Source organism: Curtobacterium sp. MCBA15_004, from assembly GCF_001865055.2.
Lineage (GTDB): Bacteria > Actinomycetota > Actinomycetes > Actinomycetales > Microbacteriaceae > Curtobacterium.
Genome location: NZ_CP126266.1, coordinates 1 through 57,053, shown reverse-complemented (window position 1 = coordinate 57,053; position 57,053 = coordinate 1). Strand labels below are relative to the sequence as shown.

The following is a 57,053-nucleotide window of genomic DNA, read 5'->3' as shown; positions in this document are numbered from 1 at the left end:
TCGAGCGCGGCCACGTGTCCGGGGAGGAGCAGGTCCCACGGTGGCGGGGCGACCGCGGCGAGCGCCGCCAGGGCGTCCGGGTCGGCATCGTCGGTGCTGCCGGGCGCTTCCGTGCCGCCGGCTGCGAGCGCGCTGCCGGGCAGGTGTGTGCCGTCGGGGTGACCGAGGGCGTCGCGCCGGTCGGGCTGTGCGGCGCCCCACCGGGCCGCGAGGGCGTGCACCAGGACGTCCCGCTCCAGGCGCAGCGCACGGAGCCGCTCGAACAGCGCCGGGACGACGTCCGCGCGGTCGGCGTCGTCGACGAGCTGCGCGAGCACCGCCCGCTCGTCCCAGAGCCGGGCGGACAGGTCGGTCGCCTCGCCGTGCACGTCCGCTCCTCTCGCTCGACGTCGTGGCACGACGCTACCGACGGACCGTGGACGCCGCCCGGTTTCCCGCTCCGTCCGTGCCCGGGTGTCCCCACAGCGACGACGCCACCGGCCGGGACCGGCACGGGCCGGGCTCAGCGTCCGAGCACGCCCGCCCACCCGAGGGCGATCGGCACGAGCAGCCCGTGCCGTCGGTGGGGCAGCTCGGCGATCGGGACCCAGGCGGCCTCGTCGGTGGTGCCGTCCGCCTCGTGGCGCAGCGAACCGCCCGTGACCGACGCCCGGAACACGACCTGGACGGCCTTCATGGGCCGACCGGTGGCGTGCAGTCGCCGCTCGACGGGCACGATGTGGTGCCGCACCCCGAGGAGCGCGCCGCAGGTCGCCTCGTAGCCGGTCTCCTCGCGGATCTCCCGCACGACGGCCTGCTCGACGCTCTCCTCGAACTCGACCCCGCCGCCGGGCAGCGTCCACGTGCCCCGCTCGGCGATGCGCAGGCGGGCGAGGAGCACGCGGTCGCCGTCCGTGACGACGCCGTAGGCGGCGAGCCGGGTGTCGTAGTCCGTGTACTCCATCCGCCGACCCTGCCACCGTGACCAGGGGGCGGAGGCGAGCCGCGCCGCCGGACCGGCACCGCGCCTCCCGTCCGTCCCGCAGCACCGCGCCCGCCGTCCCCTGCTGCCGCACCGCGCCTCCCGTCCGGTCTCCGCGGCGCCTGCGACCGCCTGCCGCCGCATCGGCCGCGCGACCCCTTCCGATCAGCCGACCGGACAGTCTCCGGCCGTCGGCCGGCCACCTCGGTGCGGGATGACTCAGGATCAGCATGGAAGGCACCCCGGAACGGCCGTTCCGGCCCCCGCAGGACACCTCCGCTCGCTACGGTGCCGAACAGTACGCCGAAGCCGCGCTCCGCGGACACCACACCCCCAGGACCCTCGTGACGACCCTCCCCCTGCTCTCCGCCCACCTCCTGCTCCCGCTCTACGCGGTCACCGTCGTGGCGGCCCTCGGCGTCGTCCTCGCAGTCCGGCGGGCCTGGCGACCGCTCGCGGTCGCGCTCGTGGCCGGTGCAGTGCTCGGCGCGCTGCTCTCCTGGTTCCTCGGCGACGTCCTCGACGTGCTCGGCATCGCCCCGACGTGGGTCGACCGGATCTGGACGGGCGTCGTCTGCGCGCTCCTCGGTGTGGCGGTCGTCGGCCTCGTGCGCGGACGGACGCGCACCCGCGTGGTGGCCGCGGTCCTCGTGCCGCTCGCCGTCCTGTCCGGCGCGCTCGCGATCAACCGTGACGCGGGTCTGTTCCCCACCGTCGCCGACGCCCTGGGTGAGTCCCACGTGCCCGCCCTGGCGCTGCCGGACGATCCCTCCCCGTCCACCCGGGCCGCGGACGCCGCCGCGTGGCAGCCGCCGTCGGACATGCCCACGCACGGACGGTACGGCTCGGTCCGGATCCCGGGCGACACCTCGCACTTCCGGGCACGTCCCGCCATCGTGTACCTGCCGCCCGCGGCGCTCGTCGAGCACGCCCCCGTGCTGCCCGTCGTCGTCATGCTCTCCGGGCAGGGGCCGGGAGCAGCGCCCGCCAACATCGTCGAGGCCGGCCGGATGGTCGCACGACTCGACGCCCTGGCGGCGGCACACCACGGGCTCGCCCCGATCGTCGTGATGCCGGACCAGCTCGGAGCCGCGACGAACAACCCGATGTGCGTCGACGGTCCGCTCGGCAACAGCGCGACCTACCTGACCGAGGACGTCCCCGCGTGGGTGCACCGACACCTCCACGCCGCGGAGTCCGCCGACCGGTGGGCGATCGGCGGCTTCTCGCAGGGCGGCACCTGCGCGGTGCAGCTCGGCGCCGCGTTCCCGCACCGCTTCGGGTCCTGGATCGACGTCTCGGGGCAGCGCGGACCGACGCTCGGTGACCAGGATGAGACCGTCCGACGGGGTTTCCGTGGTGACCGGGCAGCGTTCGAGGCCGCACAGCCCGTCCGACTGCTCCAGGACCACGCGCCGTACCGGTCCTCGGCGGCCTTCATCGCCGCGGGGGCCGACGACAGCCGGTACGGGCCGGTCGTCCCGGTCATCGCCGACGCGGCACGGGCGGCGGGGACCGACGTGACCGTCCGGATGATCGAGGGCGGCGGGCACGACTGGCACACCGCCGGCGTCGCCCTGGCCGAGGGCGTGGAGTGGTTCATGCGCCGCACCCACCTCGTGCGCTGACACCGTGCCCTTCACCGTGAGCCACGCCGTCGTCGCCCTCGGCGCGCGGCGACTCCCCGTCCCGGTCGCCGCCGTCGCCGTCGGGTCGATGGCCCCGGACACCGTGCTGTTCGCTCCGTTCCTGCCCCGGTACGAGGACGCGCGCTCCTGGTGGGGCATCCCGACGATCGACCTCGCCGTCTCGCTCGTCGTGCTCGGCGTGTGGTGGCTGCTCGTCCGTCCGGCGTGGGCTCCGGTCGTCCCGGGTGTCCGGGCGCGCGTCCCGCTGTCGTGGACGACGCCGCGGCCCGTCCGGATGTGCTCCCCGCAGGCGCGGAGGGTCGGGGGCCCCGACGCACTGCCGGTCCGCATCCGGCGCGCACTGCTGGTCACGGTCCGGCGCGTGCTGCCGGTCCTGGTCGGGTGCGTGCTCGGCAGCGTGACCCACGTCGTCTGGGACGGCTTCACGCACGGCCACGGGTTCGTGGTCCAGGCCTGGCCGGCGCTCCGCGAGGGCACGGTGGGCGGGTACCCGCTCCCGTTCTTCCTGCAGGACACGTCGTCGGCGCTCGGGCTGCTCGCGTTGCTCGTGGCCGCCGTGGTGTGGTGGCGGCGCACGGCACCCCGGGCGGAGCGGACGCCGAGCGCGGGTGAGCGTCGTGTCGCCGTGGTGGTCGCCGGTGCGGCCGTGGTGCTGTCCGTCGCGGTCGGCGGCGCGGCGCTGCTGGCCGGGCGCGGGCTCGGCGGTGCGGTCACGGCGCTGGCGTTCCGCGTGCCGGTGGTGGTCGCGGTCGGGCTCGTCGGCGGGGCGGTGCTGCTGCTCGTGGTGCGGCGGCACGGGTCCCGCACCGAGGGACCGCCGGGACGCTGACCGGCACGGGCCGACACCCGAGCCGCCCACTCACCGGCCCTCGGACTGGGGCGCGGTCGCCGCCGGGTTCCGTGTGAGCATGACCTGTGCCCGAACAGCTCCGCCCCGTCCCGACCGTCCACGCCTCCGCACCGGGCGTCGTCGAGGCACGGCTGGCGTTCGGCGTGGGCTCCTGTGACGAGCCGGTCACCCTCGCCGGGATCACCCACCTCGTGGAGCACCTCGCGGTCCGTGGGGCGCTCCCGATCACCACGTGGCACAACGCCACCACGCACGACCACGTCACCTTCTTCGAGGTCACCACCGAGACCACCGACGAGGCATTGGCACTCCTCGGGCGGTTCGCGGCCTCGGTCTCGGCCCTCGCCGAGACCACCGACGACACGGTCGTGCGGGAACGCAGGGTGCTCGAGAAGGAAGACCGGCTGCGCTTCCACGAGCAGGTCGCCTCGGTGCACACGGCACGCTTCGGACCGGCCGGCCCTGGTCGCTCGGGAGCGGGATCGGCCGCGGTCGCGGGCATCACCGCCGAGGAGGTCCGGAACTGGGTCGCGGAGCGCTTCGTCGCCGAGAACGCGGTGGTGATCGTCCGTGGGGGCACCGCTCCGCCCGAGGTGATCGACCTCCCGCTGCCCGCCGGCCGTCCGGGCCGCCCGAGCACCCGCATCGAGCGGTGGACCGGACCGATGCGCCGCGGCGCCCTGGTCGAGTCGGCCCTCGGCGGCACGGCCGCCTCGGTCGTCGTCCCGGCGGAGGTCGCGCCGCTGGCCGACGCGGTGATCGAACACGAGGTCTTCGACGCGCTCCGCATCGAGGCGGCGCTCGCGTACGACGTCAGCTCGCACACGCTCGACCTGGACGCGGACACGAGCGTCGTCGCCGTGACGGCCGACGGGGACGACTCCGACGTCGAGGAGACCACCGCCGCCGTCGTCGGGGTGTTCCGGCGTCTGGCGGAGCACGGACCGAGTGCCGCCACGATCGCCAGGATCGACGCCTCCCGAGCGCTCAACGCGCTGTATCCCTCCTCCGGCCCCGACGTGACGATCTGGGCGACGATGCTGCGACGACTCCGCGGGATCGGCCTGGCCCCGAGCGCCGACTCCCCCGTCTCCCCCGCCGAGCTCGCGCAGCTGCGGGAAGCCCTCGAGGACGCGTTCCCGACGCTGCTCGTCTGCGTCGACCGCGACGCCGACGTCGACTTCGCGGCACTCGCGCGGCGGCACGGTCTGGAGCACGACGACGCGAAGATCGGCAGGCCGGTCCCCCCTCGTGTGTGGTTCCCGGCGCGCCCCGGACGCGGCCGGAGCACGCACCGCGACCGGCTCCTGAGCGGACTGGCGACGATGCACGCCGAGATCGTCGACCACCGCCTGGTCCTCCGGCCGCGTGGAGAGGAGTCCCGCGAAGTCGACCTGGCGCAGGCGGCCGTCGTCGGCAGACGCGGCAGCGAGGGCGTGACCATCGTCGACACGCAGGGTGACTCGTTCCACATCCGGGCCGCGGAGTGGTGGCGGGGCCGACGGTTCGTCGCGGCGGTGCTCGCTGCGACGCCGGACCACCTGGTGCGCGACTTCTCGTCCTGATCCCGTCGCCGGCGACCGGCCGATCTGACCGACGTGCCGGCACCTGCGCCCTCGTGCGCGGGTGCCGGCACCGATCCCCGGTCGCTCAGGACCGACCGCGCTGCCTCCGGGTCCTCGCGGCGAGCGCCGCCCCCACCACCAGGAGCACCACGGCGAGCACGATCGGCAGGCGCACGTCGGCTCCCGTCCAGGCGAGCGCCCCGGTGCCCGGCGTCCCGGCACCCGCACGATCGCCAGCGCCGGACCCGCCGTCGGCTCCTCGGCCACCACTCGAGGGTCCGGACCCACCGTCCGGGCCGCCGGGCTCGCCCGGTCCGTCGGGCCCACCCGGTCCGTCCGGCCCACCGGGCTCGCCGGGCTCGTCGACGACCAGCCCGGCGTCGACCGTGTCGTCGCGACGGACCCCGGTGAGGGCACCGGCAGCGTCGGTCTCGCGTCCGAGCTCGACCGGGTCGGTCTGCCCGTCCGGGCCCGCGTCGGAGTCGACCGCCCGGTCGTCCCCGACGTGCGGTGTCGTGAAGGCCGAGTCGTCCGGCGCGGAGAACACCACCGTGTAGCGGCCCGGGCGCAGACCGTCGAACCGGTAGGTGCCGTCCGCGCGGGACGTCGTCCGCTCGGTCACCTCGGCACCACGGTCGTCGGTCCCCCGCAGGGCCACCGCGACGTCGGCGACCCCCGGCTCGCCGTGGTCCTGCACGCCGTCGTGGTCACGGTCGTCCCACACGCGGTCACCGACCGCACCGGACACGACCCGGACCGTCGCGGGGTTCGACCGCACCGGCAGCGCGAGGCTCGACGACCGGAGCCCGAAGCGGTTCGTGTAGGAGTCACCGTCGTGGGCTCCGACGCCGTGGACGGCGACCCGGTGCCGGACGGACTCCCCGACCCCGATCGGTGCCGTGCGCTGGATCCGGACCGCGGTCACGTCGGTCAGGGTCGCCGGGCACCCGTCGGTCCCAAACGCGGTCTCGGCGCACCACGTGGTCGAACCGCCCGGCCGGTTCGACGGGTGGCCACCGTCGAGGTCGACGTCCGTCGGACGAGCGCGCGTGTAGGTGACCTGCTCGCCGCCGTCGGTGTCGACCGGCACGGGCCCGGCCAGCGCGACCGAGCCGTGGAAGGCCGAGCCCTGGTCGTCCCCGCGGTGGGGCAGGACGTCGATCACGTCCACGCCGTCGACCGGAGTGGTGTCGGTGTTCGTGGACACGAGGTCCCACCGGAGGTCGTCCCCGACGAGCACGACGGGGTCGACGGCGGCCTTCAGCACGCTGACGCCACCGCCGCGCACGACCTGCACCGCTCGCGACGCCTGTCGGTACTGCGCGTCCGATGCGTCGGTGGGCGAGGACGCTGAGGCCGTGTTCGTGATCGGGCCGGGCGGCGCCGTGTCGGCGACGGCAGCGGTGTAGGTCAGGGGCTCGATCGGGGCGTTCGGCCGGACGGCGGGCAGGGTCCACGTCAGGCGCTGGTGTCCCTCGCCGCCCGCATCGGTCACGGTGTCCACGACGGGCGGTGCCGAGGCACTGCCGTCGACGTAGCGGGTGTGCTGCGGCAGGACGTCCTGGACCGTCACCTCGGCCGGCTGCCCCGTGGTCTTGCCGTTCGTGAACGTCGGGTAGAGCGCGTACTCGACCGTGGCACCGGCGGTCGTCGAGGTCGTCTCGTCCGGGGTGTCGGCCGCGTCGTGCCCGGGGTCGACGACCTTCTTCGTGATCCGTGCCAGGTCCTCGGTGAGGACGACGCTGTCCGCGAGCGGTCCGGCGGCGAGCCCCGGGTCCGGCGAGGCGTCGTGCACCCACGTCGTCGCCCGGTCGCCGAACCACACGTGCCCGAAGTCACGCGCGCGGGTGCCGTTCGGCGCGTCCTCGGTCGTGACGTACGAGTGGAGGGACGGCTGCTCGCCGCCGAGGACGTCACCCGTCGCCCGCACGGCGCCGACCGCTCCGGCGCCGCCGGGGACGTCCTCGGGACGGTCGTACCACGGCCCGTCGCCGTCGTCGCACGTCGCTGTCCGCCCGGCTTCCGGGGAGGACATGGTGAACGCGGCGTACTGCACCCGGGCACCACCCAGCCGCGAGGTCCAGGCGGTCACCCGGTCGAGCGTGGTCAGGCGCTGCGTCGCACGGTCGAAGGTGTCGCAGAGCACCACACCGCGGAGGGTCGTCAGCCCGGCGTTGCTCGCGGAGACATCGCTGCGGAGCAGGGTCCCGGGCGTCGCCCACGGATCGCCGCGCTTCTCGGAACCGATGTCGACCGCCGCGCCGCCGTCGCGCACGCGGTAGAGCTGCTTCGACGCGTTGCCGGGGCCGTACTCGACGATCGTCCGGCGCGAGGCGTTGTCCGCCGTCGGTTCGGTGCTGCCGGGGAAGTTCGGGGCACCGGTCACCGACGTCGTCTGCAACGCCGAGTAGGTGTTGGTCGACTGCACCGACGTGCCCGCCGGCGGGGTCGGCATCCACAGGCTGAGGTACCCGCTGACGACGTACGGCTTCTGGCCGCCGACGATCGGTCCGCCCGCGATGTTCCTGGTCGGGATGCGGTCCGGGTCCGTGACCGTGCCGTCGATGCGGACGTCGACCGGGCGACCGGGACCCGCCTGCGAGCAGGAGAGCTCCCCCGAGTCGGCGACGGCACGCTCGCCCCCGCCGGCGCCGCCGGGGAGTCCGGTCAGGCGTGGTTCCGCCGCGCCGTTCGGCCCGCACGCGGGAGCGCCCCCGTTCCAGAGCACCGCCTGCGACGGCAGGTCACCGAGGATCTGCGACAGGTCGTCCGTGAAGGTCATCGGACCCGTGCTCGCCGCGAAGCCGAGCAGCCCCTGCCCGGGGACGACCGGCTGCCAGTCCACCGCGATCGGGTAGACGAGCTGGATCCCCCGGGTCACGCCGTCCGGACCGGGGACCCCGGTGCGGAGGACCGAGCCCTGCACGTCCTTGCTCAGGTTGTAGCGGGCCGCCGCCGACACCGTCGTCGCCGGCGAGGAGGCCGTCACGGTCCCGTTCGCCGCGGCGTCGGCCGTACCGGTGGCGGCGACCTCGAGCCGGTCCCCGTCCCGTCGCTCTGCGGAGACCTGCAGCACGACGGGCACGACGACGGCCCGGCCCTCGTCGACGGTGCCGAGGTTGCACGTGAGGTCCTGACCGGTCACGGCCGACCCGGCGCCCGTGCACCGACCCGGCACCCCGGCCCAGCTCGTCCCCGTCGGAGCGGTCAGCGTGAAGCGCTCGTTCGAGCTCGCTCCGCCCGTGGAGGTCATGGTCACGCGGTACGTGATCGCGTCGCGGGTGCGGACGATCCCGTTCGTCGCACTCGCGTCGGCGCCGGGACCCTCGGTCGGGGTGAACGGGCCGTTGCCGTCCTGGGCGACCTCGAGGGCGAGGTCGACGGCCCCGCCGGGCGCCGCCGACGGTACCGACCCCGTCGCGGACTGCGCCGCACCGACGGGTGCCGCGGTCGCGAGCACGAAACCGAGCACCACGGACGACACGGATGCCGTCGCGGCAGCCCTGGCGATGGGTGACCTGCGCATGTCCATGGACCTCCTGTCGCGGTGGACGACGGAGGGTGTCGTCCACATCAGGAGGCAACGTACTGATGTTCCACGTTCCGGTCACGCTCTCGGTATGTACGGCACATCACCCCACGACGGACGCTGCCCGGCCCCGACCCCGGGCCCGGAGAGACCCAGGCTCGGAGAGACCCAGCCCGCCCCCGCCTCACCCCCGGTCGAACACGATCGTCTCGTCGTCCGGCACGGACACCCGCCCGGTCCGCGCGAACCCCGCCCACACCGCACGGAGCGCCCGCCCCCGCCGCTCGACCGCCGGCCACTCCCGCGCGGGCACGAGGCGACTGCCGACCCAGGCCTCCCGCCCACCGAGCAGCATCGGCACGTCGCTCATGTGCACGGCCCCGGTCGGCGCCGCGGTCGCCCCGCGCAGCAGCCGGTAGCCGACGGCGTTCCCCCCGGCGGCCCGGTGCCGCGCGACGAACCGGCGGACGTCGCGCCCGTAGATCACCTCGGAGAGCGGCCGCACGACGAGCCAGCGCAGGAGCGACCGGGTCGGCCGGTACCGGGCGAGGGTCCGGACCCCGGGGATCATCGGCACGTACATGCCGGTCTCGTCGGACCCCGACCCGATCAGGACGTCCACCTCGGGTGCCGCGGCGCGCCAGGCCCGGTCGGTGTCGCGCTCAGCGGGGAGCGGTGCGTGGCCGTACTGGGTCCCGAAGGGCATGCCGCCGGCGAGTCCGAACCGGAGGGCGACCCGTTCGGCCCGCTCCTGACGGTCGAGGACCTCGTCGAGCGGCGTGTCGGGGTGCACGACGCCGACCGCCCGGACCAGCGCGCGGCTCATCCGCGCGCGGCCGCGGGAGAGCCCGAGCGGCGCGCTCTGCACGATCGCCCGGCGGAACAGCCCGCGGGCGCCGTCGCTGATCAGCAGGTGCGCGATCGCGTCACCGCCGGCCGACTGCCCGAACAGCGTCACCGTGTCGGGGTCGCCGCCGAACGCGGTGATGTTCCGCTGCACCCAGCGCAGCGCCTCGAGCAGGTCGAGCAACCCGAGGTTCGCGGGCACCGTCCTGCCGTCGCCGAGGAACCCCAGGACGCCGAGCCGGTAGGTCACCGACACGACGACCACCCGCTGCTCGGTCACCAGGTCGCGGGCGTCGTGGATGGGCAGGTCGCCACCACCGATGACGTACGACCCGCCGTGCACCCACACCATCACGGGCAGGAGTTCGTCCGGGCGGACGTCGCTCGGCAGCGTGACGGTGAGGCGCTGGCAGTGCTCGTCGACCTGCAGGTCCATCGGCGGCAGCAGCTGCTCCATCGCCGGCGACGTGCGCTGCGGCGCGACGGGGGCCGGCGTGGTCGCCGGGTACGGCTCGGCGGAGTCCGGGTACGGCTCCGGCGGCGCGAAGCGGTCGGCACGGGCGTACGGGACACCGAGGGCGCGGGTCACCGCGCCGTCGACGACGGTGGTGACCGTCCCGGCGGGGGTGTCGAAGGGACGGGTTGCGGGGGTCGGCACCGGCTCACGGTACCGACGTGACCCCGGGACGGACGGGAGGCGCGGTGCGGGCCGGCACCGCGCCTCCCGTCCGTCGTCGGGTCGCGTGTCGCGACGGGCGCTACCGGACCCGCTTGATGGGGATGACCACCAGGGCGCCCACCAGGGCGACCGCTCCGGCGGCCCAGCACATGAGCTCGTAGTTGTCGGCGTGCGTGCTGCCGACGGACAGGAAGAACAGCGAGATGGCGGGGGCGAGCGACTGCGGCAGCGCGTTCGCGATGTTGATCACCCCGAGGTCCTTGCCCGGCCGGTCCGCGTTCGGCAGCACGTCGACGACCAGGGCGGTGTCGATCGCCGAGTAGATGCCGTAGGCGAAGCCCATGACCACCTCGGCGACGTAGAAGCCCGTCACGGTGTCGGCGTGGGCGAGCACGACGAGACCGACGGCGAACAGCGCGGTCGAGCCGCCGACGAACACCTTGCGGCGGCCGAGCCGGTCGGACGCCCAGCCGGAGACCGCCGCGCTGACGAGCAGCGCGATCGTGTAGAGCAGGACACCGAACGCGACGGCCTTGGTGGCGTCCGCGAGCTTCTCGATCCCCAGGTGCTCCTGCATGTACAGCAGCCGGTAGGTCGTGAACATGAAGGTCGCGAGGATGATGAGGAAGCGCGACCACCACGCGAACGCGAAGTCGGGGTTCTTGATCGGGTTCGTCCAGAACGACGACACCAGGTTGCGCCACGTGAACTTCTTGAGCGGGTACGTCGGCAGGTCGTCGCGGGCGACCACCGCGTACACGACGACGAGCACCACGGCCAGGACGCCGGGGGCGATGAACAGCACCGGCAGGTTCGCGACGAAGAACACCGACAGGTAGGTGCCGGCGAGCACGGCGGTGTTCTGCGCGAGCGCGATGATGCTCGACGATCGGCCGCGCTGTGCCTGCGGGACGTTGTCCGCGAAGCTCGCGAGGAGCGTCGCGAGCGTCGCGTTGGCGGCGACCTGCGCGAGCAGCCACGCGAGCGTCAGGTTGAACACGTCCGGTGCGGAGGCGATCCAGGCCAGGGCGACGAGGAAGACCACGACGCCGCCGAGCAGCCAGGGACGCCGCCGACCCCACCGCGTGCGGGTCCGGTCCGAGAGCGCGCCGGCGAGGGGGTTCATGAGCAGTGCGCCGAACGCGCCGATCGGCAGCACGGAGCCGATCACGGTGGCGGCGTCCTCGCCCACGAGCGCCTGCGCCTTGATCTGCATGCTCACGTAGACCGGGGCCATGAGCGCCACGAAGAGGCCGAACTGTCCGAGGAAGAGCGCGACCTGGTAGCCCACCCCCACCCGCATGGTGCTGACCGGTTGGGTGATGCCCTCTTCCGGGTTCAGCAGGGCCGGACCGCCGGGTTCGGGTGTGCTCATGACGCCTCCTCGAGTCGATGCAGAAACCTTGTCGTACATGGTTTCTGGTGGGGAGCCTACATCGATCGCCGGGATGCGCGACACATGTCGTGGTGTGGAGCGGTGCCCGACGCGCGGTGGAACGGCCGGGACGTCGCCTGGCGCAGAAAACTACACAGCGGGTGGTTTTTGCGGTAGCGTCGTCTTCGATCTCGCCGTGGAGCATCGCTCCTCGACGGGCGCGACACCCAGTCAGGACCGAAGGAGCCTCTGCCATGCCCACCACCTCTGTGCAGCTGTACTCACTGCGCGACGCCATCGCCGAAGACCTCGACAAGGCGATCGCCCGCGTGCGGGAGATCGGCTACGAGAACGTCGAGCCGTACGCGTTCGTCGAGCGTGCAGCCGACCTCGAGAAGGCCTTCGCGGCCACCGGCCTGCAGGCCCCGTCGGGTCACGTCGCCGTGATCGACGCCGAGGACACCGCGCCGATCTGGGACGCCGCCGAGCGCCTCGGCATCCGGACGGTCATCGACCCGTTCATCCCGACCGACCGCTGGCAGACCGCCGACGACGTCGCGAAGATCGCCGAGCGCGTCAACGTCCTGACCGCCGAGGCAGCCGCGCGCGGCCTGCAGTTCGGGTACCACAACCACCAGTGGGAGTTCACGAACAAGGTGGACGGCAAGACCGTCTACGAGCACTTCGTGTCGCAGCTCTCCCCCGAGACCGTCCTGGAGGTCGACACCTTCTGGGCGACCGTCGGCGGTGCGGACGCCCCGGCCGTGCTCCGCTCGCTCGGTGACCGCGTCGTCGCGATCCACGTCAAGGACGGCAAGGTCGACGGTGACATCCTCACCGCGCTGCCGTCGTCGGAGAGCGCCCTCGTCGTGCCCGAGGCCCTGCAGCGCGCCTTCGAGAACCAGACCCCGGCCGGCCAGGGCGACGTCGACGTGGCGGGGATCCTCGCCGCGGCACCGCAGGCCATCCGTGTCGTCGAGTTCGACGCCTACTCGGGCGACGTCTTCCAGGGCATCACCGAGTCCCTCGCGTGGCTCCGCGCCAACGACACCGCCGGGAGCGCCGCGTGAGCCGCGTCGGGATCGGCATCATCGGTGCCGGCAACATCTCCACCCAGTACCTGACGAACCTCACGCAGTTCGCCGACGTCGAGGTCCGCTTCGTCGCCGACGTCCTGCAGGACCGCGCCGCCGCGCAGGCAGCCGAGTACGGGGTCGCGGCGTCCGGTTCGGTCGAGGAGCTCCTCGCCCGCGACGACATCTCGATCGTCATCAACCTGACGATCCCCGCCGCGCACGCCGAGGTCGACCAGCAGATCATCGACGCCGGCAAGCACGTCTGGAGCGAGAAGCCGATCGCGACCGACCACGAGTCGGCCGCTGCGGTGCTCGCGTCGGCGAAGGCGAAGGGCCTGCGCGTCGCGACGGCGCCGGACACCGTGCTCGGCGCGGGCATCCAGACGGCGCTCCGGGCCATCGCCCGCGGGGACATCGGCGAACCGCTCACCGCGACGACACTGTTCCACGTGCCCGGGCCCGAGGCGTGGCACCCGAACCCGGACTTCCTGTTCGCCACCGGTGCCGGCCCGCTGTTCGACATGGGTCCGTACTACGTGACGACGCTCGTCCACGCGTTCGGTGCCGCCTCGCGCGTACAGGCCGTGTCGTCGAAGTCGCTCGACCGCCGCACCATCGCCTCGGGCGACCGCGCCGGCGAGACCTTCCCCGTCGAGGTCCCCACGCACCACGCCGCGCTCATCGAGTTCGCCGGCGGGCAGTCCGCCCAGTCGACGTTCTCGTTCCAGCACGCACTCCCCCGCATGGGCTTCGTCGAGATCAACGGCACGCTCGGCACCATCTCGCTGCCCGACCCGAACACGTTCGAGGGCTCGTCGCAGCTGTGGCGCTACGGCCAGGAGGAGCCCGAGACCCTCGAGGCCGTCGGGTCCACCTGGGGCCGCGGCACCGGCGTCGTCGAGATGGCCCGTGCCATCGCCGAGGACCGTCCGGAGCGCGCCTCGGGCGAGGTCGCGCTGCACGTCCTCGACGTGCTGCTCGGCATCCGCGACGCCGCCGAGTCCGGTTCGGCGGTGACGATCGAGTCGTCCGTCGAGCGCGTGGCCCCGCTGCCCGAGGACTTCGACCCCGCCGCCGCGGTGCTCACGGCGGGCGTCGACGCGTAGTCGACCGCACCACCGTGGAACGGCCGGCCCCACTCGGGGCCGGCCGTTCGTGTGTGCTGCACCGTCACCGTCACCGTCGCTCCTTGAAGTAGCGCAGCAACGAGCGCTCACGCACGCACGAGACCCCCACGGTGATGCCACCCAGCGCGGCCGCCGCAGCAGCCGCGGTCCGCACGACCACCTCCGCGATGATCGGCCACCGGTCTCCCGCGCTCAGCGGACCGGTCACGAGGAGCGTGGCCAGCACGATGACCACCGCGCCTGAGAGGATCCAGGTGACCCCCTGTGCCAATTGCGTCGCGAGCTGCGCGCTGCGGGTCACTCCGACGTGACGGTCGCTCGCGAGCGCGAGGCGGCGCCGGAGCACGATCGTGCATCCCAGGACCGCGGCGACGGCGGCGGCGAAGGACCCGACTGACGACGGAACCACTCCGTCCGCTCGTCGGGTGGCCGAGAAGGTGCCCCCGAACGTCCCGTTGAGTTGACGGAGCGTCGGCGGCTCGCCGTCGCCGACCTTCGGCAGCAGTGTGGCGCTGAGCGCAGCCACCGACGCTTCGTCCTCGGGCCAGATCGTGGCCCAGCACTCGTCGAAGGGACGGCCGTCGAGCGGCGCCACGCCGACCGCGGCCCAGGACAGGGGACTCACACGTCCGTCTTCGGGGTGGTCGTAGACGGCGGCGACCGGCACCGGTGCATCCGCCGTGGCGAGGTCTTCGCCCGCGCCGACCCCGAGTGCACCAGCGAGACCGCGCGGGAGGAGCACGCCAGGACTCCCTGAGCGTCCCGGTGCGACGCCGAGCACGCGCTCGAAGCCCGGGGACACCTCGAAGAGCGGGACCGGCGACCGAGGGGTCACGGCGGGCACGAGCTCGGCCTCGGTCCGGCGGACGGCTCCCGCGGCGACGACGTTGGGTAGCTCGACCAGGCGGGAACACGACCGGCCGTCGATCCGTCCGTCCGATCGCTCGATCGAGGTGGCTGCACCAGCTGCGACGAAGCGCTCTGCCTGCCGGACGTCAGCAGCCCGCTGCCCAGCAGCAGCGACGAGGAGCCCACCGACGAGAAGGACGAACACCGCGGCCGCTGCGGCCGTCGCCCCCGCCCCACTCCGAACGTCCCGGGACGCCTCGTCCACGATCGAACGCAAGCGCACCTCAGCCCACCTGACCGAGCTCGTGGACGGTGTCGCACGATGCTCGCGTCGACGGGTCGTGCGTCGCGACGACCACGGCGAACCCGTTCCCGGCGAGTTCTCGCACGGCACGGTCGACCTGCGACGCCGTCGAGCGGTCGAGCTGCGCGGTCGGCTCGTCGACCAGGAGCACGTCCGGAGCGGAGGCGACCGCCCGGGCGAGCATGAGTCGTTGCGCTTCGCCACCGGACAGGTCGCGGAAGCGGGCACCCACCCGACTGCCCAACCCGAACCGGTGCAGGAGCGCCTCCGCTCGGAGTTCCGCTTCGGGACGGCGCGCACCGCTGGCCAGGTACGGAAGGGCCACGTGGTCGACCACGCTGCGACGCGCGACGCCGTGCGGGTTCTGGAACACCCATCCGACCCTGATGCCGTCGTCACGCTCCACGTGGCCACACGTGGGCTCGACCATGCCCGCGATGATGCCGAGGAGCGTCGACTTGCCGCTCCCGCTCGGGCCGACGAGCGCGTGCACGACACCGCGTTCCAGGCGTGCGTCGACACCACGGAACAGCCAGCGACCGTCGCGGAACCGGTGGCCGACGCCGCGGAGCGTCACCGGCACCGTCGACCCGCGTCAGGGTGCAGCAAGACCGAGGAGAATCCCCCGCTCGGTGCCCGCACGTACGACTGACCGAGCTCGGATCCCACGACGGCGACCAGCACCGCCTCACGGCGGCGAGGAACCTGCACACACGCCTGGTCGTCGCGGAGGTCGTAGAGCGCCGCGGGTGGTACGACGAGGACGGTCTCCGGCTCGTGGAGACGCCAGTCGGCAGGGATGCTCGCAGTCCCGTCCTCGACCGTGGCGGAGGCGTACTCGGGTGTCGACGCGATCGCAGCGAGCGCAGCGCGGTCGCGGACGACCCCATCCGGATCGACTGGCGCGGTCACCTGACCGACGCGCACCTCGCGTGCACCCGGCGTTGCACCTGCCGGCGGCGCGACCGTGGCCCCGACCAGGTCGACCGGTAGTGACACCAGAGGCGCTCCCCGCTCGGTCGGAGTGCCGACCGTCCCGTCGCACGCCCTGGCAGGGACGGCATCCGCCGGGATCCACGCGAACCGGTCGAGCGGGACCCCGGCGGTGAGCCGGAGACCAGAGCCCGCTGACCGGAGCAGGCGTTGTGCTGCACGGACCGTCCGAGGCCCGACCCTCCCGTCGTCGGCGACGGGGAAACCGAGCGCGCTCAGCGACCGTTGGAAGCCCCGGACGTCCGAACCCTCCGTACCGACCTCGAGGTCGCGCCACAGGGGCTCGTCAGTCGCCAGCGCGATGACCACCTCGCCGTCCACGGTCGCGATGACCGACCCGGAGCGCACGGGCTCTCCGGAGGCGCACGAGAGGCTCGTGAGCACGCCGGACCGAGGCGCCGCGACCGTTCGTGGCCCGCCTGCGACGAGTGAGAGTCGGAGGAGACGAGCGTCGTCGTCGCTGCGTTCCTCGACCGGCACCGCATCGACGGGACGCGCGGACCGAAGCGCCTCTGGTTCGTCCAACGCGGCACCCAGCAGCGCGGCCGACGCCCCGAACGCTCCGGCCGCCACGAGGGCGAGCACACCGGTGGACCAGTGCGTCGACACCGCGCTGCGCCTCATCGTCGGTACCAGCGGCCGAGCGGGTCGAGTCGGCACGCCTCGGCCGCGGGGTCGAGGGCGTCGAACGACCAGTCGTCGCGCGCGTTCTCCTCGTTCCAACGGTCGTCCGTGTAGGACCCGTCGACGAGGCCAGCGGCGCGGAGGCAGCGCACCGCGATGGCGGCTTCGTCGAGCTGCTCCGGGTTCCGGCGAACCTGCTCGTACAGGAAGCGGATCGAGCCGTCCCAACGACGTTCGCAGGTCTGCAGCACCGGGTCCGAGTGCTCGAAGAAGTCGTCCGGGTACGAGCCGTCCTCCGAGCCCAGTTCGAACCCGCCCGTCGCGTCGTAGGTGATCTTGTACCCAGCATCGGCGAGGCACGACGCCACGTGCGACCGTGTCTGTTCGTACTCGGCGACGGACACCGCGCCGTCCCGGAGGACGTCACGCTCGTACGCGCTGTGGGCACCCGCGTACGCGGTCTCGAACTGCGCTGCCCACGGGCCCTCGAAACCGCGGGGCCCTCCCCTGGCCGCGTCGGTCGGTGTGGCCGTGGCGGAACACCCGACGACCGATCCGGACACGAGGAACGCGATCACGACCGAGCGGACCGTGCGCTCCACGTCAGCCCCTGAGCGAGTAGCCGTAGGACACGACGTTGCCCCAGCAGGCGGACTGCTTCGACCACTGACGGGCGTTGGCCCAGTTGCCGTACTTCGACGCCGCGTTCCTGATCGCGTCCCAGTGGCGCGCCGGGACGCCCGAGCACTCGTTGTAGGCCTGCCACGTGGTCACCCTGTTGACACACGGCACCGCGCCCGCGGGCTCTGCGTGCACCGTGACGGCGACGAGCCCTCCGCCCACGAGTGTCGCAGCGATGGCCAACACCGAGATCGACTTCACGTCATTCCCCCTTTGTATCCAACGTTCCACACGAAGATATATCTCCGCTCCGGTCTCGTCAATCGAGCCAGACCGCGCGGACGTGCACCAGGATGGGACCGTGACCGGGGACCAGCACGACCAGCCGCACGTCGTCGCGGTGAGCAGGGACGACGAACACCGCTTCAGCAAGCCCGTGGTGGACGAGGTGCGCCTCGTCGCCGGGTGGGGCGTGGACGGGGACGCCCACGCCGGCACCACCGTGCAGCACCGCTCCCGGGTCGCGCGGGACCCGTCGCAGCCGAACCTGCGGCAAGTGCACCTCGTGCACGCCGAGCTCTTCGACGAGCTCGCTCCGACCGGGCACCACGTCGAGCCCGGGGAACTCGGCGAGAACGTCACGACCCGGGGCGTCGACCTCCTTTCCCTGCCGGTCGGCACGGTCCTGCGGCTCGGCGCCGACGCCAGCGTGCAGGTCACGGGACTGCGCAACCCGTGTCAGCAGATCAACGACCACGACCCGGGACTGCTCAAGCAGGTGCTCGGTCGCGCCGAGGACGGCAGCGTCGAGCGCCGGGGCGGCGTGATGGGCGTCGTCCTGACCGATGGGGTCGTGCGGGCCGGCGACCGGATCACGGTCGAGCTGCCCGTCGGCGAACGGCAGCCGCTCCAGCCCGTCTGACCGCTCGGGACGGCAGGGGCTCCGGGACGGAGGACGTCAGGACCGGGGCGGGACGAGCGACTCGAGCAGCCGCAGGACCCGCTCGCCGTCCACTGCGTCGGGGTCGAGCAGCCACTGCACCTGCAGACCGTCGGACGCCGCGATGCACAGGCTCGCCAGGTCGGCCGGGTCGAGGTCCGCGCGGATGCGCCCGGCGGCCTGGTCGGCGGTGATGAGCTCGGCGAGGTCGGCCCGCAGGCGCGTGAACCGCTCGCGCATGAAGTCCCGCGTGGTCGGATGGCCCTCCTGCACGGCGTCGGCGGCGAGCGTCGTGTAGAGCTGCACGAGCCCGGGGACCGCACGGTTGCGCGTCGCGCTCTCCCGCATGTCCCCGATCGCCGACTTCATCCGGTCCGGTGCACCCTGCTCACGCACCTCGTGCTCGCGGTACACGGCGAGCAGCAGTTCGTCGCGGCTCGGGAAGTAGTGCCGGAGCGCCGCGTGCGTGATGCCGAGCGAGTCGGCGACCGACCGGAGCGACGACGCGTCGACCCCCTGTGCGGCGACCATGCGGATCATCTCGTCGAGGATCTGCGCCCGGCGTTCGGCACCCTTGCGGTACCCACCGCGCCGGGGTGGGGTCGCGTCGTCGTCGACCTCGTTCGTCATCCCCCCAACTTACCGCTGGAAGGTTTTCGCGCCACCCCCGGTGGGCCCGCGATCAGGAGTCGATCGGCTCCGACGCCCCGTCCGGGTCGACCGTGTACTCGTCGACGGGCGTGGGCGCACCGCCGACGAGCGCCTCGGTGACCTGGTCGAGGCACCGCGCGAGCACGGCGTTGTCCTCGGTGGACAGGTGGTCCATCACCCCGACCACGGCCTCGTGGAAGCGGGCGTACGACGAGTCGATCTTCTCGGCCGCCTGCACGGTCGGCTCGAGCACCTGCGCGCGTCGGTCGGTCGGGTGCGGCGACCGCACGATGTCTCCCTTCGCGACGAGGCCGTCGACGATCTTCGTCACCGAGGCGTTCGACACGTTGAGCATGACGGCGAGGTCCTTCGGCCCCATCGCCCGCCCGTCCCGGTGCGCCTGGAGCAGGTACCGCACGGCGAGGAACTCGTTCTTCGTCAGGCTGCTCTCGGTCCGGGCCTGCTCGAGCTGCTGCTCCTGGGCGTGCTGCAGTCGGAGGAGGGCATCCACGGCGGCCTTCGCGGCTCGGGCCCGGGGCTCCCGGGCGTACAGGTGCATGTGCTCTCGGCGGACGACGGTCAGCGGCATCGGGTACGACGGTCTCTCTGTACGACGGGCTCGGCGGGGCGTCGGGGTCAGACGCTCGCAGCCGTGAAGAAGTCAGCGTACGACGGTTCGCTGCGCCGGGACAGGAGCGACGGGTCCTGGACGCGGCGCTCGACGTAGGCGTCGATGACCGCCGGGTCGGTGAGTCCCACGCGGGTGTGCGAGGCGCCGATCCGCGCTCGCTGCGGCATCCCGGTGTACGTGCTGTGCATAGCGATCCCGCCTTCCTGCGTCGTGGTGTCCTGGTCGGACGACAGAACTGTTCCACGGCGTGAACAGTTCGTGCAACGAACGGTTCGCGTTCTGTACGGTTCGCGCACCGGCCCGTCCCGGACGCTGCGCCAGGGTGGGTCGGGCCAGGATGGGAGCCATGGCCTACACCGCTGCGGACGACCGCTACGACTCGATGCCCTACCGCCGGACGGGCCGCTCCGGCCTCGACCTGCCGCTGCTCTCGCTGGGCTACTGGCACAACTTCGGCGACGACAAGCCGTTCGAGACGCAGCGGGCGATCAGCCGCCGCGCGTTCGACCTCGGCATCACGCACCACGACCTGGCGAACAACTACGGCCCGCCGTACGGTGCCGCCGAGGTCAACTTCGGCCGGCTCATGCGCGAGGACTTCCGGCCCTACCGCGACGAGATGGTCATCTCGACCAAGGCGGGCTGGGACATGTGGCCCGGGCCGTACGGGCAGGGCGGCGGGTCCCGCAAGTACGTCCTCGCCTCGCTCGACCAGTCGCTCGAGCGCACGGGCCTCGACTACGTCGACGTCTTCTACTCGCACCGCCTCGACGCGTCGACCCCGCTCGAGGAGACCATGGGTGCGCTGCACACCGCGGTGCAGCAGGGCAAGGCGCTGTACGTGGGGATCTCGTCGTACGACGCCGACCGTGCGCGCCAGGCCGCCGCGATCCTGCAGGACCTCGGCACGCCGCTCCTCATCCACCAGCCCTCGTACTCGATGCTCAACCGCTGGATCGAGACCGAGGGGCTGCTCGACGCGGCCGGCGACCTCGGGTTCGGTGTCATCGGGTTCACCGCGCTCGCGCAGGGCCTGTTGACCGGGCGCTACCTCGACGGCGTCCCGGAGGACTCCCGTGCCGCGGCGGGCAAGTCCCTCGACGCCGGCTCCCTGACCCCCGAGGTCGTCGAGCACCTGCGCGCGCTGAACGGCATCGCCGAGGAGCGCGGCCAGAGCCTGGCGCAGCTCGCCCTGGCGTGGGCGCTGCGCGACGAGCGGGTCACGTCGCTCGTGATCGGTGCCTCGCGCGTCGAGCAGCTCGAGCAGAACGTCGCCGCGCTCGGGAACCTGTCGTTCACCGAGGACGAGCTCGCGCGGATCGACGAGCACTCGGTCGGCGTCCTCGACGTCGACCTGTGGTCGGGCGCCCGTTCCGGCCAGGTGAGCTGACCGCCACCCGACGAGACGCAGGTGGGCGGTCGCCCGCGGCGACGTACCGCTGCAGGCGACCGCCCACACGACGGCGTCAGGCCAGCCCGAGCCTCGCGTCGAGCACCTCGAGCAACCGCTCCCGGAACGGCACCGACGACCAGCCGTGGTCCGCGCCGTCGACGACGGTCAGCGTCGCACCCGGCAGGAGCTCGGCGTACCGGCGCCCGTACGACACCGGCACGATCGTGTCCTCGGTGCCGTGCACCACGTCGACCGGACCGGTGTACCCGGCGACCGGCCCGTAGACGTCCAGGTCGGCGCGGACGTCCTCGATGAACGCGGCGCCGAGCACCATGCCGCCGAAGTCGAACCAACCACGCTCCCGCACCGGGGCGAGCGGCTGACCCTGGATGACGTCGTCGACCGTGATGTCGTCCACGACCACACCGGCCGGCGACCACAGGGTCAGCGTCCGGACCAGCTCGGGGACGCGGGCTGCGGCCAGCGCCGACTCGACCGCGCCGAGGCTGTGCGCGACGACGTGCACGCCCTGGCCCCGGTCGGCCGCGCGGATCATCGCGACGACCTGGTCGACCTCGTCCCGGATGGTGATGTCGGCGAACTCGCCGTCGCTCACGCCCTGACCGAGCCGGTCGTGGCTCCGGACGACGGCACCGCGGGCGACGAGGTGCCGCGCGGTCTGCACGAAGAGCTGTCGCCCACCGGTCGCGCTGTCGCTGAACCCGTGCACGAGCAGCACGACGGGCGCGTCGGCAGCGGACGCGCCGGCACCGGAGGCACCGGACGCGCCGGCACCGGACGCACCGGACGCAGGGTCAGCCGGCTCCCACTGCCACCCGCGGATCGTCCGTCCGTGGTGGTCGAGCGTCGTCGGCGAGACCCGCGGGTCGGCGGCCTGCAGCGGCACGGCGCCCATCAGTCGGTCCGGTCCGCCCAGCCGGCGGGCAGGTCGCCCGGGGCGGTGTCGATCACCGACTCGTCGTCCGCGCCGACGTGCTCGAACAGCGTGATGTGCGCGAACTCGGGGACGACGTAGATCGGGTAGGTCGGCCCCTCGTCGCGGAAGCGCTGCATCTCGTCGAGGTGGTCGTTCTGGAACAGGACCGTCTTCGACCCGTCGAGCTCGATCCAGCGCGGGAAGAAGATCGTGCCGTGCAGGACGCGCTGCTCGGGCAGGACGTTGACGACGACGCTCGTGCCGGTCGGCTCGTTCCACGACACCTTGTAGACGCCCGCGGCGAGCGCCACGAGGTCGACGGTCTGGTCCTTCACCCAGCGGCCGCCGACGTGACCGGTGTGGATGCGGTAGTCGATCGTCGTCGCGTTCTTGACGTACATCTCGTACTGCCAGCCGTTGGCGTAGGTGTAGACGAACCGGTGTCCGACGATGCCGGAGAGGTCCTGGGGCGGTTCGGGGTGTTCGACGGAGGTGGTGGTGGTCATGTCCCCAGCCTGCTCCCGGAATGGTTTTGTTGCAAACAAAACTGGCTGATAGGTTGCCCAGCATGGCGGGTACGGACGACGACACGGCGCGCATCGCCCGCCGGCTCAGCGACCGGGTCGGACCGTTCCGGCGCACACTCCTCCGTACCTCGCGGGCGGTGGCGGGTCTGCCGGACATCCCGGAGGCCCAGATCGAGGTCCTCCGCGCGCTCGGCACCGACCCGCAGATCGGCACGGCGCCCTCCGCCCTCGCCGCGCGCCTCGGCCTCGCCCGGTCCACCGTGAGCAACCTCGTCTCGGCGATGGAGCAGTCCGGCCTCGTCGAGCGCCGGGTCGTCGGTGGGGACGGGCGCCGTGCCACCGTGCACCTGACCCCGCTCGCGACGGACCGCCTCCGGACCTACGACGACGCCGCGACCTCCGTCCTCGTCGACGCCCTCGACCGGCTCTCCGACGCCGACCGGCACGCCCTCGCGCAGGCGCTCCCGGCCCTCGAACGCCTGCACCACGAGGTCGCCGGGCGCCCCGAGGACTGACGGCCCCGCGGCCGGCCCGACGGCCCACAGGTGACGAGACCGGCCGGTCCGATCGTTCCCAGCGACCTCTGAGCCTGCTCTTGGCACTCCTGAGGCGAGAGTGCTAGAACTCTGGTCGTCGGGTCGCGGGGACCCGACGAGGACCACGAAGGAGTTGATCTCGATGACGATGCAGTACGACCCGTTCCGCGAGCTCGACCGACTCGCCGGCACCCTGCTCGGAGCCGGCACGGGCGCACCCCGGTCGATGCCGATGGACCTCTACCGCAGCGGCGACCACTACGTCCTCGACGTCGACCTGCCGGGCATCGACCCGGGGTCGGTGGACGTCGACGTCGACGGGTCCGTCCTCACCCTGCGCGCGGAGCGCACGCTCGGCGCCCCCGAGGGATCGCAGTGGATCACCCGGGAGCGTCAGCCCGGCACGTTCGTCCGGCAGCTCACCCTCGGCGACCACCTGGACACGGCACGCATCAGCGCCGCCTACGACAACGGCGTGCTCAGCGTCACGATCCCGGTCAAGGAGTCGTCGAAGCCGCGCAAGGTCACGGTCACCACCGGCGGCGGCGCCCAGCAGCTCGCGGTCGGCGGCTCCGACGGCCGCGGCACGGACGCCGACGGCGGCAGCTCGGCGACGAGCGCCCTGACCGGCGCAACCAGCACGACCGGCGCAACCAGCACGACCGGTGCAGCCAGCACGACCGGTGCGGCCGGCACGACGAGCGGTGCGGCCGGCACGACCAGCGCCTGACGGAGGCACGGTGGCAGCACTCATCAACGCCCTGTTCGCCGTCGCCGTCACCACCACGGCCCTGACGGCCACGAGCCTCGACCGCCGTACCGCCGCGCTCCTCGGCGCGACCGGTGGCACGGTCGGGAACTTCCTCGTCTGGGTGGTCGCCCCGGGCGCGTGGGCCGACGGGTGGCTGCTCCCGTGGATCGCGGCCGTCGTCGGCACGGTCGCCCTGATCGCCGGGTGGAGCGCGACGCGCGCCTACGCCGGGATCACGCGACCGGCGCGCAGCGAACCGGTGGACGACACGACGACCCTCACCACCCTGCGGGGCTGAGACGACGACGGACGGGAGGCGCGGTGCCAGCCGGCACCGCGCCTCCCGTCCGTCTGCCGGTCGCGTCCGCGACCGCGACCGGCGTGACCACTACTCCTTGTGCAGGGTGTCCTGCACGAGCCCCGCGGTCTTCTCGACCACGTTCGGCAGCTCGGTCGTGCCGTACAGCCGCACGTCCGGGTGCGTGGGCGGGGGCATCGGCACCGACGAGGTGGGGCCGTCGTGGTACGAGTACTCGCCCTTGCCGTCGAACGAGGGGCCGCTCGCCCACGGCCCGTCGGCAGCCGCGGCACCGTCGGAGAAGTTGAGGTACTGGTAGCTGAACTCCGACGCCTCCTTCGCCTGCGGGAAGTTGCTCGGCACGGGGAAGCCCTCCACGCCCTTCTCGCGCAGCTCGGCCGCGGCGGTCGCCCACATGTTCTGGTGCATGGTGTCGCGGGCGATGAGGAACGAGAGCAGGTCCCGCACGCCGTGGTCGTCGGTCATGTGGTACAGCCGTGCGGCCTGGACGCGGCCCTGCATCTCGGCGTTCTCGTTCGCGGTGAAGTCGGCGAGCAGGTTGCCCGAGGCCGTGATGTACGAGCCCTGCCACGGGTTGCCGTTGCTGTCGACCGGGCGCGCTCCGGCGCCGGCGACGATGGCGTGCTGCACGTCGGTGCCGCCCACGATCGCGGCGACGGTCGGGTCGTCCTGCAGCGCGTCCTCGGTGATGCCGAGCGGGCTCTTCTCGAGCAGCTGCGCGATCATCGTCGCGAGCATCTCGACGTGCCCCATCTCCTCGGCACCGATGCCGAAGACCATGTCTCGGTACTTGCCCGGGATGTGCATGTTCCACGCCTGGAACTGGTACTGCAGGGCGACGGAGATCTCGCCGTACTGGCCGCCGAGCACCTCCTGGAGCTTCCGCGCGTAGACGGCGTCCGGCTTGTCCGGGGTGGCCTTGAACTGGAGTTCCTGCTTGTGGAAGTACAAATCGTGCTCCTTCGCGTGCTGGGTTCGGTCGGTCAGAGGATGGGTGTGCCGCCGGTGACGGCGACCCGGGCACCGGAGACGTAGCTGCCGTCGTCGCTGGCGAGCAGCACGTACACCGGGGCGAGTTCGGCGGGCTGGCCCGCGCGGCCGAGCGGCGTCTGCGTGCCGAACTGCTCGACCTCCTCAGGCGGCATCGTCGAGGGGATGAGCGGCGTCCAGATCGGGCCGGGCGCGACGCTGTTGACGCGGATGCCCCGCGGGCCGAGCAGCTGCGCGAGCGCTGCCGACAGGTTCGCGACGCCGGCCTTCGTGACGTCGTACGGCGCCAGGTCGGGCTTCGGGTTGTCGGAGTTCACCGAGCTCGACCCGATGATCGACGACCCCGGTCCGAGGTGCGGCAGCGCGGCCTTCACGAGGTGGAAGTAGGCGCTGAGGTTCGTCGCGAGGGTGTGGTCCCACTCCTCGTCGCTGATCTCCTCGATCGTCTCGTGGGTCATCTGGTACGCCGCGTTGTTCACGAGGACGTCCAGGCCGCCGAGCTCGTCGACCGCGGTCGCGACGACGGACCGGCAGTACGCCGGGTCGCTCACGTCGCCGGGGAACAGGACGGCCTTCCGACCGGCCTCCTCGATCCAGCGCTTCGTGTCCTGCGCGTCGTCCTCTTCCTCGGGTAGGTAGCTGACGAGCACGTCGGCGCCCTCGCGGGCGAAGGCGATCGCGACGGCCTTGCCGATGCCGCTGTCGCCGCCGGTGATCACCGCGCGCTTCCCGGTGAGCTTGCCCGAGCCACGGTAGGACTGCTCGCCGTGGTCGGCGGTCGGCGTGAGCTCCCGGTCACTGCCCGGGGGCCGCTGCTGGTCGGGCTGCTGCTGGTCGGTCATGCGCGCTCCCTGTCGTCGTCCGGACGGTGTCGGTCCACCGGTGCCGTCGTGTGCTGTCCGCGACGTCCGGCGGTGGCCGCGGCGTCCGTTCGGTCCGCCACCGGGGCCGTCGTGGGCGATGGTCGGCGGGCCGGACTGGGCAGCCGTCCAAGGTGGACGGATCGCGCGGATCGGGTGGCCGGATCGCGCGGGAGACGCCCCGGCCACGCGGGACGGTGCTCCGACGCCGCAGCCGTCAGCACGCCGGACAGCGCACCGGACGGCACGCAGCACCGCGGCCTACCGTGGCGCGCATGGACCTCGAACTCACCGGCCGGACCGCCCTCGTCGTCGGCGGTCGCGGGTACATCGGCAGCGTCGTCGCCGAGACCCTCCGTCGCGAGGGCGCGCACGTCGTCGTCGCCTCCCGCACCGCCGACGGCCCCGACGACGTCCGCATGGACACCGCGTCGCAGGAGTCGGTCGACGCCGCGGTCGCGCGGGTGCTCGACCAGCACGGACGCATCGACGTCCTCGTGGTCACCGCGGCGCCCGCGGCGGGCACGCTCGACCCCGACCGGGCATCCGACCCCGAGCAGGTCGCCGCCGCGATCGACGGCAAGGCGCTCGGCTTCCTCCGCGTCGCGAACGCCGTGCTCCCCGCGCAGCGTGCCGCCGGCTTCGGCCGCGTCGTCGTGGTGAGCGGGCAGAACGCCTACCTCGCGGGGAACATCACGACCTCGCTCCGGAACGCGGCGACGAACGTCATCGCGAAGAACCTCGCCGACCAGGTCGCCGGTACCGGTGTGGCCGTGAACGTCGTGAACCCGGGCACGGTGACGGACGAGCCGGCAGCGCAGGTGCAGCGCGGCGCCGGTGGCGAGTCGAGCCCGCAGCAGATCGCGGACCTCGTCGCGTTCCTCGCCTCACCGCGGTCCGCCGTGAGCGGCGAGTCCGTCTCGATCGCACACCGCGTGCTCGGACAGCTCACGATCTGAGACGCGAGCGACGGGCGGCCGGGAGGCGCGTGGCGGCGCCGCCACGCGCCTCCCGGCCGCCGGTCGGTCACCGTCACCGCGCGCCGTGCGCCGTGCGCGAGCCGTTCCGGCCCGGGCCGAGATCCGGGCCGACCGGTCGGCCGTCGTCCGGTGACGCGGTCACGCGTGGTCACGCGGTCACGCGGTCACGCGGTCACGCGGTCACGCGGTCACGCGGTCACGACCAGGGTGACGGCTCAGCCCAGTCCGTCGAGGACCACGAGGATCACCCGCAGCGGGAAGACCGCCACCCGGTGCCACCAGCGCTCCGGACGGTCCGGCACCACGGTCGCTCGGTCCAGGAGCGCGGTCGGTACCGTCGCGGAGCACGGGTCCGCACCCTCGGGCGCACCGGTGTGGTCCCGCTCGGACCGGCAGGCGGCACACTCGGTGCCGCTCCCGTCCGAGGGCGCACCGGGATGCCCCGCCCACGGGTGTGCACAGGCGCGGCAGACCGTGTCGCGCAGACGGCGCCGCAGCACGCGCCCGAGCACGGTGGGTGCAGGGGCCGTGGGGGCGGTTCCGGCTCCCCCGGCGGGCTCGGTACGGGACACGTGCTGATCCTGCCGCATCCGCGCACCCGCGTGGGCGCTCCGACCCTCCCGGGCTCCGGACCGCAGGACGACCGGGTTCGTCCTTCCGGACGACGGCGCTCGTCCCTCCGCCCGATGCCCCGCGCCGCCTCCTCCGCGAGGCTCGTCAGCATGGAGACCTCGACCAAGCACGTGATCGCAACCCTCGCGACCTGCGCCGCGATCATCGCCGTCACGGCGGTCGCCCTGATCGCGATGTCCCCGATCCCGTGAACCCCGCCACGCCCGAGCGCCGTGCGATGATCGATCCGTGAGGGGCGGTCAGGGGTTCACCAGGGTCCTCCCTCGCCGATCCCTCGTCGTCGACCTGACGTGGGCCGCGCTCGCCTGCCTCGTCTTCCTCGCACCGATCGACCTCGAGCTCGAACGGGCGAGCGCCCTCGCCGTCACGGCCGCGACCGTCGCGATCGCCCTCCGTCGGCTCAGCCCGTCCGGGGCGATGCTCGCCGCGGTCGCCCTCGGCGTCGTCCAGGTGTGGAACGGGGAGCGTCCCTCACTCGTCGACGTCGCGCTCTTCGTCGTGGTCGGCAGCGTCGCGATCGTCGGCACGAAGATCGAGGTCGTCCTCGCCGGTCTGCTCTCCCTCGGCGCCGGAGTCCTCGCCTCCCTGTACCTCTCCAAGACCGGTTACCGGTACGCACTGCTGCTGAACGGGCCCTCGGAGCAGGTCGCGATCGTCCTCGCGGCGCCGACCCTCGCGCTCGTCTCGGTCTGGGCGGGCGGGCTCGCCACCCGGGCCGTCCGCTCCCAGAACGCCGAGGCCGTCCGCCGCATCGACGCCGAGGCCGCGGCCACGCGCGCCGAGGCGGTCGCGAACCGGGCCGAGGCCGTCGCCACCCGCGCCGTGGACGAAGCCGAGTCCGAGCGCATCCGCGCCGACATCGCCCGCGACGTGCACGACGTCGTCGGCCACTCCCTCGCCGTGATCATCGCGCAGGCCGACTCCGTGCCGTTCCTCGACGACGAGGCACGCGTGCGCGAGGTCAGCGCCACCATCGCGAGCACCGCCCGGAGCTCCCTGGTCGAGGTGCGCCAGGTCCTCGGCCACATCGACGGGTCCGACGCCACCGTCGACCCGGCCTCCTTCGAGGAGATCGTCCGCGGCATCCGCGACGCCGGTGTCACGGTCGAGCACACCGTCCGGGGTGCCTCCCGACCGCTCGGCCCGGTGCACGGGACCGCGGCCCGCCGGGTGCTGCAGGAGATGCTGACGAACGCGCTCCGACACGGCGTGCCCGGCGGTGCCGTCGACGTCCGCGAGACCTGGCGGTCGGCGGACCTCGTGCTCGAGGTCGAGAACGCCGTGCGCTCCGCCTCGCTCCCGGTCGGCGAGGAGCTCGGCATCGACGAACTCGCCGCCCACCCGCGCGGATCCGGCCGCGGACTCACCGGCATGCAGACCCGACTCACCACGATCGGCGGGTCCTTCGACGCCGCCGTGCTCGACGACGTGTTCACCGCACGCGCGCGCATCCCGTACGACGTCCGAGGGGGGACGAACCGATGACCGAGCCACACAGCGGCGCACGCACCGGCACCGAACGGGGTGCCGAGCCGCCGACCGGCCCCGCCGCGGCCCCGATCCGCATCCTGCTCACCGACGACCAGGCACTGTTCCGCGCCGGCCTGCGGGTCGTCCTCGACGCCCAGCCCGACATGCAGGTCGTCGGCGAGGCGTCGGACGGCGCCGAGGCCCTCGACCGCATCCGCGAACTGCGCCCCGACGTGGTGCTGCTCGACATGCGGATGGCCGGCATGGACGGCGTCGAGACCGTCCGACAGCTCTACTCCGGTGCCGTGGGCGAGCCGCTCCCCCGCGTCGTCGTGCTGACCACGTTCGGCCTCGACCCCGCGGCGGCGACCGCGATCCGCCTGGGCGCGAGCGGATTCCTGCTCAAGGACACCACGCCGCCGTTCCTGTTCGCCGCGGTCCGGGCCGTGCACGAGGGCAGCTCGGTGATCGCGCCGAACGACGTCTCGCAGCTGTTCGGCGCCGACGTCGAGCGCGCGCCGAAGCCCCAGCCCGCCGCGTTCCAGACCCTGACCGACCGGGAGCGGATCGTGTTCGGGTGGGCTTCGCGCGGGCTGTCGAACGCCGAGATCGCGGCGAAGGAGTTCGTCACCGAGTCGACCGTGAAGACGCAGATCTCGAGCATCCTCGGCAAGCTCTCGCTCCGCGACCGGGTCCAGCTCGTCGTGTACGCCCACGACCACGGGCTCGCCGGGACCCGCGAGGGCGGCCGGTCCGCGACCTGACCGTCGGGCCGCGCACACCGCCCGGTATTCTGTACTCGTGTTCCTGCTCGTCGTCGCCGCGGTCTTCCTCATCGCCTACCTGGTCTGCCGCCGTCGCGACCCGAGGATGCTGCGGAACGGCGTCTTCCTCACCACCGCCGTCGTGTTCGGCGTGCTCGGCGGACTGGTCGTCGCCGCCGACTGGTCGCTGCCCGCGGTCGTCGCCCTCGGGCTGCTCGCACTCGCGCTCCCGATCAGCGTCGTGGTGTTCGGCGTCGCCCTCGTCGCCAACGGTGTGACCATGCTCCGCAAGGAGGGGCGGAGCCTCGGCAACCAGCTCTCCCTGCTCGCCGGTGTCGCCGTGCTCGTCCTGCCGGTCGTCGCCGTCGTGCTCGTCGTCCGGTTCGGCGTCGTGGGCGTGACCGTCGCGGCACTGCTCGCCCTCGTCTCCGCGTACGCGAGTGCCGCCTTCGTCTCGTTCGCCCTCTACTCGGTGGTGTACGGGCGGATGCGCCACGGCGTCGCCCCGACCGCGGTCGTCGTGCACGGGGCGGGCCTGCGCGCGGACGGCACGGTGACCCCGCTCCTGCGCGGCCGACTCGACCGGGGCGTCCAGGCGTGGCGTGCCGAGGTGGCGCGGGGCAACCGCCCGCTCCTCGTGCCGTCCGGCGGACAGGGGTCGGACGAGGTCCGGGCCGAGGCGACCGCGATGCGCGAGTACCTGCTCGACCAGGGCGTCCCCGCCGAGGACCGGTCGACCACGACCCGCGAGAACATCGAGCGCTCGGTCGAGCTGCTGCGCGACGCCGGTCGGACCGGACCGCTGCTGCTCGTGACGAGCGACTACCACGTCCTCCGCACCGCCTCCCTCGCCCGCCGACTCGGCGCGGACGCCCAGGTCGTCGGCTCCCGGACCGCCCGCTACTACGTCCCGAGCGCGTTCCTGCGCGAGTTCGTCGCGCTGCTCGTGGAGCACCGGTGGGTGAGCGTCGTCGCCCTGGGACCCTTCGTGGCGCTGGCGGCCGCGATCGCCGTGGGCGAGCTCACCGGCCTGGCCCACTGATCGACCTCCGGGCTACCGTGTCGGGGTGGGGAACGAGGACGGGGAACACCAGGTCGCTGCCGACGCGTGGGGGCGCGCCGGCCTGACCCCGGCGCAGCAGACGTTCGTCCGGTCGGTGCTGCCGGACGTCGAACTCGTCGCCGACCACTCCTGGGGGCTGCTCGACACCGTCGTGCTCCACGTGCGGTCGGGCGGACGCGACCTCGTCGTCAAGGCGTGCGGGCCGCAGAACACCCACTTCCCCCGCGAGCTCACGGCGCACCGCGGGTGGACCGACGTGCTCGTCGCGCGCGGCGACGCCGGAGCCCTGGTCGCGGCGGACGAGGACACCCGGGTCCTCGTGCTCGACCGGGTCCCGGGCCGTCTCGCGCTCGGCACCCCGGACGAACACGACCCCGCGGTGCACCGGCAGGCGGGCGCCCTGCTCCGACGCCTCCACGACCAGACGGCGCGGACCGACCCGACCTACGCCGAGCAGGAGCAGGCGAAGACCACGGCTCAGCTCGACCGGCGGCACCGGATCCCGGCCGAGCGGGTCGAGGCCGTCCGCGCCGTGCTCGCCCGGTTCCGTCCGACCCCGGTGACCGTCGTGCCGACGCACGGCGACTGGCAGCCCCGCAACTGGGTGGTCGATGACGGCCGCCTCCGCGCGATCGACCTCGGACGCTTCGCGTTCCGTCCGCGACGGACCTCACACGGCTCGCCGTCCTGCACTGGCAGCACGACCCGGCGCTCGAGACCGCCTTCATCGACGGGTACGGGGGCGATCCCCGGACCCCGGACGCGTGGCGCTGGATCCAGCTCCGCGAGGCCGTCGGCACCGCGGTGTGGGCACACGAGGTGGGTGACGCCGGCTTCGAGGAGCAGGGGCACCGGATGCTCGACGACGCCCTCGCTGCCTTCGCGGGCTGACGGGCCGGGGCAGCGGACGTCCCGGGGCAGCGGACGTCCCGGGGCAGCAGACTCCCGGAAACGCGGAACGGCCCCCGGATTCCTCCGGGGGCCGTTCCTCACCTGGTGCGCGAGGGGGGACTTGAACCCCCACGCCGTTTCCAGCACACGGACCTGAACCGTGCGCGTCTACCAATTCCGCCACTCGCGCCAGCCCGGCAACATTAGCACGGCGCCGAGGGGCCCCGTGACCACTGTCAGACGGGCCCGGGTGCCACCCACTACCATGCAGTGGTCCGTGACCGACGACACTGGAGACACATGGGCCTCTTGGACAGCTTCGAGCGAGGGTTGGAGCGCGCCGTCAACGGTGCATTCGCGAAGACCTTCCGCTCCGGCGTGCAGCCCGTGGAGATCTCGAGCGCCCTGCGCCGCGAGCTCGACACCAAGGCCGCCGTGGTGTCGCGGGAGCGCATCCTCGTGCCGAACGAGTTCACCGTCCGGCTCGCACCGCCGGACTTCACGCGCATGAACGACGTGGGACGGCCGCTCATCGACGAGCTGACCTCGATGGTGCAGCAGCACGCCGTGGCGCAGAACTACTCGTTCTCGGGCCCGGTGACGATCCGGTTGCAGCAGGACGGCACGCTCTCGACCGGGATCCTTCAGGTGGACTCGAGCACCGTGCAGCGCGACGTCGCGTGGGTCGCGGTCCTCGACATCGGCTCCCAGCGGCACCGGCTGCAGCGCGGACGCACCGTGATCGGCCGCGGGACGGACGCCGACATCACCGTCGCCGACACCGGCACGAGCCGCAAGCACGTCGAGGTGATCTGGGACGGCAAGCACGCCCAGGCCAACGACCTGGGGTCGACGAACGGCTCGAAACTCGACGGTCAGCGCTTCCAGCAGGCCATCGTGGAGCCGGACTCGACGATCGAGATCGGTCGTACCCGTATGGTGTTCCGGGTGATCCCCGAGAGCGACGGAGGTGCTCGATGACCACAGGGCTGACCCTGCTCGTCCTGCGCTTCGCGTTCCTCGCGGTGCTGTGGCTGTTCGTGTTCGTGATCGTCTTCGCCCTGCGGAGCGACCTGTTCGGCCAGCGCGTGCGCACGATCCCCACCGATCCGAAGGCCGCACCGTCCGGCCCGACGACCCCCGTGGTCCCCGCTGCGGCTGCTCCGGCGGCCGCGTCGGGTGGCGCGTTCACCGAGCTGATCGGGCAGTCCTCCGGACCGACGCCGCAGCAGACCGCGAGCGGCGTCCCGACGCGGCTCGTCATCACCGAGGGCGCACGTGAGGGTCTCGAGATGCCGCTCGGCGGCGGACCGATCACCATCGGCCGCTCGAGCGAGTCCAACGTCGTGATCCGCGACGACTACACGTCCACCCACCACGCCCGCCTGGAACTCCGGGCGTCGGGGTGGGTCCTCACCGACCTCGAGTCCACGAACGGCACCTTCGTCGACGGTCAGAAGGTGACCACCCCCGTGACCATCGCGGAGCGGACACCGATCACGATCGGGACGACGACGTTCGAGCTGCGGCGGTAACCCGGACATGACCGCTCGCACGCTGAGCGCCGCTGTGTCCCACGTGGGGCGCATCCGCGCCAACAACCAGGACTCCGGCTACGCCGGCACCCACCTCTTCGCCGTCGCCGACGGCATGGGCGGCCACGCGGGCGGCGACGTCGCCTCCGCGATCGCCATCCGTCGGATCCGCGAGGTGGACCGCGAGTTCCCCTCCGCGCACGACGCCGAGTTCGCCCTGCAGTCGGCCCTCATCGCCGCCAACCAGCTCATCACCGAGACGGTCTTCGAGCACCAGGAACTCACCGGCATGGGCACCACGGTGTCCGCGCTCATCCGGGTCGGCGAGCAGATCGCCATCGCCCACATCGGCGACTCGCGCATCTACCGGATGCGCGACGGTGAGCTGCAGCAGATCACCTCCGACCACACGTTCGTGCAGCGGCTCGTCGACAGCGGTCGCATCACACCGGAGGAAGCAGCGGTCCACCCGCGCCGCTCGGTGCTCATGCGGGTGCTCGGCGACGTCGACGCGGCACCCGAGGTCGACACTGCCGTCATGGACATCCAGGCCGGCGATCGCTGGCTCCTCTGCTCCGACGGCCTGTCCTCGTACCTCGCCGAGGAGCGCATCCGACACGCCCTGGCGTCGACGATGGACGCCAACCAGGTCACCCAGCGCCTGGTCAAGGAGACGCTCGACCACGGCGCCCCCGACAACGTCACCGTCGTCGTGATGGACGTGACCGACGGCGACGTGGTCGACGACGACGAGGCCGCCACCACGGTCGGGTCCGCCGCAGCACCCCTGACCTTCGAGGCGTCGACCGGCCGCAAGCCGATCCGCCTCCCCACGATCCTGCTGCACCCCCTCAAGGTCAGCGCCGCGCCCGAGGACTCGCACTTCGAGCCCGAGTCGGACCAGTACTTCGCCGAGCTCATCGCCGAGGACCGTCGTCGCCGGGTGCGCCGACGGATCGGTTGGACGATCGCGCTCGTCGCGGCGGTCGGGCTGCTCGTCGGCGCCGTGTTCCTGGGCTGGCGGATCACGCAGGACCACTACTACGTGGGCACCGACCGCGGCACCGTCGCGATCTACAAGGGCGTCCAGCAGTCGATCGGTCCGATCGCGCTGTCCGACGTGTACGAGGACACCGACATCAGCACCGCGTCGCTGCCGGAGTACACCCGCGAGAACGTCCGCTCGACGATCAACGCGACGTCGTTGTCCGACGCTCGGGACATCGTCGACCGCCTGCGCAAGGCCGCGGAGACCGGACAGGACCAGGCCGGGACCGGTGGCGACGGGACCCCGTCGTCCTCGCCGACGCCCACCCCGTCCGACTCCCCGACCGAGGCGCCGGCAGCACCGGCGGCACCGGCGGCAGCGGGAACGCCCTCGCCCGGGGCGGAGGCGCTGTGATGAGCACCGCCACCGCACAGTCCTTCACCCAGGCGATCACGATCAAGCTCCGCGAACCCGCGCGCGCCCGCAACCTCGAGCTCGTGCTGCTCGTCATCGCTTGCGGCATCTGCGCCGGGGCGATGGTGCTCGTCCAGCTCGGCACCAAGGGCCGCCTGTTCGACACGGGCGTGCTGTGGGTCGGGGGCGGGATCCTCGGGCTCGCGCTCGTCATGCACTGCGTGCTCCGGGTCGTCGCGAAGAACGCCGACCCGTTCATCCTGCCGGTCGCCCTCGTGCTCAACGGCATCGGGATCGCCGAGATCTACCGCATCGACGTCCACAACGGCCTGACCGGCTGGGACGCGATCGGCGTGAAGCAGATCGTCTGGACGATGCTCGCGATGGTGCTCGCGACGATCACCGTCGTGGTGGTCCGCAACCACCGGTTCCTGCAGCGCTACCGCTACATCTTCATGGCGCTGACGATCTTCCTGCTCCTCATGCCGATGCTGCCGGGGATCGGCGAGAACATCGGCGGCGCACGCGTCTGGATCCGGATCGGCCCGTTCTCGTTCCAGCCGGGTGAGCTCGCGAAGATCACCATGGCGCTGTTCTTCGCCGGGTACCTCGTCACCGCCCGCGACTCGCTGTCGATCGTCGGCAAGAAGTTCCTCGGCATGACGTTCCCGCGAGCACGTGACCTCGGCCCGATCCTGGTGATGTGGGGCGCCGCGATGGCCGTCCTCGTCTTCCAGCGCGACCTCGGCACGGCGCTGCTGTACTTCGGCCTGTTCCTCGTGATGATCTACGTCGCCACGGGACGGCTCAGCTGGGTCGCGATCGGCCTGACGCTGTTCATCGGTGGTGCGATCGTCGCCCAGGCCGCCCTCGTGTACGTGCGCGGCCGGTTCGAGCAGTGGCTCGACCCGTTCGACCAGGCGATCTTCTCGCGACAGACGCAGGGCAGCTACCAGCTCGTGCAGGGCCTGTTCGGGTTCGCGAACGGCGGCATCACCGGGACCGGCCTCGGGCAGGGCCGGCCGTACATCACCCCGGTGGCGAACGCCGACTACATCGTCGCGTCCCTCGGTGAGGAACTCGGGCTCATCGGTGTCTTCGCGATCCTGGCACTGTTCATCGTGCTGGCCTCCCGCGGCCTGCGGGTGGCCTTCATGGCCCAGGACGACTTCGGCAAGCTCCTCGGGGTCGGCTTCGGCTTCACGATCGCCCTGCAGGTGTTCGTCGTCGTCGGCGGCATCACCCGCATCATCCCGGTGACCGGTCTGACCACGCCCTTCATGGCGGCCGGTGGGTCCTCCCTGATCGCCAACTGGATCATCGCGGCGATGCTGCTGCGACTGACCGACGCGATCCCCGCAGAACAGCGCGTCCAGCAGGGCGCTATCCCGGCCGCGCGCGGGAAGGCTCCGCGCACGAAGGCCGCGACCAGGAAGGAGCACAGCCGGTGAACCGACAGCTCCGCGGTGTCTCGACCGTCATCGTGCTCATGTTCGTCGCACTGTTCGTGTCGACGACCTCGATCCAGTTCTTCGCGTCCGACTCCCTGCGCGCCGACTCGCGCAACTCCCGGACCATCCTGGACAGCTACTCCACCAAGCGGGGCGCGATCCTCGTCAACGGCAGCCCGATCGCCGAGTCGACCCCGGTGGACGACCAGTACCAGTACCAGCGCTCCTACACGAACGGTGCGCTCTACTCGGCCGTCACGGGGTACTTCACGATCGGCCAGGGCAACACCGGCATCGAGGGCGCCGAGAACTCGGTCCTGTCGGGCAACTCCGACGCCTCGTTCTTCCAGAACCTCAACGCGATCCTCACCGGGCAGGACATCCAGGGCGACAACGTCAACCTGACGATCGACCCCGACGTGCAGCAGGCCGCGTACGACGCCCTCGGGTCGAACTCCGGCGCCGTCGTCGCGATCCAGCCGAAGACCGGCAAGATCCTCGCGATGGTGTCCAAGCCCGAGTACGACCCGAACGCGCTCACCTCGCACGACACCGCGAAGGTCAAGGCCGAGTACGACGCCCTCCTCGCGCAGAAGCCCACCCCCTTGCAGAACCGCGCCATCGGCGGCGACCTCTACACGCCGGGATCGGTCTTCAAGCTCGTCGTCGCGTCGGCCGCGCTCAAGGACGGCAAGTACGACCTCGACTCCGAGTTCCCGAACCCGGCCCGGCTCCAGCTCCCCGGCACGAACACGTTCATCAACAACGCCGAGGGCGGGTCCTGCGGCGGTGGCGAGACGGTGAAGCTGCGCACGGCGATCCAGTACTCGTGCAACATCCCGTTCGCGGAGCTCGGCCAGAAGCTCGGGTACGACGAGATCAAGTCCGTCGCCGACGAGTACGGGTTCGGCGACGCCATCGAGGTGCCGATGCGCGCCACGGCGAGCCAGTACCCCGACGTCGACTCGACCGCCCAGCTCATGCTGAGCGCCTTCGGCCAGGCCAGCGTGCGCGTGTCGCCGCTGCAGATCGCGATGGTGTCGGCCGGTATCGCCAACGGTGGCAAGGTCATGCAGCCGTCGCTCGTCGACTCGATCACGACGAGCGACCTGAAGACCGTCGAGTCGTTCTCGCCGCGCCAGTACAGCGACCCGCTGTCCGGCTCCGAGGCGGCCGACCTGACCGAGGCGATGCAGAGCGTCGTCAACGACGGCACCGGTACCAATGCCAAGATCGACGGTGTCGACGTCGCCGGCAAGACCGGCACGGCGGAAGGCGGTACGGGCGATCCGTACACGCTCTGGTTCACGGGGTTCGCCCCGGCCAAGGACCCGGAGGTGGCCGTCGCGGTCGTCGTCGGGAACGGTGGCGGACGCGGACAGTCCGGCGTCGGCAACACGGTCGCGGCCCCGGTCGCGAAGAAAGTCATGGAGGCGGTGCTGAACAAATGAGACCCACCAGCGGACTCACCTTCGGTGGGCGGTACCAGCTCTCCTCCCGTGTCGCGATCGGCGGCATGGGCGAGGTCTGGCAGGCCACCGACCTCGTCATCGGACGGACCGTCGCACTCAAGATCCTCAAGGACGAGTACCTCGGCGACCCGGGCTTCCTCGAGCGCTTCCGCGCCGAGGCCCGGCACGCCGCGCTCGTCAACCACGAGGGCATCGCCAACGTCTTCGACTACGGCGAGGAGGACGGCAGCGCCTACCTCGTGATGGAGCTCGTCCCCGGCGAGGCCCTGTCGACCATGATCGAACGCGAGCACACGCTCCCGGTCGACAAGGTGCTCGACATCGTCGCGCAGACCGCGAACGCACTGCAGGCCGCGCACGCCGTGGGCCTCGTGCACCGCGACATCAAGCCGGGCAACCTGCTCATCACCCCGGACGGCCGCGTCAAGATCACCGACTTCGGGATCGCGCGCATCGCCGACCAGGTGCCGCTCACGGCGACCGGGCAGGTGATGGGCACGGTCCAGTACCTGTCGCCCGAGCAGGCGAGCGGTCACCCGGCCTCGCCGTCCACCGACGTCTACTCGCTCGGCATCGTCGCGTACGAGGCCCTCGCCGGCCGGCGCCCGTTCACGGGTGAGTCGCAGGTCGCGATCGCGATGGCGCACATCAACGAGCAGCCCCCCGCGCTGCCGTCCGACGTGCCGGAGCCCGTGGCCGCACTCGTGCTGTCCTGCATCGCGAAGAAGCCCGCCGACCGTCCCGCGACCGCGGCGAACCTGGCGCGTGCCGCCCAGGCGCTCCGCCGTGGCGACGTCGCGGCCGCCACCGTCGCGGTCCCCGCCGTCGGCGGTGCCGGCACCGTCGCGTTCAACCCTCCGGCGGACCGCGGCGACGACCAGGCGACCGCACTCATCGGCACCCAGGCCGGCGCCCTCGCCGGTCCGCCGACCACGCCGGGATCGCCCGCCTCGCCCGACGAGGACGAGCCGAAGAAGCGTGCCTGGATCTGGTGGGTCGTCGGTGGGGTCGCCCTCCTGGCGATCATCGGCGCGGTCGTCGCGTTCGCGCTCAACGGCGGTGGGAACGGCGACGGCGGGAAGACCCCGGCGTCCCAGTCGCCCAGCGCCTCGGCGCGGCCGAGCAACACGCCGTCCCCGACCCCGTCGCAGCCGGCCCGGCAGTTCATCGACAAGAGCCAGTACGTCGGCCGTGCCACCGACGACGTCCGCAACGCCCTCCAGGAGCTCGGCTTCGAGGTGGACGTGCAGGACGGCAGCCCCGCGCCGACCGCTGCACAGGCGAACACCGTCGCCGACCTGACCCCCACGGGCAGCGTCATGGACGGCACGACCATCACGGTCACGCAGTACACGACCCCGCCGACGGCCAACAAGCCGAACACCCCGAACGCGTCGTCGGTGTCGAGCACGGGGTCGGTCACCTTCAGCTGGTCGGCCGCCACCTGCCCGGACGGCTACTCGGTGTCGAAGTACTCGTGGAAGGTCACCGGTGGGAAGGACGCCTCCGGTGCGACCTCGGGTGACACCAGCTCGACCGCGGTGACGATCCAGGCCGACGCCGCCGGCACCCCGGTGTCGTTCAGCTACAACGTGACGTGCGGCTCGCTCGCGCCCTCCGAGGACTCGGACCCCGCCACGGCCACCTGGACGTCGAGCCCCTCGCCGACCTCCACGCCCCCGGCGAACGGAGCGGGAACGGGCACCGGTACGGGTACCTCGAAGACCGGCTGAGCGTCACCCGGACGGGGGCTTCCGACACCGTTGCGTAACGGTTGGTCGGGAGCCTCCGCCGTCAGCCGGCTGCCAGTGAACGCTGCCGTACACTGTCCCGGACGGACATTCGGAGGAGTACGTGCCTGAAGGTGTGACCGCGGGGATCGCGCTCCTCGCCAACCGCTACGAGATCGGCGACGTCATCGGTCGCGGTGGGATGGCGACGGTGCACGTGGGCACCGACACCCGACTCGGACGCAAGGTCGCGGTGAAGCTGCTCAAGCCGAGCCTCGCCAACGACCCTGCGTTCCGCATCCGCTTCCGCCAGGAAGCCCAGGCGGCTGCGCGCATGGCGCACCCCACCATCGTCCGCGTCTACGACGCCGGCGAGGAAACCGTCACCGAGACCTCGGGCGCCGAGGTGCAGGTGCCCTACATCGTCATGGAGTACGTCGAGGGCCGTGCGCTCTCGGACATCGTCGCCGAGGGCCCGCTCGACCCGTCCGAGGCCGTGCGCATCACCGAGGGCATCCTCACCGCGCTCGAGTACTCGCACCGCGCCGGGGTCGTCCACCGCGACATCAAGCCCGCGAACGTGATGGTCGCCCACAACGGCCAGGTCAAGGTCATGGACTTCGGCATCGCCCGGGCCATCACCGACACCTCGGCGACCGTCGCGCAGACGACGTCGATCCTCGGGACCGCCTCGTACTTCTCGCCGGAGCAGGCCCGCGGCGAGACGGTCGACGCGCGCACCGACATCTACTCCACGGGCGTCGTGCTCTTCGAGCTCCTCACCGGCCGGGCACCGTTCATCGGTGACTCGCCCGTCGCGGTCGCGTACCAGCACGTGAGCGAGCAGCCGGTGGCCCCGTCGACGATCGCCCACGCCGTGTCGCCGGCCCTCGACGCCGTGACGCTGCACGCGCTCGTGAAGGACCGCACCCGACGCTTCCAGAACGCCGCCGAGTTCCGCTCCGACCTGCAGCAGGCCGCAGCGGGCAAGGTGCCGGTGTCGACCCGCAAGCTCCAACAGAACGCCGCGAACGACGCGTCGACGATGCTGTTCGGGGTCAACCCGCGCACGACGTCGAACCCCGCGGTCGCGTTCCGCGAGCTCGACGACGACACCGCCGAGCACCGCCCGCAGCGGACCCAGAACCGCCCGCCGGTGGCGTGGATCTGGGTGGGCATCATCTTGACCATCGCCGTGATCGCCGGCGTCGGCTTCTTCGTCGCGAACCTGCAGCCCGGCAAGGCGCCGGTGTCGTCCTCGGTCTCCGTCCCGAACGTCGTCGGCGGCACGTGGGACTCGGCGAAGTCCGCGCTCGAACAGCGCGACCTCAGCCCGGTCGAGGTCGGCGAGAACTCCGACGACGTCCCGAAGGACTCCGTCATCCGCACCGAGCCCGGTTCCGGCACGAACGTCGCGCGCAAGCAGAGCATCCGGGTCATCGTGTCGCTCGGCCCTGAGCAGGTGGCGGTCCCCGACCTGGCGGGGCAGACCCAGGACGCCGCACAACAGGCACTGAAGGCGGCCGGCTTCCAGGTCGGTGCGATCAACTCCGACTACTCGAACGACATCCCCGAGGGCACCGTCATCGACTCCGACCCAGCAGCGACGACGCAGCTCACCAAGGGCTCGGTCGTGAACCTGCGGGTCTCGAACGGCAAGGTCCGCCTGCCGAACGTCACGCAGCAGCCCTTCGGGACCGCGAACCAGACCCTCGTCTCGCTCGGCCTGACCGTGGTCCCCGTGGCCTCGAACTCCTGCACCGGCGGCCTCGTCGTGCAGCAGAGCGCACCGGAGGGTGACATCGCACAGGGCAGCTCGGTGACGCTGGTCTACTGCGCTGCTTCGGACAAGCCCACGCAGCAGCCGTCGTCGCCGGCGAACGGTGGCCAGCAGCAGGGCGGCACGCCGCCGTCCCCCGGCCAGTAGCGACCGCCGACGCGGGCGACCGCCGAGGCGGACGGGCGATCGTGACGGCGTAGCGCCTTCCTCGCGACGCGCGTCGCCTCGCGTCGCGTCGCGTCGCGTCGCGTTCAGCGCATCCCGCAGCGACGGGACGGTCGCGACCCGCGGGGACGCCTCGCACCGGTCTGGAGGCACGCCCCACGTCCGTCGGACTGCTCGGCGGGCCACATGGCTGGCTCCAGAGCCCGCCACCCGCGGCCGCCCCGACGGCGGCGGGCAGTCCGCGCGGTCGATTCAGCCGCGCTGTGCGGCGATGAGCGGGTTCAGCGCCGCGGCCCGCTCGGCCGCACCGGTCAGGCCGGTCGTCTCGAGCCAGTTGCCGACCATCCGGTACCCGCCCTCGGTGAGGACGGACTCCGGGTGGAACTGCACGCCGTACACGGGGTGGTCGCGGTGCTGGACACCCATGATGACGCCGCCACCGGTCCGCGCGGTGACGGTGAGCTCGTCCGGCACCGTGCCGTCGACGATCGCCAGCGAGTGGTAGCGCGTCGCGGTGAAGGGGTGCGGGACGCCGGTGAACAGGACGCTGTCGTCGTGGTCGACCTGCGAGGTCTTCCCGTGCATGAGTTCCTCGGCGTGCGTGACGGTCGCGCCGAGGGCCTCCGCGATGGCCTGGTGGCCGAGGCACACCCCGAGCAGCGGCGTCTCGGCCTGGATCGCGGCGCGCACCGTCGGGATGGAGACCCCGGCGTCGGCGGGCGTCCCCGGGCCGGGGGAGAGCAGCACGCCGTCGTAGTCGGCGAGGCGCTCGGCGATCTCGGACTCGGGGAAGGCGTCGTTGCGGACGACGTCGGTCTCGGCTCCGAGCTGCTGCACGTACCCGTTCAGCGTGTAGACGAAGCTGTCGTAGTTGTCGACGACGAGGATCTTGGTCATGGTCGCATCACCGTACCTGTGGGGGTGTGTGCGGCTCCTGGGGGCCGTGCCGCACACGCGGTCACGGTAGGATACCGGCCATGGCCAAGGACAAGGACCGCACCAAGCCCGCCCGGAGGACCCGAGCCGACTCGGTCGACACGGCCGGCGACCAGCCGAACCCCGTGTGGTTCAAGCCCGTCATGTTCGGCTTCATGCTGGTCGGGCTGGCGTGGGTCATCGTCTTCTACATCTCGAACACGACGCTGCCCGTGCCGTCGCTCGGGTCGTGGAACATCCTCATCGGCTTCGGCATCATGTTCGTCGGCTTCCTCATGACCACACGCTGGCGCTAGCCACCTCCGCTGTTCCGACGCCCGTCGCACCCCTCGGTGCGGCGGGCGTCGTCGTGTACCCGGGGTCGAAGCTGCCCGGAGCAACGTGGTGCTCGGTTGCGTGAACGCACTCCGGTCTGTCCACAAGCTCGGCCGGCCGTCGGCGCCGCTCTCCACACCACGGGCGGAGTTCTCCCCAGTTCTCCACACTTTCCCCAGCGTCATCCACACCCACGCCCCGGAGTTATCCACATGTGCATCCACAGTGGGGATAATCACACGCGTGTAACTCACCGAGTTGTCCCCAGTTGTGGAGAACTCCGTGCAGAGGTGTGGAAAACGACGACGTCCTGCGCTCCGCGGGCCCGTCACATCCGCGCCACTGGCCGTCACATCCGCTTCGAGGGCGCGGGAACGACGAACGCCCCACCGCGCACTGCGGTGGGGCGTTCGACGAACCAGGCCGGGATCAGCCGATCGTGACGGCGTACCCGACGTAGATCAGGGCGATCGCCGCGACAGCCTCGGCCACGAGCAGGGCGATCTGCAACGGCCGACGGCGGATGTTCCGCGTCTGGGCGAACACCAGGCCGGTGAGGAAGCCGCCCACGATGCCGCCGACGTGCGCCTGCCACGAGATGTTCGTCCCGGGCAGGAACCCGATCACGAGGTTGAGGCCGATGATCACCAGGAGCTGCACGGCGTTGATCCCCAGGCTCCGCTGGATGACGAAGAACGCCGCGAAGAGCCCGAAGATCGCCCCCGAGGCACCGAGCACACCGGTGCCGGGCGCCAGGACGGTGACCGCCAGGGTGCCGAAGATCCCGGAGATGAAGTACAGCGCCAGGAAGCGCCACGTCCCGAGCAGGTTCTCGAGCATGCGCCCGAACACCCACAGCGCCCACATGTTGAAGGCGATGTGGAAGAAGCCCGAGTGCACGAACAGCGACGTGACGATCCGCCACGGCTGCGTGGGCAGCAGCAGCGAGTTGTACGCAAGGAGTGCCGTCAGGTACCGGCCGGTCACCTGGTCGAGCAGCCAGATCGCCACCGAGACGACCACGAGCACGAACGTGCCCTTCTGGTCGAGCATGGCGAACCGGCGCCGAGCGACGGTCAGGCCGCTCGGCGCTCCGGATGCCTTCCGGTTCGCCGCGAACTGTGCCCGCTGTTCACGGACGCACTCCGGGCAGTGCACCCCGACCGCAGCCGGCGTCTGGCACTCGGTGCAGATCGTCCGTCCGCAGCGCTGGCAGAGGATGAAGCTCTGCCGGTCCGGGTGTCGGTAGCAGAAGTTGCCCGGGTTCGCAGCGTGGTCCGTCACCTGGACTCAGACGTCCTCGACGTCGATGCTCTGGATGACGACGTCCTCGAGCGGCTTGTCGCGACCGTCGGTCGGGACGGCCTCGATCGCGTCGACGACCGCGCGCGACTCGTCGTCCGCGACCTCACCGAAAATGGTGTGCTTGCCCTGGAGCCAGGGGGTGGCGACCGTGGTGATGAAGAACTGCGAACCGTTCGTGCCCCGGCCGCCCTGGATGCCGGCGTTCGCCATGGCGAAGATGTACGGCTTCTGGAAGGTGAGCTCGGGGGAGATCTCGTCGTCGAAGCGGTAGCCCGGGCCACCGATGCCCTGACCGAGCGGGTCGCCGCCCTGGATCATGAAGTCCTTGATGATGCGGTGGAAGATCACGCCGTCGTAGAGCTTGTCGGTCGAGACCTTGCCCGTGCCCGGGTGGGTCCACTCCTGCTTGCCGGTCGCGAGGTCGACGAAGTTCTTGACGGTCTTCGGAGCGTGGTTGCCGAACAGGTTGACGCGGACGTCGCCCTTGTTCGTGTGGATCGTTGCGACAGCGGTGTGCAGAGACATGTTCCGATTCTCGCATGTACTCCCGGTGCAGACACGGATTGCACAGCTGAGGCTCCGTGACCTGTCAGCCGCCCCGGTGGCAGGATGGGGTCACGCCGTTCCGATGGAGGTACCAGATGACGACGATCGAGATCCCGCGCAAGCGTCGGAAGCAGATCAAGAAGCTCAAGGGCAAGACCGCCTCGCTCCTCGGCGAGCAGCGCAAGGTCCTGGAGCACGCGAACGCGATCCTCGCCGAGGCTCGCTCGCACGCCGCAGACGCAGCTCGCAAGGACATCGCACCCCGCGTGCAGAACGCGATCGACAACGGGATCCGTCCCGCTGTCGCCACGAGCGTCCACGCAGCCACCTCGGCCGCGCAGAACGCCTCGCACCGCTTCCAGACCGAGGTCGTCCCGGGGCTCGTCGCCACCGCTGGCTCGGTCCTGAGCGTCAAGGACCTCGCCAAGGACCCGCGCGTCAAGAAGATCGTGAAGGACGCCCAGAAGAAGGGCGCCAAGGCGAAGAAGGCCGCGGCGAAGTACACGCCCGGTCACCAGAAGAAGGGCCTCGGCTTCGGTGGGGTCGCCCTCATCGTGGTCGGTGTCGTCGCCGTCGCCGGTGCTGCCTACGCGGCGTACCAGACGCTCCGCGCCGACGACGACCTGTGGGTCGCCGACGACGCTGACTCGGCGGAGAAGAAGTCCGCCTGACCTCCCGGTTCGTTCGAAGGGCCCCGGCACTGCGCCGGGGCCCTTCGTCGTCCCTGGCACGGGAGGTCGACGGCGCTGGGCCCCGTTGAGCGCGCACGATCTGTCACGCTCGTCGGCCCACGGCGACGAACACCGCCCACCCGCCGTCCTCCCCGCGGCGCGTCCTGCCCGATCGCCGGTGGGGTGCGCGAGCGGCGTGCGACCCTGGGCGACCGGCGCGCCCATGGGCAAGCGGCGTGCGCCCGTCAGCAAGCGGCGTGCGCCCGTCAGCAAGCGGCGTGCGCCCGTCAGCAAGCGGCGTGCGCCCGTCGGCAAGCGGCGTGCGCCCGTCGGCAAGCGGCGTGCGTCGGTACTGCTGGTCGGCAGCGCGGACTGGAGGCGCGCTGCCAGCCCGCCCCGCGCCTCCCGTCCGGTGCGCACCCTGCTCACGCGACGGCCCCGCCGTTCCGTCACGTCGTAGATCGTCGCGTTGTGCCCGGCCGCAGTCCGGCGTGTGCGCCACACCGAGGTGACACGACTCGCCTCGCGCCACACGTCGAGGTGTCGGAACTCCCCGCGCCCAGCACGTCGAGGTGTCGATGACCGCGCCCAGCGCCGGCGAGATGCCGCAATTCCGGCACCTCGGCGCGCACCCCCGAACGCCGCGCACACGCACACGCACACGCACGCGCACACGCACACGCACACCCGGGAACGACGAAGCCCCTGCGACGCCAGAGGCGACCAGGGGCTGTTCGGAGTGGAGCCTGGGAGAATCGAACTCCCGACATCCTGCTTGCAAAGCAGGCGCTCTACCAACTGAGCTAAGGCCCCGTACGGTACCGAGGTACCGACCGGATGTCGTACGTGGTGGGGCTACAAGGACTTGAACCTTGGACCTCTTCGTTATCAGCGAAGCGCTCTAACCGCCTGAGCTATAGCCCCTCAGACCGGATGAAAGCCTACCGCACCGATCCCGCAGAACGAAATCGAGTGGATCGACCCACCCAGCCCGGGTGTGTCAGTTGTTCGTGAACCCGACGAGCAAGCCGCCGGTGATCCGCACACTGAGGTTGTAGAGCACGCTCACGATCGCGCCGAGCACGGTGCCCACGACGACGTTGAGGATGCCGACCACGACCGAGAACCCGAGGACCTGGCCCAGCGAGAACTGGTCCATGATCGAGTACCCGCTCTGCCCGGTCACGTCCTTGAGCAGGGCGTCGATCTGCGTGAAGACACCGGTCTGGTTGAGGATGATCCACACCAGGGCGGTCGCCACGACGATCACGATCGAGCCGGCCAGGGCGATCAGGAAGGACAGCTTGACCATCGACCAGAAGTCGAGGTACACGAGCCGCAGTCGCACCTGACGGGTGCCGACGGGCCGCTTCGCCTTCTTCTGGAGCTTCTCGGCGACACTACTCATTGGTTGACTGGTCCTCTCCGGCCACGGGCTCGGTCGGTTCGGGGGCCGCTTCGTCAGGGCTGACCGTCTCCACCGGGCCTGCGGGCTCGATCTCGGCGTCGTCCTGGTCGTCCAGGTTCCGCTCACTGTTCCGGGCCACCGCGATGATCCGGTCGTTCTCCGCGAACCTCGCGAAGACCACACCCATCGTGTCGCGACCCTTGGCGGGCACCTCGGACACGGCAGACCTTACCACCTTGCCCGATTGCAGCACGACGAGCACCTCGTCGTCGCCGCCCACGATGAGCGCTCCCACGAGGTCGCCCCGGTCGGCCGCCAACTTGGCGACCTTGATGCCGAGACCACCACGGCCCTGCACCCGGTACTGGTCGACCGAGGTCCGCTTGGCGTAGCCGCCCTCGGTCATCACCCAGACGTACCCGTCGTCGGACACGACCCGCGCCGCGAGCAGCGAGTCGTCCCCGCGGAACGACATGCCCTTCACGCCGGAGGTCGAGCGCCCCATCGGACGGAGGCTGTCGTTCGTCGCGGTGAAGCGCAGCGACATGCCGTGCTTCGAGACGAGGAGCAGGTCGTCGGTCTCGTCGACGAGCAACGCCTGGCGGAGCTTGTCGCCCTCGCGCAGGTTGATCGCGATGATGCCACCGGTGCGGTTCGTGTCGTACTCGGTGAGCGCGGTCTTCTTGACGAGACCCTGCTCGGTGGCGAGCACGAGGTACTGCGCGGCCTCGTAGTCGCGGATGTCGAGCACCTGCTGGATCTGCTCGTCGGGCTGCATCGCGAGGAGGTTCGCGACGTGCTGGCCCTTGGCGTCGCGGCTGGCTTCCTGGAGCTCGTACGCCTTGGCGCGGTAGACCCGGCCCTGGTCGGTGAGGAACAGCAGCCAGTGGTGCGTCGTCGTGACGAAGAAGTGCTCGACGATGTCGTCGGCCCGGAGCTGGGCACCCTTGACGCCACGGCCACCGCGGTGCTGCGAGCGGTAGTTGTCGCTGCGCGTGCGCTTGACGTACCCGCCGCGGGTGATGGTGACGACCATCTCCTCCTCGGGGATGAGGTCCTCGATGGACATGTCGCCGTCGTAGCCGAGCAGGATCTCGCTGCGGCGGTCGTCGCCGAAGCGGTCGACGATCTCGGCGAGCTCGTCGCTGATGATGCTGCGCTGCCGGGTCTCCGAGCCCAGGATGTCCTGGAAGTCGGCGATCTTGCGCTCGAGCTCGTCGGCCTCGTCGTGGATCTTCTGGCGCTCGAGGGCGGCCAGGCGACGGAGCTGCAGTTCGAGGATCGCGCGCGCCTGGATCTCGTCGACGCTGAGCAGGTCCATGAGGCCCGTGCGCGCTTCTTCCACGTCGGGCGAGCGACGGATGAGCGCGATGACCTCGTCGAGGGCGTCGAGTGCCGCGAGGTAGCCGCGCAGGATGTGCGCGCGCTTCTCGGCCTCGCGCAGCCGGTACTGCGTGCGGCGGACGATGACGTCGATCTGGTGGTCGACCCACGCCGAGATGAAGCCGTCGAGCGCGAGCGTGCGCGGCACGCCGTCGACGATCGCGAGCATGTTCGCGCCGAAGTTCTCCTGCAGCTGCGTGTGCTTGTACAGGTTGTTCAGCACGACCTTCGCTACGGCGTCGCGCTTCAGCACGATGACCAGGCGCTGGCCGGTGCGGCCGGAGGTCTCGTCGCGGATGTCCGCGATGCCGGCGAGCTTGCCGTCCTTGACGCCCTCGGCGATGCGGATCGCGAGGTTGTCCGGGTTGACCTGGTACGGCAGCTCGGTGACGACCAGGCACGTGCGGCCCTGGATCTCCTCGACGTTCACGACGGCACGCATCGTGATCGACCCGCGGCCCGTGCGGTACGCGTCCTGGATGCCCTTGGTGCCGAGGATCTGCGCACCGGTCGGGAAGTCCGGGCCCTTGATCCGCTGCATGAGCGCCCCGAGGAGCTCCTCACGCGTCGCGTCCGGGTGCTCGAGCGCCCACTGCGCACCGGCCGCGACCTCGCGCAGGTTGTGCGGCGGGATGTTCGTCGCCATGCCGACCGCGATGCCGACGGAGCCGTTCACGAGCAGGTTCGGGAAGCGGGCCGGCAGGATCGCGGGCTCCTGCGTGCGGCCGTCGTAGTTGTCCTGGAAGTCGACGGTGTCCTCGTCGATGTCCCGGACCATCTCCATGGCGAGCGGCGCCATCTTGGTCTCGGTGTACCGGGGGGCTGCGGCGCCGTCGTTGCCGGGCGAACCGAAGTTGCCCTGGCCGAGCGCGAGCGGGTACCGGAGCGACCACGGCTGCACCAGGCGGACGAGTGCGTCGTAGATCGCGCTGTCGCCGTGCGGGTGGAACTGCCCCATGACGTCGCCGACGACGCGCGAGCACTTCGAGAACGCGCGGTCCGGGCGGTAGCCGCCGTCGAACATCGCGTAGATGACGCGACGGTGCACCGGCTTCAGCCCGTCCCGGACCTCCGGCAGGGCGCGGCCGACGATGACCGACATCGCGTAGTCCAGGTAGGAGCGCTGCATCTCGAGCTGCAGGTCGACCTGCGAGATGCGGTCTCCGGAGACGACGATGTCGCCGGAGTCGCCGTGCACGATCTCGGGCTGCTCGTCGTTCGTCTCGTTGTCGTCAGCCATGTGGCCTGGTCACCTTTCTGCACTGCCTGGAGGCAGGGGTTCCGTTCGTCGCGCCGGGCGCGACCACAGGTGGTCGGGACTGGTCGACGCGGCTGGCACCGCGCCTCCAGACCGGGTCTAGATGTCGAGGAACCGGACGTCCTTGGCGTTCTGCTGGATGAACTGGCGACGGGACTCGACGTCCTCGCCCATCAGCGTCGCGAAGACGCTGTCCACCGCGGCGGCGTCCTCGAGGGTGACCTGCAGGAGCGTGCGGGTGTCCGGGTTCATCGTGGTGTCCCAGAGCTCCTTGTAGTCCATCTCGCCGAGGCCCTTGTAGCGCTGGATGCCGTTGTCCTTCGGGATGCGCTTGCCGGAGGCGAGACCCGCGGTCATCATCGCGTCGCGCTCCCGGTCGCTGAACACGTACTCGTGTGCGGCGTTCGACCACTTCAGGCGGTACAGCGGCGGCTGTGCGAGGTACACGTAGCCGCGCTCGATGAGCGGGCGCATGTACCGGAACAGCAGCGTCAGCAGCAGCGTCGTGATGTGCTGCCCGTCGACGTCGGCATCGGCCATCAGCACGATCTTGTGGTACCGGGCCTTGTCCGGGTCGAAGTCCTCCCCGATGCCGGCGCCGAACGCCGTGATCATCGACTGGATCTCCTGGTTGGCGAGCGCACGGTCGAGCCGGGCCTTCTCGACGTTCAGGATCTTGCCGCGCAGCGGCAGGATCGCCTGCGTCATCGGGTTGCGGCCCTGCACGGCGGAACCGCCGGCGGAGTCGCCCTCGACCATGAAGATCTCGGAGACCGTCGGGTCCTTCGACTGGCAGTCCTTGAGCTTGCCGGGCATGCCACCCGACTCGAGGAGCCCCTTGCGCCGGGTCGTCTCGCGCGCCTTGCGGGCGGCGAGACGGGCCTGCGACGCCTGGATCGCCTTGCGGATGACGTCACGCGCCTGCGTCGGGTTGCTCTCGAACCAGTGGCTGAGCTCGCTGCCGACGACGCGCTGCACGAAGCCCTTCGCCTCGGTGTTGCCGAGCTTCGTCTTCGTCTGGCCCTCGAACTGCGGTTCGCCGAGCTTCACGGAGATGACGGCCGTCAACCCTTCGCGGATGTCGTCACCCGTGAGGTTGTCGTCCTTGTCCTTGAGGATCTTCGTGTCCTTGGCGTACTTGTTCACCAGGGAGGTCAGCGCGGCACGGAAGCCCTCTTCGTGGGTGCCGCCCTCGTGCGTGTTGATCGTGTTCGCGAAGGTGTGGACGCTCTCCTGGTACGAGGTGTTCCACTGCATCGCGATCTCGAGCGCGATCTTGCGCTCGGTGTCCTCGGCCTCGATGGCGATGACGTCCGGGTGGACGAGATCGGCCTTCTTCTGCGCGTTGAGGTACTCGACGTAGTCGGGCAGCCCGCGCTCGTAGCGGAAGGAGTCGCCGCGCGACTCCTCGCCCTCGTCGGGGGTCCGCTCGTCGCGCAGCGTGATCCGCAGGCCCTTGTTGAGGAAGGCCATCTGCTGGAAGCGCGTGCGCAGGGTCTCGTAGTCGAACTCGACGGTCTCGAAGATCTCGGCGTTCGGCCAGAACGTGATCGTCGTGCCGGTCTCGTCGGTCGCTTCGCCCTGGGCGACCGGGGCGACCGGGACGCCGTCGGTGTAGCTCTGACGCCAGACGTGGCCTTGGCGGCGCACCTCGACGTCGAGCTCGGAGCTCAGGGCGTTCACGACGGAGGAGCCGACGCCGTGCAGACCACCGGAGACCGCGTAGCCGCCGCCACCGAACTTGCCGCCGGCGTGCAGGACGGTCAGGACGACCTGGAGCGTCGAGACGCCCTCGGCCGCGTGCACGTCGACCGGGATGCCACGGCCGTTGTCGACCACGCGGACGCCGCCGTCCTCGCGGATGGTGACGTCGATGGTGTCGCAGTAGCCGGCGAGGGCTTCGTCGACGGAGTTGTCGACGATCTCCTGCACGAGGTGGTGGAGCCCGCGCGGACCGGTCGAGCCGATGTACATGCCGGGGCGCTTGCGGACCGCTTCGAGCCCTTCCAGCACCTGAATCTGGTCTGCGCCGTACGATGGTTCCGGCTGCGGGGCCTGCTCGGTCTCGCCCTGCGGGATCGTCTGGTCGTCGTCAGATTCTGCTGTCATCTCGAAGTGGCTCCTGCCTGCGCGCGGAACGGCCGCACACTGCACCCCGAGTCTACCGTAGGGACCCCCGCATCCGAGGCCGTGTTCGGCCCACAGACGGGGTTTTTTCGTCCGGTAGGACGATTTCGTCGGCCTAGCCGTAGGTGTCGCGCGGGCCGCGCCCCTGGACGGTCCTGGGACCGCGTTTCCAGGTGGGGACGTCCGGCCCGGAAACCCGGATGGACTGGACCCCGGCCTCGGGGTGCCGCTCGGCGATCGTCGTGGTGACCGTGGCGCGCATGAGCCGGAGCTGCGTCGCCCACGCGGTCGAGTCGCACCGGATGACCAGCGCACCGTCGTCGATCGTCATCGGTCGCGAGTGCTTCGCGAGCTCCTCGCCGACCACCGCGGGCCAGTCGACGAACAGCTCGGAGCGCGCGAGCGGCTCCGTCCAGCCGAGCTCGGCGGCGAGGGAGCCGACGACGTCGCCGAGACCCCGGGGTTCGCGGCCGCGACCGTACGGCACCGAGTCGGCGTCGAGTTCGCGGGCACGACGGCGACGGGCGTCGACGGTCCGGAGGGAGGGGTCGCCGTACACCGCGCGGAGGTGGCGGTAGACCCGGCTCGGCTCGGTGGGCTTCCAGGGCTTCGGCATCAGGCGTCCGCCCCGGTCGTCGTCGCCGCGGGTGCCGCCGCGGGGGTGACGGTCGCGCCGGACAGGTCGGTCTCGCCGGACAGGTCGGTCGCGTCGGTCGCGTCGGACGGGTCAGTTGCTTCGGACGCGCCGGTCGCGTGGTCGGCGGTCGGACGGGAGGTACTGCTCGCGTCCGCCTCGTCGGTCACGATCGTCCCGGCCTCGATCCGCACGGTGTGCGCCGCGAGCTGGGCCGGCACGTCCCCGTGCACGGCGGCGGTGATGAGGACCTGCTCGTAGTCGGCGACCGCCCCGGCCAGGCGTTCCCTGCGGGACTCGTCGAGCTCGGCGAACACGTCGTCGAGGATGATGATCGGGTCGCCGAGGGTCGACTCCGCGCGCAGGACAGCGGCACTGGCGAGCTTGACCGCGAGCGCGAACGACCACGACTCCCCGTGACTCGCGTACCCACGGGCGGGTAACCCGTTCAGCTGGAAGAGCACGTCGTCCCGGTGGGGTCCGACGAGCGTCAGGCCACGGTCGAGCTCGTCGCGGCGACGGCGCTCGAGCGCGGCCCGGAAGGCATCGGCGGCGGCCGCCACGGAGACCGGTTCCTCCGGGGTGCCGAGCACCGGGTCGGTCGCCGCGGCGTCCTCGGGGTCGCCGCCCCGCACGCTGAGCACACCCGTGATCGTGGCCTCGTGCCGTTCACCGGCGACGGTCGCGTACGCCTCGGTGACGAAGGGCGCCAACCGGCGGGTGAGGTGGTCGCGCGCGGCGATGACCTCGGACCCGAAGGCCACGAGTCGCTCGTCCCAGACGTCGAGCGTCGCGAGGGAGCCAGCGCGGGACCCGGTCGCGCGCGCCGACTTCAGCAGGGTGTTCCGCTGGCGGAGCGTGCGGTCGTAGTCGGCGAGGACGCCCTGCATCCGCGGCGCGATCTGGCCGAGCAGCTCGTCGAGCATGCGGCGCCGGCCGGCCGGTTCGCCGCGGACCAGCGCGAGGTCCTCGGGTGCGAACAGGACGCTCGTGCAGTAGCGCGGGAGCTCGCGCGGCTTGATCGCCGCCCGGTTCACCTGCGCACGGTTCGACCCGGTCCGGTTGATCTGGACCTCGGCGAGGATGCTGCGGTCGTCGTGGGCGAGACGTGCGCGGACGATCGCGGCGTCGCAGCCCTGGCGGACGAGTGCCGCATCGGTCGGGACGCGGTGCGATCCGAGGGTGGACAGGTAGCCGATCGCCTCGACGAGGTTGGTCTTGCCCTGCCCGTTGCGCCCGACGAACAGGTTCGGCCCGCGTGCGAGGACCACCTCCGCCTCCCGGTAGTTCCGGAAGTCGGTGAGTTGCAGGTGGTCGACGTGCACGCGGGCCGAGGGTCCGGGTGGGTACCCGGGCTACGCCTTCTTGACGGCGTGGCCGCCGAACTGGTTGCGGAGCGCCGCGACGGCCTTCATCGTCGGGGACTGGCTGCCCTGACGCGAGACGAAGCGGGCGAACATCGCGGCCGAGAGCGCGGGCATCGGCACCGCGAGCTCGATCGCCTCTTCGAGGGTCCAGCGACCCTCGCCCGAGTCGTCGACGTAGCCCTCGAGCTCGTCGAGCTTCGGGTCCTCGTTGATCGCGAGGACGAGCAGGTCGAGCAGCCAGGAACGGACGACCGTCCCGCGCTGCCACCCGGCGAAGACGGCGGGCACGTCGTGGACGATGTCCTTCGCCTCGAGGAGCTCGTAGCCCTCGCCGTACGCCTGCATGATCGCGTACTCGATGCCGTTGTGGACCATCTTCGCGTAGTGGCCCGCGCCGACGCCGCCGGCGTGCGAGAAGCCCTCCTCGCGGGGGCCCTCGGGACGCAGCGCGTCGAAGACCGGCATCGCGAACTCGACGTCCTCGGCGGCACCGCCGACCATGAGGCCGTAGCCGTTGTCCTTGCCCCAGACGCCGCCCGAGACGCCGGCGTCCATGTAGCGGATGCCCTTGGCGTCGAGCTGCTTGGCGTGCACCTCGTCGTCGAGCCACTTCGAGTTGCCGCCGTCGATGACCAGGTCGCCCTCGCCGAGGACCTCGGCCAGGTCGGAGATCACGTCGTCCGTGATCTTGCCGTGCGGGACCATGACCCAGACGAGCTTCTTGCCCTCGGGCAGTGCGGCGGCGAGTGCGCCGAGGTCGGCGACGTCGGAGACGGCGGGGTTCGCGTCGTACCCGGTGACCTCGATGCCTGCGTTGCGGAGACGGGCACGCATGTTGTTGCCCATGCGACCGAGGCCGACAAGACCGATGTGCATGATTTCCTCTTCTGTTCGTCGTCGCGCTGATGCACGGTTGGCGCGTCAGCGCAGTGTTCGGCTGTTGCGCTTACCGCAGCAGGAGATTGGGCTGCAGCAGGTACCGGTATCCGTCCGTCGCCGGGGCCTCCTGGGAGGTCTGGCCGGTGATGAGCACCGGGCCCGGCTTGTTGGGGTTCTCCGTCTTGGTGAAGGAGATCCGGACGAACTCGGAGTGCACCGCGTTCAACCCGTCCAGGAGGAAGGCGGGCTTCAGCGAGACCACCGTTTCCTCACCGGTCAGCAACGCACTGATCGACTCTGACGCCTGCGCTTGTTCGGAACCGATCGCCTCGAGCGTGAGCCCGTCGACCGAGAAGGAGAACCGGAGGGCGGCTTCGCGCTCCAGGACGAGGGAGACCCGTCGGACGGCCTCGACCAGTTCCGCGGTGTTGATCACCGCGTGGTCCTGGACCGTCTCGGGGAAGAGCCGGCGGACCGGCGGGTAGTTGCCCTTGATGAGCAGCGACGTGACCGTCTTGTCGTCGGCGTGGAACGCGATGAGCTCGCGGTCCGAGCTGCCGCTGATCGACACCGACACCGTGGACGCCGAGCCGAAGGTGCGGCCGACCTCCTGCAGGGTGCGGGCGGGGACGAGTGCGTGCAGGGGCTCGGAGCCGACGCGGCCGGAGTCCCACGCGATCGTGCGGATCGCGACGCGGTAGCGGTCGGTCGCGGTGAGCGACAGGTCGTTGTCGCCGACCTCGAGCTGCACGCCCGTGATCACCGGGGTGACGTCGTCACGACTCGCGGCGACGGCGACCTGGGACACGGCCTCCGAGAAGGCGTCGCCCGGGATGACACCGGTCTGCTCGCCGATCTCGGGGAGGGTCGGGTACTCCTCGACCGGCATCGACAGCAGCGTGAAGTGCGCCGGGCCGCAGGCGACCGAGATCCGGGACTCCTCGGTCGTGAAGGTGACCGGGGCGTTCGGCAGGCGGCTGGCGATGTCGTTCAGGAGCCGGCCGGAGACGAGCACCGTGCCGGACTCGTCGACCTGGGCCGTGATCGACGTCTGCGCCGAGACTTCGTAGTCGAACGACGAGAGCGTCAGCCGGTCGCCCTCTGCGTGGATCAGGACGCCGGAGAGGATCGGGAGGGTCGTGCGCTGTGGGAGGAGCTTCACCGCGAAGGAGACGGCTTCGGAGAAGACGTCCCGGTTGACCTCGAACTTCACAGCTGGGACCCCTGTCGATCGGTTGACTGTCCGGCCGCCCCATTGTGGCACAGCGGAGGGAGCGCCGGATTTCTTGTCGTTCGGCCCTCCACAAGGTTGGCCTCTGGAGTGATCTAGATGACAAGGAGTAATGGTCTTAACGCCTGTGCACACTGTGGACAACTCTGTGCATCCCAGTTCTCCACAGGGAACTACACACGTGTGAGTTGTGAGTGGGGTGTTGACGGCTTCTGGATGAGCAAAAGTCACTTATCCACTTCCATCCCCAGTCTCCACAGGTGGGTGTGGATCTGTGTACAACCGGACCGCGTGTCCTCCACAGTTATCCACAGGCTTTCCACACTGTGGGAATCTCGGCCCATGGAACCGTCTCAGATGGTGGATGGGCGCTGAGGCGGGCCGATCCGGGGAGGTGATCCGTGCCTCCAGGCCGGGTTGGGGGCGCGACGACGGAACCGGGCCCGCAGGGTCGGCGGGGGGCGCGTCGGACGTCCCGGGGGCAGCGGATGGACAGCGTCGCGCGGATCAGCGGGAGCGGCGGTCCTGCTTGATGCGGCTCGCGGTCCTGCTCGGTGCGGCTGCCGGAGATGGGTGCGGTCTCGGTGACCTGGTGGTGGAGCCGGGCTCAGCGGTACCGGCGGTCCTGCTTGATGCGGCTCGTCAGCTCGGTGACCTGGTTGTAGATCGACCGCCGCTCCTTCATCAGCTCGGTGATCTTCTTGTTCGCGTACATGACCGTGGTGTGGTCGCGGTTGCCGAACAGCTGCCCGATCTTCGGCAGGGACAGGCTCGTCATCTCGCGGCACAGGTACATCGCGATCTGCCGAGCGGTGGCGATCGCCTGCGACCGGGAGGACCCGTAGAGGTCGTCGACGGAGAGCTTGAAGTACTCCGCGGTGTGGTTGATGATGTCCGTCGGCGCGATCACGTTGTCGTCGTCGAGGGTGATCAGGTCCTTGAGCACCGTCTGCACCAGGGCCATGTCGACGGCCGTCCGGTTGAGGCTCGCGAACGCCGTGACGCGGATGAGCGTCCCCTCGAGCTCCCGGATGTTGCTCGACACCTTCGAGGCCATGAACTCGAGGATGTCGTCCGGCACCTGCAGGTGGTCGGACTGCGCCTTCTTGCGGAGGATCGCGATGCGGGTCTCGAGGTCGGGTGCCTGCACGTCGGTGATCAGGCCCCACTCGAAGCGGGAGCGCATCCGGTCCTCGAAGCCGGTGAGGTGCTTCGGCGCGACGTCCGACGTGATGACGACCTGCTTGTTGTGGTCGTGCAGCGTGTTGAACGTGTGGAAGAAGGCCTCCTGCGTGGAGTCCTTCCCCTGCAGGAACTGGATGTCGTCGATCAGCAGGATGTCGATGTCGCGGTACCGCTGCTGGAACTGGTTCGCGCGGTTGTTCGCGATCGAGTTGATGAAGTCGTTGGTGAACTCCTCGCTCGACACGTACCGGACGCGGATCCCCGGGTAGAGGCTCTCGGCGTAGTGGCCGATCGCGTGGAGCAGGTGCGTCTTGCCGAGCCCGGAGTCGCCGTAGATGAAGAGCGGGTTGTAGGCCTTGGCCGGGGCCTCGGCGACCGCGACGGCTGCGGCGTGGGCGAACCGGTTCGAGGACCCGATGACGAAGTTGTCGAAGTTGTACTTCGGGTTGAGCCGGGACTCCGGGCGCCCGCTCGTGCCCGGTGCGTCGATCTGGCTCGGGACGAACGGCGCCTCGATGTACTGCCGCGGTGCCGCGCTCTGCTCGACGGGCTGCTGCACGGGCTCGGCGTACTCGGGCACGTGCGACGAGACGACCGGGTCGACCCGCGGCTCGGAGGCCATGTCGGGGTTGACCGTGATCGCGAAGTTCGCGACCGAGTCGTCGCCGACCCGGGAGACCGCCTCGGTGATCGGGATCCGGATCCGCTGTTCGAGCATGCCGCGGGTCAGGTCGTTCGGGACCTCGAGGTAGAGGGTGCCGGCGAGGACGCCCTTCGGTTCGACCAGGTTGAGGAAGCCGTGCAGCTGCGGCGTGATGCGGTCGTCCTCCGACAGGAGGCCCAGGACGGAGGACCAGAGGTCCTCGACGGGATCGGCCGGCATCGTCAT

Annotated in this window: 50 protein-coding genes, 3 tRNA genes and 2 pseudogenes (1 of these 55 running past the window's edge); 24 read left to right on the top strand and 31 right to left on the bottom strand. The window is 71.4% G+C overall.

All coding sequences use genetic code 11. The features are described 5' to 3' along the window. Together QOL16_RS00275 and QOL16_RS00270 are read right to left on the bottom strand one after the other, a co-directional pair. Window positions 1–368, bottom strand: partial view of a hypothetical protein gene (locus QOL16_RS00275; RefSeq protein ID WP_071285801.1) — the 5' portion only. Its footprint begins 91 nt before the window's first position; 368 of the gene's 459 nt are visible here — the first part of the coding sequence; its start codon is at window positions 366–368; the stop codon falls past the left edge of the window. 134 nt (window positions 369–502) lie between these two features. Next, window positions 503–943 (bottom strand): NUDIX hydrolase, encoded by a 441-nt coding sequence (locus tag QOL16_RS00270; protein WP_065963228.1) that lies wholly within the window; start codon window positions 941–943, stop codon window positions 503–505. 248 nt (window positions 944–1,191) lie between these two features. On the opposite strand from QOL16_RS00270, the gene QOL16_RS00265 reads away from it, so the two are divergent. The 3 genes from QOL16_RS00265 to QOL16_RS00255 all read left to right on the top strand — a co-directional run bounded on the left by QOL16_RS00265 (window position 1,192) and on the right by QOL16_RS00255 (window position 5,025). Continuing rightward, a complete protein-coding gene (locus tag QOL16_RS00265; protein WP_071285804.1) occupies window positions 1,192–2,589 on the top strand; it encodes an alpha/beta hydrolase-fold protein in 1,398 nt (465 codons plus the stop codon). A gap of 4 nt (window positions 2,590–2,593) precedes the next feature. Then, window positions 2,594–3,439 carry a DUF4184 family protein gene (locus QOL16_RS00260; protein ID WP_071285808.1) on the top strand — a complete coding sequence of 282 codons (846 nt, stop codon included), beginning with the start codon at window positions 2,594–2,596 and terminating at the stop codon, window positions 3,437–3,439. 86 nt (window positions 3,440–3,525) lie between these two features. After that, window positions 3,526–5,025 carry an insulinase family protein gene (locus QOL16_RS00255; RefSeq protein ID WP_065963223.1) on the top strand — a complete coding sequence of 500 codons (1,500 nt, stop codon included), beginning with the start codon at window positions 3,526–3,528 and terminating at the stop codon, window positions 5,023–5,025. Window positions 5,026–5,110: 85 nt separating this feature from the next. On the opposite strand, the gene QOL16_RS00250 is transcribed toward QOL16_RS00255, so the two are convergent. From QOL16_RS00250 to QOL16_RS00240, 3 genes are all read right to left on the bottom strand, one after another. After that, window positions 5,111–8,551, bottom strand: a complete 3,441-nt coding sequence (locus QOL16_RS00250) for an SdrD B-like domain-containing protein (protein ID WP_139266530.1) — start codon at window positions 8,549–8,551, stop codon at window positions 5,111–5,113. Window positions 8,552–8,738: 187 nt separating this feature from the next. Next, a complete protein-coding gene (locus QOL16_RS00245) occupies window positions 8,739–10,058 on the bottom strand; it encodes a carboxylesterase family protein (RefSeq protein WP_071285815.1) in 1,320 nt (439 codons plus the stop codon). 100 nt (window positions 10,059–10,158) lie between these two features. Continuing rightward, window positions 10,159–11,454: an MFS transporter gene (locus QOL16_RS00240; protein ID WP_071285818.1), complete on the bottom strand. Its 1,296-nt coding sequence runs from the start codon at window positions 11,452–11,454 to the stop codon at window positions 10,159–10,161. 254 nt (window positions 11,455–11,708) lie between these two features. Between QOL16_RS00240 and QOL16_RS00235 the strand changes: the two genes are divergently transcribed. Together QOL16_RS00235 and QOL16_RS00230 are read left to right on the top strand one after the other, a co-directional pair. After that, window positions 11,709–12,524, top strand: a complete 816-nt coding sequence (locus tag QOL16_RS00235) for a sugar phosphate isomerase/epimerase (RefSeq protein WP_175473158.1) — start codon at window positions 11,709–11,711, stop codon at window positions 12,522–12,524. Beyond that, window positions 12,521–13,636, top strand: a complete 1,116-nt coding sequence (locus QOL16_RS00230; protein WP_065963772.1) for a Gfo/Idh/MocA family protein — start codon at window positions 12,521–12,523, stop codon at window positions 13,634–13,636. Before QOL16_RS00235 ends, QOL16_RS00230 begins: the two co-directional genes overlap by 4 nt. Before the next feature lie 70 nt (window positions 13,637–13,706). On the opposite strand, the gene QOL16_RS00225 is transcribed toward QOL16_RS00230, so the two are convergent. From QOL16_RS00225 to QOL16_RS00205, 5 genes are all read right to left on the bottom strand, one after another. Next, on the bottom strand, window positions 13,707–14,711 hold the full coding sequence (locus tag QOL16_RS00225; protein ID WP_139266531.1) for a hypothetical protein: 1,005 nt from the start codon (window positions 14,709–14,711) through the stop codon (window positions 13,707–13,709). 79 nt (window positions 14,712–14,790) lie between these two features. Beyond that, entirely contained in the window at window positions 14,791–15,387 is a 597-nt protein-coding gene (locus tag QOL16_RS00220) for an ABC transporter ATP-binding protein (protein WP_253181675.1), read from the bottom strand. After that, a complete protein-coding gene (locus QOL16_RS00215) occupies window positions 15,384–16,376 on the bottom strand; it encodes a peptidoglycan-binding protein (protein ID WP_175473849.1) in 993 nt (330 codons plus the stop codon). Before QOL16_RS00215 ends, QOL16_RS00220 begins: the two co-directional genes overlap by 4 nt. 47 nt (window positions 16,377–16,423) lie before the next feature. After that, window positions 16,424–17,029 carry a hypothetical protein gene (locus QOL16_RS00210; protein ID WP_071285827.1) on the bottom strand — a complete coding sequence of 202 codons (606 nt, stop codon included), beginning with the start codon at window positions 17,027–17,029 and terminating at the stop codon, window positions 16,424–16,426. Between the two features lies 1 nt (window position 17,030). After that, window positions 17,031–17,201, bottom strand: coding sequence for a hypothetical protein (locus QOL16_RS00205; RefSeq protein ID WP_171898805.1), 171 nt, complete (start codon window positions 17,199–17,201; stop codon window positions 17,031–17,033). 208 nt (window positions 17,202–17,409) lie between these two features. Between QOL16_RS00205 and QOL16_RS00200 the strand changes: the two genes are divergently transcribed. After that, window positions 17,410–17,970: an MOSC domain-containing protein gene (locus QOL16_RS00200; protein WP_071285856.1), complete on the top strand. Its 561-nt coding sequence runs from the start codon at window positions 17,410–17,412 to the stop codon at window positions 17,968–17,970. 36 nt (window positions 17,971–18,006) lie between these two features. On the opposite strand, the gene QOL16_RS00195 is transcribed toward QOL16_RS00200, so the two are convergent. The 3 genes from QOL16_RS00195 to QOL16_RS00185 are packed head-to-tail and all read right to left on the bottom strand — an operon-like array spanning window position 18,007 to window position 19,458. Then, window positions 18,007–18,618 (bottom strand): TetR/AcrR family transcriptional regulator, encoded by a 612-nt coding sequence (locus QOL16_RS00195; RefSeq protein ID WP_071285831.1) that lies wholly within the window; start codon window positions 18,616–18,618, stop codon window positions 18,007–18,009. A gap of 52 nt (window positions 18,619–18,670) precedes the next feature. Beyond that, complete coding sequence (locus tag QOL16_RS00190) at window positions 18,671–19,228, bottom strand: MarR family winged helix-turn-helix transcriptional regulator (RefSeq protein WP_071285839.1); 558 nt, start codon at window positions 19,226–19,228, stop codon at window positions 18,671–18,673. Between the two features lie 47 nt (window positions 19,229–19,275). Next, a complete protein-coding gene (locus QOL16_RS00185; RefSeq protein WP_065963754.1) occupies window positions 19,276–19,458 on the bottom strand; it encodes a hypothetical protein in 183 nt (60 codons plus the stop codon). Window positions 19,459–19,616: 158 nt separating this feature from the next. Between QOL16_RS00185 and mgrA the strand changes: the two genes are divergently transcribed. Next, window positions 19,617–20,660, top strand: coding sequence for an L-glyceraldehyde 3-phosphate reductase (gene mgrA, locus QOL16_RS00180; RefSeq protein ID WP_071285841.1), 1,044 nt, complete (start codon window positions 19,617–19,619; stop codon window positions 20,658–20,660). Window positions 20,661–20,736: 76 nt separating this feature from the next. Here the strand turns inward: mgrA and QOL16_RS00175 are convergent, their stop codons facing one another. Together QOL16_RS00175 and QOL16_RS00170 are read right to left on the bottom strand one after the other, a co-directional pair. Then, on the bottom strand, window positions 20,737–21,579 hold the full coding sequence (locus QOL16_RS00175) for an alpha/beta hydrolase (RefSeq protein WP_071285843.1): 843 nt from the start codon (window positions 21,577–21,579) through the stop codon (window positions 20,737–20,739). Next, window positions 21,579–22,106, bottom strand: a complete 528-nt coding sequence (locus tag QOL16_RS00170; protein ID WP_071248219.1) for a phenolic acid decarboxylase — start codon at window positions 22,104–22,106, stop codon at window positions 21,579–21,581. Before QOL16_RS00170 ends, QOL16_RS00175 begins: the two co-directional genes overlap by 1 nt. A gap of 62 nt (window positions 22,107–22,168) precedes the next feature. Between QOL16_RS00170 and QOL16_RS00165 the strand changes: the two genes are divergently transcribed. The 3 genes and pseudogenes from QOL16_RS00165 to QOL16_RS00155 all read left to right on the top strand — a co-directional run bounded on the left by QOL16_RS00165 (window position 22,169) and on the right by QOL16_RS00155 (window position 23,712). Continuing rightward, window positions 22,169–22,642 carry a MarR family winged helix-turn-helix transcriptional regulator gene (locus tag QOL16_RS00165; RefSeq protein ID WP_065963745.1) on the top strand — a complete coding sequence of 158 codons (474 nt, stop codon included), beginning with the start codon at window positions 22,169–22,171 and terminating at the stop codon, window positions 22,640–22,642. A gap of 163 nt (window positions 22,643–22,805) precedes the next feature. Next, window positions 22,806–23,255, top strand: a pseudogene (locus QOL16_RS00160) (Hsp20/alpha crystallin family protein); the annotation flags it as partial. Window positions 23,256–23,403: 148 nt separating this feature from the next. Further along, window positions 23,404–23,712: a hypothetical protein gene (locus QOL16_RS00155; RefSeq protein ID WP_071248212.1), complete on the top strand. Its 309-nt coding sequence runs from the start codon at window positions 23,404–23,406 to the stop codon at window positions 23,710–23,712. A 90-nt stretch (window positions 23,713–23,802) separates the two neighbouring features. Here QOL16_RS00155 and QOL16_RS00150 read toward each other — a convergent pair whose 3' ends face one another. Beyond that, window positions 23,803–24,684 carry a manganese catalase family protein gene (locus QOL16_RS00150; RefSeq protein ID WP_065963743.1) on the bottom strand — a complete coding sequence of 294 codons (882 nt, stop codon included), beginning with the start codon at window positions 24,682–24,684 and terminating at the stop codon, window positions 23,803–23,805. 32 nt (window positions 24,685–24,716) lie between these two features. Next, complete coding sequence (locus QOL16_RS00145) at window positions 24,717–25,565, bottom strand: SDR family oxidoreductase (protein WP_071285844.1); 849 nt, start codon at window positions 25,563–25,565, stop codon at window positions 24,717–24,719. Between the two features lie 293 nt (window positions 25,566–25,858). Between QOL16_RS00145 and QOL16_RS00140 the strand changes: the two genes are divergently transcribed. The 5 genes and pseudogenes from QOL16_RS00140 to QOL16_RS17225 form a co-directional block, all read left to right on the top strand. Then, complete coding sequence (locus QOL16_RS00140; RefSeq protein WP_071285846.1) at window positions 25,859–26,542, top strand: SDR family NAD(P)-dependent oxidoreductase; 684 nt, start codon at window positions 25,859–25,861, stop codon at window positions 26,540–26,542. A gap of 882 nt (window positions 26,543–27,424) precedes the next feature. Next, a complete protein-coding gene (locus QOL16_RS00135; RefSeq protein ID WP_083394035.1) occupies window positions 27,425–28,681 on the top strand; it encodes a sensor histidine kinase in 1,257 nt (418 codons plus the stop codon). After that, window positions 28,678–29,430, top strand: coding sequence for a response regulator transcription factor (locus QOL16_RS00130; protein ID WP_254780318.1), 753 nt, complete (start codon window positions 28,678–28,680; stop codon window positions 29,428–29,430). Before QOL16_RS00135 ends, QOL16_RS00130 begins: the two co-directional genes overlap by 4 nt. Before the next feature lie 37 nt (window positions 29,431–29,467). Next, a complete protein-coding gene (locus QOL16_RS00125; RefSeq protein WP_071285264.1) occupies window positions 29,468–30,472 on the top strand; it encodes a YdcF family protein in 1,005 nt (334 codons plus the stop codon). A 25-nt stretch (window positions 30,473–30,497) separates the two neighbouring features. Further along, window positions 30,498–31,067 (top strand): annotated as a pseudogene (locus tag QOL16_RS17225) (aminoglycoside phosphotransferase family protein); the annotation flags it as partial. A gap of 420 nt (window positions 31,068–31,487) precedes the next feature. Here the strand turns inward: QOL16_RS17225 and QOL16_RS00115 are convergent. Continuing rightward, a tRNA-Leu gene (locus QOL16_RS00115) sits at window positions 31,488–31,574 on the bottom strand. A 110-nt stretch (window positions 31,575–31,684) separates the two neighbouring features. Between QOL16_RS00115 and QOL16_RS00110 the strand changes: the two genes are divergently transcribed. From QOL16_RS00110 to pknB, 7 genes are all read left to right on the top strand, one after another. Continuing rightward, window positions 31,685–32,365: a DUF3662 and FHA domain-containing protein gene (locus QOL16_RS00110; RefSeq protein WP_065960415.1), complete on the top strand. Its 681-nt coding sequence runs from the start codon at window positions 31,685–31,687 to the stop codon at window positions 32,363–32,365. Beyond that, a complete protein-coding gene (locus QOL16_RS00105) occupies window positions 32,362–32,919 on the top strand; it encodes an FHA domain-containing protein (protein ID WP_065960419.1) in 558 nt (185 codons plus the stop codon). Before QOL16_RS00110 ends, QOL16_RS00105 begins: the two co-directional genes overlap by 4 nt. Before the next feature lie 7 nt (window positions 32,920–32,926). After that, window positions 32,927–34,321: a Stp1/IreP family PP2C-type Ser/Thr phosphatase gene (locus tag QOL16_RS00100; protein WP_254780316.1), complete on the top strand. Its 1,395-nt coding sequence runs from the start codon at window positions 32,927–32,929 to the stop codon at window positions 34,319–34,321. Continuing rightward, entirely contained in the window at window positions 34,321–35,772 is a 1,452-nt protein-coding gene (locus tag QOL16_RS00095) for an FtsW/RodA/SpoVE family cell cycle protein (protein WP_065960574.1), read from the top strand. The genes QOL16_RS00100 and QOL16_RS00095 overlap by 1 nt, the downstream gene beginning before the upstream one ends. Then, the gene (locus tag QOL16_RS00090) at window positions 35,769–37,223 is read left to right on the top strand and encodes a penicillin-binding protein 2 (protein WP_065960423.1); all 1,455 of its coding nucleotides are present in this window, start codon (window positions 35,769–35,771) and stop codon (window positions 37,221–37,223) included. The genes QOL16_RS00095 and QOL16_RS00090 overlap by 4 nt, the downstream gene beginning before the upstream one ends. After that, entirely contained in the window at window positions 37,220–38,977 is a 1,758-nt protein-coding gene (locus QOL16_RS00085; RefSeq protein ID WP_071248038.1) for a protein kinase, read from the top strand. Before QOL16_RS00090 ends, QOL16_RS00085 begins: the two co-directional genes overlap by 4 nt. A 121-nt stretch (window positions 38,978–39,098) precedes the next feature. Beyond that, a complete protein-coding gene (gene pknB, locus QOL16_RS00080; RefSeq protein ID WP_302847185.1) occupies window positions 39,099–40,901 on the top strand; it encodes a Stk1 family PASTA domain-containing Ser/Thr kinase in 1,803 nt (600 codons plus the stop codon). 270 nt (window positions 40,902–41,171) lie between these two features. On the opposite strand, the gene QOL16_RS00075 is transcribed toward pknB, so the two are convergent. Further along, complete coding sequence (locus QOL16_RS00075) at window positions 41,172–41,816, bottom strand: aminodeoxychorismate/anthranilate synthase component II (protein WP_065960429.1); 645 nt, start codon at window positions 41,814–41,816, stop codon at window positions 41,172–41,174. A gap of 80 nt (window positions 41,817–41,896) precedes the next feature. Between QOL16_RS00075 and QOL16_RS00070 the strand changes: the two genes are divergently transcribed. Beyond that, entirely contained in the window at window positions 41,897–42,151 is a 255-nt protein-coding gene (locus tag QOL16_RS00070; RefSeq protein ID WP_058741043.1) for a cell division protein CrgA, read from the top strand. 448 nt (window positions 42,152–42,599) lie between these two features. Here the strand turns inward: QOL16_RS00070 and QOL16_RS00065 are convergent, their stop codons facing one another. Next, a complete protein-coding gene (locus QOL16_RS00065) occupies window positions 42,600–43,454 on the bottom strand; it encodes a rhomboid family intramembrane serine protease (RefSeq protein WP_065960433.1) in 855 nt (284 codons plus the stop codon). 6 nt (window positions 43,455–43,460) lie between these two features. After that, on the bottom strand, window positions 43,461–44,000 hold the full coding sequence (locus QOL16_RS00060; RefSeq protein ID WP_065960438.1) for a peptidylprolyl isomerase: 540 nt from the start codon (window positions 43,998–44,000) through the stop codon (window positions 43,461–43,463). Between the two features lie 116 nt (window positions 44,001–44,116). Between QOL16_RS00060 and QOL16_RS00055 the strand changes: the two genes are divergently transcribed. After that, on the top strand, window positions 44,117–44,692 hold the full coding sequence (locus QOL16_RS00055; RefSeq protein ID WP_083230051.1) for a hypothetical protein: 576 nt from the start codon (window positions 44,117–44,119) through the stop codon (window positions 44,690–44,692). A gap of 740 nt (window positions 44,693–45,432) precedes the next feature. Here the strand turns inward: QOL16_RS00055 and QOL16_RS00050 are convergent. The 10 genes from QOL16_RS00050 to dnaA all read right to left on the bottom strand — a co-directional run bounded on the left by QOL16_RS00050 (window position 45,433) and on the right by dnaA (window position 57,053). Continuing rightward, a tRNA-Ala gene (locus tag QOL16_RS00050) sits at window positions 45,433–45,505 on the bottom strand. A gap of 34 nt (window positions 45,506–45,539) precedes the next feature. Continuing rightward, window positions 45,540–45,616: transfer RNA gene (locus tag QOL16_RS00045), tRNA-Ile, on the bottom strand. Between the two features lie 76 nt (window positions 45,617–45,692). Next, window positions 45,693–46,100 carry a DUF3566 domain-containing protein gene (locus QOL16_RS00040; RefSeq protein ID WP_065960445.1) on the bottom strand — a complete coding sequence of 136 codons (408 nt, stop codon included), beginning with the start codon at window positions 46,098–46,100 and terminating at the stop codon, window positions 45,693–45,695. Continuing rightward, the gene (gene gyrA, locus QOL16_RS00035) at window positions 46,093–48,723 is read right to left on the bottom strand and encodes a DNA gyrase subunit A (protein WP_071248044.1); all 2,631 of its coding nucleotides are present in this window, start codon (window positions 48,721–48,723) and stop codon (window positions 46,093–46,095) included. Before gyrA ends, QOL16_RS00040 begins: the two co-directional genes overlap by 8 nt. A gap of 117 nt (window positions 48,724–48,840) precedes the next feature. Continuing rightward, the gene (gyrB, locus tag QOL16_RS00030; protein WP_071285559.1) at window positions 48,841–50,850 is read right to left on the bottom strand and encodes a DNA topoisomerase (ATP-hydrolyzing) subunit B; all 2,010 of its coding nucleotides are present in this window, start codon (window positions 50,848–50,850) and stop codon (window positions 48,841–48,843) included. 133 nt (window positions 50,851–50,983) lie between these two features. After that, window positions 50,984–51,484 (bottom strand): DUF721 domain-containing protein, encoded by a 501-nt coding sequence (locus QOL16_RS00025; protein WP_065960451.1) that lies wholly within the window; start codon window positions 51,482–51,484, stop codon window positions 50,984–50,986. Continuing rightward, a complete protein-coding gene (gene recF, locus QOL16_RS00020) occupies window positions 51,484–52,827 on the bottom strand; it encodes a DNA replication/repair protein RecF (protein WP_071285557.1) in 1,344 nt (447 codons plus the stop codon). Before recF ends, QOL16_RS00025 begins: the two co-directional genes overlap by 1 nt. Before the next feature lie 30 nt (window positions 52,828–52,857). Beyond that, window positions 52,858–53,745 carry a phosphogluconate dehydrogenase (NAD(+)-dependent, decarboxylating) gene (gnd, locus tag QOL16_RS00015; RefSeq protein ID WP_139197518.1) on the bottom strand — a complete coding sequence of 296 codons (888 nt, stop codon included), beginning with the start codon at window positions 53,743–53,745 and terminating at the stop codon, window positions 52,858–52,860. A gap of 70 nt (window positions 53,746–53,815) precedes the next feature. Continuing rightward, window positions 53,816–54,961, bottom strand: coding sequence for a DNA polymerase III subunit beta (gene dnaN / locus QOL16_RS00010; RefSeq protein ID WP_071285555.1), 1,146 nt, complete (start codon window positions 54,959–54,961; stop codon window positions 53,816–53,818). 625 nt (window positions 54,962–55,586) lie between these two features. Then, window positions 55,587–57,053 (bottom strand): chromosomal replication initiator protein DnaA, encoded by a 1,467-nt coding sequence (gene dnaA / locus QOL16_RS00005; protein ID WP_065960460.1) that lies wholly within the window; start codon window positions 57,051–57,053, stop codon window positions 55,587–55,589.

What these genes read in the sequence shown, in the direction of transcription:
- QOL16_RS00270 (WP_065963228.1), bottom strand. Translation starts at nt 943, where the DNA reads ATGGAGTACACGGACTACGACACCCGGCTCGCCGCCTACGGCGTCGTC.
- QOL16_RS00265 (WP_071285804.1), top strand. Translation starts at nt 1,192, where the DNA reads ATGGAAGGCACCCCGGAACGGCCGTTCCGGCCCCCGCAGGACACCTCC.
- QOL16_RS00250 (WP_139266530.1), bottom strand. Translation starts at nt 8,551, where the DNA reads ATGCGCAGGTCACCCATCGCCAGGGCTGCCGCGACGGCATCCGTGTCG.
- QOL16_RS00240 (WP_071285818.1), bottom strand. Translation starts at nt 11,454, where the DNA reads ATGAGCACACCCGAACCCGGCGGTCCGGCCCTGCTGAACCCGGAAGAG.
- QOL16_RS00235 (WP_175473158.1), top strand. Translation starts at nt 11,709, where the DNA reads ATGCCCACCACCTCTGTGCAGCTGTACTCACTGCGCGACGCCATCGCC.
- QOL16_RS00195 (WP_071285831.1), bottom strand. Translation starts at nt 18,618, where the DNA reads ATGACGAACGAGGTCGACGACGACGCGACCCCACCCCGGCGCGGTGGG.
- QOL16_RS00190 (WP_071285839.1), bottom strand. Translation starts at nt 19,228, where the DNA reads ATGCCGCTGACCGTCGTCCGCCGAGAGCACATGCACCTGTACGCCCGG.
- QOL16_RS00185 (WP_065963754.1), bottom strand. Translation starts at nt 19,458, where the DNA reads ATGCACAGCACGTACACCGGGATGCCGCAGCGAGCGCGGATCGGCGCC.
- mgrA (WP_071285841.1), top strand. Translation starts at nt 19,617, where the DNA reads ATGGCCTACACCGCTGCGGACGACCGCTACGACTCGATGCCCTACCGC.
- QOL16_RS00175 (WP_071285843.1), bottom strand. Translation starts at nt 21,579, where the DNA reads ATGGGCGCCGTGCCGCTGCAGGCCGCCGACCCGCGGGTCTCGCCGACG.
- QOL16_RS00170 (WP_071248219.1), bottom strand. Translation starts at nt 22,106, where the DNA reads ATGACCACCACCACCTCCGTCGAACACCCCGAACCGCCCCAGGACCTC.
- QOL16_RS00165 (WP_065963745.1), top strand. Translation starts at nt 22,169, where the DNA reads ATGGCGGGTACGGACGACGACACGGCGCGCATCGCCCGCCGGCTCAGC.
- QOL16_RS00145 (WP_071285844.1), bottom strand. Translation starts at nt 25,565, where the DNA reads ATGACCGACCAGCAGCAGCCCGACCAGCAGCGGCCCCCGGGCAGTGAC.
- QOL16_RS00140 (WP_071285846.1), top strand. Translation starts at nt 25,859, where the DNA reads ATGGACCTCGAACTCACCGGCCGGACCGCCCTCGTCGTCGGCGGTCGC.
- QOL16_RS00130 (WP_254780318.1), top strand. Translation starts at nt 28,678, where the DNA reads ATGACCGAGCCACACAGCGGCGCACGCACCGGCACCGAACGGGGTGCC.
- QOL16_RS00110 (WP_065960415.1), top strand. Translation starts at nt 31,685, where the DNA reads ATGGGCCTCTTGGACAGCTTCGAGCGAGGGTTGGAGCGCGCCGTCAAC.
- QOL16_RS00105 (WP_065960419.1), top strand. Translation starts at nt 32,362, where the DNA reads ATGACCACAGGGCTGACCCTGCTCGTCCTGCGCTTCGCGTTCCTCGCG.
- QOL16_RS00100 (WP_254780316.1), top strand. Translation starts at nt 32,927, where the DNA reads ATGACCGCTCGCACGCTGAGCGCCGCTGTGTCCCACGTGGGGCGCATC.
- QOL16_RS00095 (WP_065960574.1), top strand. Translation starts at nt 34,321, where the DNA reads ATGAGCACCGCCACCGCACAGTCCTTCACCCAGGCGATCACGATCAAG.
- QOL16_RS00085 (WP_071248038.1), top strand. Translation starts at nt 37,220, where the DNA reads ATGAGACCCACCAGCGGACTCACCTTCGGTGGGCGGTACCAGCTCTCC.
- QOL16_RS00075 (WP_065960429.1), bottom strand. Translation starts at nt 41,816, where the DNA reads ATGACCAAGATCCTCGTCGTCGACAACTACGACAGCTTCGTCTACACG.
- QOL16_RS00070 (WP_058741043.1), top strand. Translation starts at nt 41,897, where the DNA reads ATGGCCAAGGACAAGGACCGCACCAAGCCCGCCCGGAGGACCCGAGCC.
- QOL16_RS00060 (WP_065960438.1), bottom strand. Translation starts at nt 44,000, where the DNA reads ATGTCTCTGCACACCGCTGTCGCAACGATCCACACGAACAAGGGCGAC.
- QOL16_RS00055 (WP_083230051.1), top strand. Translation starts at nt 44,117, where the DNA reads ATGACGACGATCGAGATCCCGCGCAAGCGTCGGAAGCAGATCAAGAAG.
- QOL16_RS00040 (WP_065960445.1), bottom strand. Translation starts at nt 46,100, where the DNA reads ATGAGTAGTGTCGCCGAGAAGCTCCAGAAGAAGGCGAAGCGGCCCGTC.
- gyrA (WP_071248044.1), bottom strand. Translation starts at nt 48,723, where the DNA reads ATGGCTGACGACAACGAGACGAACGACGAGCAGCCCGAGATCGTGCAC.
- gyrB (WP_071285559.1), bottom strand. Translation starts at nt 50,850, where the DNA reads ATGACAGCAGAATCTGACGACGACCAGACGATCCCGCAGGGCGAGACC.
- QOL16_RS00025 (WP_065960451.1), bottom strand. Translation starts at nt 51,484, where the DNA reads ATGCCGAAGCCCTGGAAGCCCACCGAGCCGAGCCGGGTCTACCGCCAC.
- gnd (WP_139197518.1), bottom strand. Translation starts at nt 53,745, where the DNA reads ATGCACATCGGTCTTGTCGGCCTCGGTCGCATGGGCAACAACATGCGT.
- dnaA (WP_065960460.1), bottom strand. Translation starts at nt 57,053, where the DNA reads ATGACGATGCCGGCCGATCCCGTCGAGGACCTCTGGTCCTCCGTCCTG.